Raw genomic sequence first — 57,671 nt, 5'->3', positions numbered from 1 at the left:
TTCTTGAGAAAGAACTAAAAGAATTAGTAGACATGTCTCTTGATGATTTTCAAGATGTTATAAACACGCATATTCAAGAAGATGATATGTTTTATTTAGTTGTAGGAGACAAAGAAACGCAACTAAAAGAAGTAAATTCTTTTGGAAAAGGAGATGCTCTTGAGCTTGATATTTACGGAAATATGTTGAAGAACTAATTAAATTAGTTCTTCATTTTTATATTTTTAATCAATGCGGTACTGTCGCAATTGTGTACCGTTAATTCGATCTCTCTATTTTTAACATGCCTTCTATGATGTAGACTTTACAAGTATCAGCATCAACTTTTGCTTTGCTTCTAGAAAAATCTACATCACCATCTTTTAGAATGTTTGAGATTTCGGTAGTGTCAATTTCTTTATTATCAATCAATTGGCGAATTTCAGGTGAGAAGCGACGTTCTTTGATGCGGATATTTTTTAAAGTTCGTGCATTTGGTAAATAATCAAACTCACACTTAACTCCACGTCCTTTTACAAAAAAAGCAAACATTACCAATCCAATGGCTAATCCTCCAAAATAAAAACCAAAACGTCTTAAAAGACCATTATTCATGTACTAAAAAATTAATAGATTAATATCTCTGTAAGGTAAATCGAACCATTCAGCTACGGATTTGTTCGATAAAACTCCGTGGTAAAAGTACAAACCATTTTTCAATCCTTTATCAAAACGAAGTGAATTTTCTAATCCGCCATCTTCTGCAATTTTTAATAAATAAGGAGTGAAAATATTACTAATTGATACTGAGGCAGTTCTGGAGTATCTTGCAGGGATATTTGGAACGCAATAATGGATAACTCCGTGTTTCTCAAAAGTGGGTTTGTCGTGTGTAGTAATCTCACTTGTTTCAACGCATCCGCCCATATCTATACTCACATCAATAATTACAGAACCTTTTTTCATATTTTCAACCATGGTTTCTGTAACTAGAATAGGTGATCTGTTTTTCCCGCGCACCGCTCCGATCATGACATCACAACGTTTAAGTGCTTTTAGTAAATTCTTGGGTTGAACTGTGCAAGTGTAGATAGGTCTTCCTAAATTTGTTTGGATTCGACGCAATTTTGTAATAGAATTATCAAACACTTTAATATTTGCTCCTAGGCCTAAAGCAGAACGAGCTGCAAATTCTCCAACAGTTCCTGCGCCAAGAATAACAACTTCTACAGGTGGAACACCGCTAATATTTCCAAGCATTAATCCATTTCCGCGATTTACATTTGCCATAATTTCAGAAGCGATTAATACAGAAGCAGTTCCAGCAATTTCACTTAAAGAGCGTACTGCAGGATACGTTCCATCTTCATCACGGATATATTCAAAAGCAAGTGCTGTGACACGTTTGCTTGCTAAAATTTCAAAATATCTTTTGGATCGAGTTTTAATTTGTAATGCAGAAATTAAAATAGTTTGCGGATTCAATAACTGCAATTCATCTAATGTCGGTGGTTCAACTTTTAGGATAATAGGGCAGGAGAATACTTTTTGTGTATCATTGGTAATCTCTGCGCCAGCATCGGTATATTCTTTATCTGAAAAATTGGCTTCTTTTCCTGCGCAACTTTCTATCAATACTCTATGTCCGTGCGCTACAATAGCGGCCACGGCATCGGGAGTTAAGCAAACTCGCTTCTCTTGATAGGATGTTTCTTTTGGAATCCCAATAAATAATTCTTTCTTGCTTTTTAAAATTTCAAGCGTTTCTTCTTGAGGAAGTAACTGTTGTTTGGTGAAAGGTGATAAAGATTCAGCCATGAAGCATTAAGATTGGTTAAAACATGAAGTTACAAATAAAAAAGAAGTAAAAAAACTACTCATTCTGTTCATCTAATAATTCTTTTTCTTTTCGTTCATAATCAGCGAGTTCTGCATTCATTTTTTCTAAATCAATTCCGTAAACATGTTTATCGAATAATTTTATTCTGATAAAATAAACAATAGGAATAACTACCATCATCACTGGTATGACATAATATATTTCTACTTCATCAACATATTTTGCATCATCATTGAATACTGTAATTAATTGAAAAAAATACATTGCAATTGGTATTATTATGACATGATACCACCATTCTTTACAGGTAAAAAACCATAATATTAAAAACATTAAAGAAACTATTTTGGAAGTTGCCCAATATGCTGTAGACTGAACACTTCCATAATATGCACTATCATAGGTAAAAAAAGAAGTTTCCCAAACTTTTACATCTGGAAAACTTTCGTAAGAATAGAATATATATGGTGAGATTGCTATCAATATAGCAATTATGCTACCCGTTACTAGGGATCGGGATTTTTTTATCGACGTTCTCTTCTGTTTGGTATGGATTGTCTTCATCAGCAATACTGTCTGGGTTACAAGATACAAATAATATTGTTGAAAAAGCGGCTAGTAAGTAAAAGTAAAATTTAGTTTTCATCTGATCAATTAGGTTATTTAGTTTAACGATGGTACAAACTTATTTAATAACCAATTAATTATCAGAAAAATAGCAATATATATTTTCTACGTACTTTTGTTAGTTAAACTAAAACTAACAAAAGTCGTAGAAAATAGTAAGTTTTGTATTTTTTACGTAAGTATTTTCGCGAATATACGAATTATTTTATTTCATTATTATTTAAAGCTTCATTTTCCTTTCGCTCATATTCTTCTAATTCTTCATCAATTTTTCTTAAATCTATGCCCAAGGCATATTTGTCATATAATCTTAATCTTAAAACATAAACAATAGGAGCAATGACCATCAATACAATTATCACCCATAAACTTTCATTTTCATCAATTAAATTAGTTGCTTTATTTAACACAGAAAAGAGCTGAAAGCCGTATAATGTTATTGGTACAAGTATAATGTGATACCACCAATGTTTGCATGTTATAAACCAAAATATCAACAAGTACAGTGGTATTAATTTTCCGAGGTAAAGCCAAATTGCAATGTGAACACTTGAGAATCCGTTTTTAGTAATAACAAACAACCCAGTGTCCCATGTATCTCCCTTGGGAACAGCCAGATAAGCATACGCCAAAAAGGGGGTTATTGCTGTAAAAAAAACAATAATTGTATCAAAAAATATTTTCTTTTTAGCCCAAGTCCTGGTCTGTAATTTCTTTTTTGTCGAGTCCTTGTTCAGTTTCGTATGGGTTGTCTTCATCAGCAATGCTATCTGGATTACAAGATACAAATAAAATTGATGATACAGCTGCTAATAGGTAAAGGTTAAATTTAGTTTTCATGTTTATTATTTATTATTTAGTTTAACGATGGGTCAAACTTATTGAATAACCAAATGTTACCTTTAAAAAAAGCATAATATATTTTCTACGTATTTTTGTTAGTTTTAACTAATTTTAACTAAATGCGTAGAAAATAGTATATTAATTGTATTTCAATGAACTTCTTATTTTTTAGTTTCTATAGCTGAATTTAATTGCTCTAATTCTTTTCGTTTGTATTCTTCTAATTCTGCATCTATCTTTTTTAAGTCAATTCCGTGAACTAGCTTATCTATTAATTTTATGCGAATAAAATACACAAATGGTATTATGATCATCATTACAGGAATTAACCAATATATTTCAACAACATCTAAAATACTTGATTTGTCATTAATCGCAGTGAATAATTGAAATCCAAACATAAACATTGGAATTAATATCACATGATACCACCATTTACTACAGGTTAGAAACCATAAAATCATCAATAATAGAGGTATGGCTTTGTTTAGAGAAATCCAAACAAGAATTTGAACATTCTTATATTCTCGTTTATCAATTGTAAAAAGTGGAGTTTCCCATTTTTCTACAGCAGGGACATATTCATATAATTGAAACAGATATGGTGTTATAGCAATTATTGCAACTATTATTGAGTTAGCTATAATTCTTCTCCTGTAAAAACTTCTTTTAGTTGTTTTGACCAGGAATTTTGACGTCTTTTTTTTTGATTTTTTGCTCTGTTTGGTATGGGTTGTCTTCGTCTGCAATGCTATCTGGGTTACAAGACACAAATGTTACTGATGTCAATACTACTGCTGCGTATAAATAATTTCTTAATTTCATTTTTTGTTTTAGGTTTTAGTTTTACGATATGGCAAACTTATCCAATAAACAAGTGATTTTCAGAAAATTATCATATTTTATTTTCTCCGTATTTTTATCAATTTTTCTCTTTTGATTAATATCAGAATTTTCATTCAATATACAACAAAAGTCATTTATTTGTCAGTCTTTTCGGTTTATTTTATGGTTTTAGTTTTGGTTTTTCGCTGTAATGCTCAATTTTTTAGGTGAATTGAACGTAATTTCTTATTAATTTTATTAATAGTGACCTTGGTAATTTCTTCTGGTAACAAATTTTTTATACGTTCTGGCCATTCTATAAAGCACCAAGCATCACTGTACAAGTAATCTTCTATACCTATATCATAGGCTTCTTCTTCATTTTCCATTCGGTAACAATCAAAATGGTATAAAATATCATTCGGTGCATGATATTCATTCACAATAGAGAAGGTTGGACTACTAGTTAACTCGTTTACGCCAAGTTGCTTAGCGAGTACTTTTATGAGTGTTGTTTTTCCAACGCCCATTTCCCCGTGAAAGGTAATGATTTTATGCTCAGATTCCGCTAAAATAGCTTTCGCAATCTCATCGATTTGAGAAAGATTGTATTCTTTTTTCACTTAAATTTTATTTTTGAGGCTTTCCTCAAATGTACTAAAAAATCTGCAAATGCCTATAAAATCACTTGGTGCACTATTATTTCTGACATTATCTTGGCGATAAAACTGCAAACGGAATAATCATTTCTTCCAAAGACACTCCACCATGTTGGTAGGTATTTCTGTAGTAACTTACATAGTGATTGTAGTTATTTGGATATGCGAAGAATAAATCTGTCTTTGCAAATATGAATGAGCTACTCATGTTAATAGCTGGCAAGTGAATGGTTCTGGGATCTTTAGCCGCTAACACATCTTTTTGTTCGTAGGTTAAACTTCTTCCCGTTTTGTAGCGTAAGTTCAAACTGGTATTCTTGTCACCCACAACTTTCGAAGGATGTTTTACATTAATAGTGCCGTGATCAGTAGTAATAATTAATTTAAAACCTAAACGTTGCGATTGTTGAATAATCTCTAATAAAGGAGAATTTTTAAACCAACTTTGCGTCAATGAACGATAGGCTTTATCATTTGAAGCCAATTCTTTAACAACTTCCATTTCTGTTTTAGCATGTGAGAGCATGTCTACGAAGTTATATACGACTACTGTTAAGTCATTATCTTTTTGCGATTTAAAGTTGTCTGCGAGCTTCTTTCCTCCTTTTAAGCTGGTAATTTTGTGGTATTCATGCTTAATATTAAGTCCTAAACGTTTTAATTGCGCTTTCAGGAAATCATCTTCATGCAAATTCTTCCCGCCTTCATCAGTGTCATTTTTCCAGTATTCTGGATGTAATTTTTCCATATCTGATGGCATTAAACCTGAAAAGATAGCATTTCGGGCATATTGTGTTGCTGTAGGCAAAATGCTGACAAAAGGAACTTCTTTTTCCTTTTTATAATGTGTATTTACAATAGGTTCAAAAGCTTTCCATTGATCGTATCGTAAATTATCAACGACAACTAATAAAGTTGGTTGCGCTTTGCTGATTTCAGGGACAACCAATTCTCTAAATAAAGTATGTGACATAATTGGCGCTTCTTCATTGCCAAACCAATCTGGATAATTTTTATCAATAAATTTCCCGAATTGTACATTAGCTTCATTTTTTTGAGATTCCAAAATTTCAAACATTCCAGTGTCTTCAATATCTTCTAATTGCAATTCCCAATAAATCAGTTTTTGATACAATTCTATCCATTCATCAATAGAATTTACCATTGCCATATCCATTGCAATTTTTCTAAATTCTTGCTGATAGTTGGAGGTTGTTTTTTCAGAAACCAAACGAGAATGGTCTAAGTTTTTCTTTAAACTCAATAAAATCTGATTTGGGTTAACAGGTTTTATTAAATAATCTGCAATCTTAGAACCAATCGCTTCTTCCATGATATATTCTTCCTCACTTTTGGTAATCATCACCACAGGAAGATTGTTTTGTTTGGCTTTTAATTCTGATAAGGTTTCAATTCCTGTCAATCCAGGCATATTTTCGTCTAAAAATACAATATCATAGCTATCTTCATCAATCATTTCTATAGCTTCAGTTCCACTTGTGCAGGTAGTAACTTCGTAATTTTTTTTCTGTAAAAAGAGGATATGAGGTTTTAATAAATCTATTTCATCATCAACCCAAAGAATCTTGAATGCGCTCATGTAAATCTTTATTTAGTAAATTGTTAGTAAGGTATCTTGTTTTGAACTTATAGTACTTATATTTGTGCTTATTCTAAAAATAGACTATTGAATACTAGAAATAAGCTTAAAATCTTAAACGACCCAATTTACGGATTTATTACAATTCCCAATCCGCTCATTTTTGATTTAATTGAGCATAAATATTTTCAACGGTTAAGGAGAATTTCACAAATGGGAATGTCTTATTTGGTATATCCAGGCGCGCATCATACACGTTTTCATCATGCATTAGGTTGTATGCACCTTATGCAAAAAGCAATTCAAGTGCTTTGTTTTAAAGGTGTTGAGATTTCTGAAGAAGTAAAAGAGGCTTTGTTAGTTGCTATATTATTACATGATATTGGTCACGGACCTTTTTCGCATGCTATGGAGCATAGCATTGTAAATAATGTGCATCATGAAGAAATTTCACTGCTTCTTATGGAGCAATTGAATAAAGAATTTAACGGAAGTTTAACGCTTGCTATTGAAATATTCAAAGGAAATTATCCTCGAAAATTTATGTATCAGTTAATTTCTGGTCAAATTGATATGGATAGAGCTGATTATTTAAAGCGAGATAGTTTTTATACAGGAGTTGCCGAAGGAAATATCAACTCGGAGCGTATTATTACCATGTTAAGTGTAGTAGATGATGAATTGGTTATAGAAGAGAAAGGAATTTATTCTGTAGAAAAGTTTTTAGTAGCAAGACGTTTAATGTATTGGCAAGTATACTTACATAAAACAAGTTTGGTTGCAGAACAATTATTGATTAGAGTATTAAAAAGAGCCAAGGAATTAACCACACAAGGCGTTAATTTACAAGCAAGTGCAGCGTTATCGTTTTTTATTCAGAATGAAATCTCTATTGAAGATTTTAATTTTGAAGTCTTAGATCGATTTGCGCAATTGGATGATTATGATATAGTTTCTGCTATGAAAGAGTGGATGAAAGAAGAAGATTTTGTGCTTTCCAATCTTTGTAAAATGATTATTAACCGCGATTTACTCGGTATAAAAATCAAAAACAAGAAAATACCAAATAAAAAGCTTCAAAGCGAAACACAGAAACTAATGGACACCTATAACATAAGTAAGCAAGAATCGGCATATTTTGTGTTTTCTGGAGAAATTTCTAACCAAGCATACAAAACCACAAGTCAGAATATAAACATCTTAATGAAAACTGGAAAAATTCAAGATGTGGTCAAAGCTTCTGATCAATTAAACTTGAAAGCGCTCTCAAAACCCGTGACAAAATATTATATATGTTTCCCAAAAGATAAACTTTAGGAGTTTTTTTATACTTTTGCGGCAATGAAGTTTACAGCGACACAAATAGCAGGTATTTTAGAAGGAGATATCGTAGGTAATCCAGAAGCGGAAGTATCTAAACTTTCTAAGATAGAAGAAGGCACAGAAGGTTCATTAACTTTCTTAGCAAACCCTAAATATACACAGTACATTTACAGAACAGGTGCATCTATAACCATTGTAAATAAAGATTTTACCCCCGAAGAAGAATTGTCTACTACATTAATTAAAGTAGAAGATGCGTACAAATCATTTTCCAAGCTTTTAGAATATTACAATAAAGTAAAAATGAATAAAGTAGGTATAGAACAACCTACTTTTATATCGGATTCAGCTACGTTTGGAGAAGAATTGTACTTTGGAGCATTTTCATACATGGGAGATAATGTTAACATTGGAGATTACGTAAAGGTGTATCCAAATGCATATATTGGTGATAATGTAACTATCGGCAATAATGTAATTATCTTTGCAGGTGCAAAAATTTATTCTGAATCAGTCATTGGAGATAATTGCGTAATCCACAGTGGTGCGATTGTTGGTGCTGACGGATTTGGTTTTGCGCCAAATGAAAAAGGAGAGTATCAAAAAGTACCACAAACTGGAAATGTAATTTTAGAAGCCAATGTTGATATTGGTGCAGGAACTACGATCGATAGAGCAACTTTAGGTTCTACAATCATTAGAAAAGGAGTAAAGCTTGACAATCAAATCCAAATTGCACACAATGTAGAGATTGGTGAAAACACCGTAATTGCAGCGCAAACAGGAATTGCAGGTTCTACCAAAATTGGAAAAAACTGCATGATAGGTGGACAAGTTGGAATTGTTGGACATATTACTATTGGTGACAATGTTCGCATCCAAGCACAATCAGGAATTGGTAGAAATGTAAAAGATGGAGAAACATTGCAAGGTTCACCAGCATTAAATTATGGAGATTACAACAAATCGTATGTGTACTTTAAAAACTTACCAAAACTTGCAAAAACAATCAATCAATTAGAAAAAAAAATAAACGACAATGAGTGAAATTATTGTTAAACAAACTACCATCGCCAAAGAAGTATCCCTAAAAGGCGTTGGATTGCACACAGGAAAAGAAGTTACCTTAACTTTTAAACCTGCACCAGAAAATCATGGATATACTTTCGTAAGAGTCGATCTTGAAGGAAGTCCAATAATTGAAGCAGATGCAAACTACGTAGTAAATACACAGCGTGGAACTGTTTTAGAAAAAAGAGGTGTTAAAATTCAAACTTGTGAGCATGTATTAGCAGCTTTAGTAGGTTTGGAAATTGACAATATAAGCATAGAATTAGATGCTTCAGAACCACCAATTATGGACGGTTCTGCAAAATTTTTCTTGGAAGCTCTAGAAGAAGCTGGAATTGTAGAACAAGACAAACCAAGAGAAGAATACATTGTAAAAGATGTTATTTCTTATATTGATGAAGAAACAGGTAGTGAAATCACAATCATTCCTTCCGATCAATACCAAGTAACAACTATGGTAGACTTCGGAACGAAAGTATTAGGGACGCAAAATGCTACTTTAAAACATATTTCTGACTTCAAACGAGATATTGCAAGTTCTAGAACCTTTAGTTTCTTACACGAACTAGAAATGTTATTAGAACATGGACTTATCAAAGGAGGTGACTTAAACAATGCGATTGTATATGTTGATAAAGAATTATCTCTAGAAACAATGGACAAACTTCGAGTTGCATTCGGAAAAGATAATATCGCAGTAAAACCAAATGGAATTTTAGATAACTTAACCCTGCATCATCCAAACGAAGCTGCACGTCACAAACTATTAGATGTTATTGGTGACTTAGCATTGGTAGGAACACGCATCCGTGGAAAAGTAATTGCAAATAAGCCTGGACACTATGTAAACACGCAATTTGCAAAGAAACTATCTAAAATCATCAAAATAGAAAAGCGTAACAAAGTTCCAACGTATGATTTGCACCAAACGCCTTTAATGGATGTCAATCAAATCATGGCAATGTTACCACACAGACCACCATTTTTATTAGTTGATAAAATTTTAGAATTATCTGATAAGCATGTGGTAGGTGTGAAAAATGTAACGATGAACGAACCGTTTTTCGTCGGACATTTCCCAGGAGCACCAGTAATGCCGGGAGTTTTACAAATTGAAGCGATGGCGCAAACAGGAGGAATTCTAGTACTGAGTACAGTTCCAGATCCTGAAAACTACTTAACGTTCTTTATGAAAATTGATAAAGTAAAGTTCAAACAAAAAGTAGTTCCAGGTGATACCTTAATATTCAAAGCCGATTTAATTACGCCAATTCGTAGAGGAATTTGCCACATGCAAGCCTATGCTTACGCTAACGGTAAATTAGTTGCAGAAGCAGAACTAATGGCACAAATCGCACGTAAAAAAGAAGAAGATATCGTAAAAAAATAAGGCTTTAAAAAAAAAGCGTATTTTACGATCAATTTCAAAGTATTAATTAAAAACTAGTAGATGAATCAACCTTTAGCATACGTTCATCCAGGTGCAAAAATAGCAAAGAATGTCGTTGTGGAACCGTTTACAACCATCCATAACAATGTAATTATTGGAGAAGGAACTTGGATCGGTTCAAACGTAACCATTATGGAAGGAGCGCGAATTGGGAAAAATTGTAACATCTTTCCCGGAGCCGTAATATCTGCATCACCACAAGATTTAAAATATCAAGGAGAAGATACCATAGCCGAAATAGGTGACAACACAACTATTCGTGAATGTGTTACAATTAACAAAGGAACCTCAGATCGTATGAAAACGGTGATTGGAAAAAATTGTTTGATCATGGCGTATTGCCATATTGCTCACGATTGTATTGTAGGTGATAACTGTATCTTTTCAAACAATAGTACATTGGCAGGACACATTACTGTTGGAGATCATGTAATTCTTGCGGGAATGACAGCTGTACACCAATTCTGTTCTATTGGAAACCATGCGTTTGTAACAGGTGGTTCATTAGTTCGTAAAGATGTTCCTCCGTATGTAAAAGCAGCACGTGAACCATTATCGTATGTAGGAATCAATTCGGTTGGATTGCGTAGACGCGGATTTACCACTGAAAAAATACGTGAGATTCAAAATATCTTCCGAATTCTCTACCAAAAAAATTACAACAATACTCAAGCTGCTGAAATTATTGAAGCAGAAATGGAAGCCACTACCGAGCGTGATGAAATCTTACAATTCATCAAAAACTCGCATAGAGGTATCATGAAAGGTTATATTACATCAAATTAAAACATTAAAACATGGCAAGTACTTCAGATATTCGCAAAGGATTGTGCATTCGTTACAACCACGATATTTACAAAATTGTTGAATTCTTACACGTAAAACCAGGAAAAGGACCTGCGTTTGTACGTACTAAATTAAAAAGTGTAACTACAGGGAAGGTAATTGATAATACATTTTCTGCTGGACATAAAATTGACGATGTTCGCGTAGAAACACACACATTCCAGTATTTATACAATGACGGTGATACGTTTCACTTCATGAATACACAAGATTACAACCAAATTACACTTCAAAAATCTGCTTTAGATGCGCCAGATTTATTAAAAGAAGGTGAAAATGTTAAGATTCTAATCAATTCTGAAGATAGTGCGCCATTATCTGTAGAAATGCCAGCAAGTGTTATTTTAGAAGTAACACACACAGAACCAGGTGTAAAAGGAAACACAGCAACCAATGCTACAAAACCTGCAACAGTTGAAACTGGAGCAAGAGTAAACGTTCCTTTATTCATCAATGAAGGAGATAAAATCAAAGTAGAGACTGAAAAAGGTACCTACATGGAACGTATAAAAGAATAAAAAATCATAAAGCGCAATTTCATACATTGCGCTTTTTTCTTTTAAAAACCATCTGATTAAATCTAAAAAACCACAGATGAAATTCCCTAGAATACACACACTTAAAGAAATAGCTGAAATCATCAACACTTCGTATGTTGGAGACGATTCGTTTCCAGTACACGGAATGAATGAAATTCATGTAGTAGAAGCAGGAGATATTGTCTTTGTTGATCATCCAAAATACTATGACAAAGCCCTTGAGTCAAAAGCTACAATTGTATTAATAAATAAAGAGGTAGAATGTCCAGAAGGCAAAGCATTATTAATTTCTGATGATCCTTTCAGAGATTTTAATACGCTTACAGATCACTTTAGACCTTTTGTTAGTGCTTCCGCGTCAATTTCACCATCTGCAACTATTGGAGAACGTACTGTAATTCAACCGAACTGTTTTATTGGAAACAATGTAACTATTGGAAATGATTGTATGATTCATGCAAATGTTGCAATCTATGACAATGCTGTAATAGGAAATAATGTAACCATTCATTCAGGAACGGTTTTGGGTGCAGATGCTTTTTATTACAAAAAACGCCCTGAAGGATTTGATAAACTAAAATCTGGTGGACGTGTTGTATTAGAAGACAATGTTGATTTAGGATCTTTATGCACAATTGATAAAGGTGTTACAGGAGATACAACCATTAAAAAAGGAACCAAAATTGATAATCAAGTACATGTTGGGCATGATACTGTGATTGGAAAGAAATGTTTGATCGCATCACAAACAGGAATTGCTGGTTGTGTAGTTATTGAAGACGAAGTTACTATTTGGGGACAAGTAGGAATTACAAGTGGAATCACTATAGGAGCAAAGTCAGTTATTTCAGCACAATCAGGCGTAAGTAAAAGTCTAGACGCAGGAAAAAGTTACTTTGGAACACCTGCGGATGATTTTAGAAAAAAATACAAAGAAATTGCATCAATTCGTCAAATTCCAGAATTGATAAAACGAATAGAAAATTTAGAAGAATAATAGCTTTAAAAAGTATGTAAAATATTTCAAGATAAATCTCAAAAAATACTTTACAAATACTTTAGAAAAAACTATTTTTGTTCAGCCAAAAAACAAATATCAAATGAGCGTTTTAGTAAACAAAGATTCAAAAATAATTGTTCAAGGATTTACAGGAAGTGAAGGAACATTTCATGCAGGTCAAATGATTGAGTACGGAACTAACGTAGTTGGTGGTGTAACTCCAGGAAAAGGTGGACAAACACACTTAGACAAACCAGTTTTTAATACAGTTGCTGAAGCTGTTGAAAAAGTAGCTGCCGATACTACAATCATCTTTGTGCCGCCAGCATTTGCTGCCGATGCAATTATGGAAGCTGTCGATGCAGGAATAAAGGTAATCATCACTATTACAGAAGGAATTCCTGTAGCAGATATGACAAAAGTTGCTGCATATATTGAAAATAAAGACTGTCGTTTAGTAGGTCCTAACTGTCCAGGTGTAATTACGCCAGGAGAAGCTAAAGTCGGTATCATGCCAGGATTTGTTTTTAAAGAAGGTAAAGTAGGAATCGTTTCTAAATCAGGAACCTTAACTTATGAAGCTGCCGATCAAGTAGTAAAACAAGGATTAGGAATTACAACGGCTATAGGAATTGGGGGAGATCCAATCATCGGAACTACAACAAAAGAAGCTGTTGAGTTATTAATCAATGATGATGAAACTGCATGTGTAGTAATGATTGGGGAAATTGGTGGACAATTAGAAGCTGATGCTGCTAAGTGGTACAAAGAAAGCGGAAGTAACAAACCTGTAGTTGGTTTTATTGCTGGAGAAACTGCACCAAAAGGTAGAACCATGGGACATGCTGGAGCAATCGTAGGTGGAGCAGATGATACTGCAGAAGCAAAGAAAAGAATCATGCGCGAGTGTGGAATTCATGTAGTGGATTCACCAGCTGAGATTGGTAAAAAAGTAGCAGAAGTGTTAGGATAAACTAACCTGTTAAAAATATATAAAAGCGCATTATCAAATGGTAATGCGCTTTTTCTTTAGAATTAATTTACGATGTCTATAATACATGCTAGATTATCAGGATTAATATGTTCTCCAATAATACTTTCTTGATGCTCTATTTGATACTTTTCCAAATTTTCTAACATAGTTTTTATTTTTAAAAGGTTGATAAATATTTCTAATCCATATCATAACATTTTGGATCCTGAGCAAGATGTTCACCTCCTGTAATCACTTCTAAATTTTTGATTTGATACTCTTTAAATTTTCTAACATAATAATGAGTTTTAATAATTGAACATGCTTAAAGGCATCTCATAAATGTTGGGAAATCATAGCTAGAAAGCCTAGTTCATACCTAAATTATTTAAAATGGGGAAGTGTGTTATTCTCAAAAATGAATACCTAATCACATAACATTTATTACTTGGAAAAGATAAAAAAGTGCTCTTTTTAGAAAATAATATTAAGGTACTATTGTAAATTGAAAATAAGATGCTTTTTGAATGTAAATTACTGATTATAAGATTTTTGAGGTGTATTTATACATCTTGCAATTTATGAATTTAGAGTATGATTTCTTTTAATTTATTATTTTGATATGTACTTTTAAAGTATAAAGTTTGTTAACCATGAAAAAAGAAATTTGACAAACTTGCAAATTGGTTGCAATCAAAGTAGCTACTTGATTAACCTCCAAGTATCTCATGTCAGCCAGTAAGTATTTGCTAATCACATAGCAATCATGAAAAAAAGTGGAAAAGTGGACTTCGGTCCACTTTTTTAGTTTTGAACACTGATATCTCTCTAAAAAAAGTAGTGAAACATTGTTAAAGTTTATTTTGATTAAATACCAATATAAAAAATATATGATCCATGATGTAGATATAGGCAATTATACTCGAAAAAGTAATATATTGTCGTACGTTACATGATAAAATACTATTTAACGTTTCTATGTTACTAATTAATTGAAAAAGAATGAAAAAAATCAATCTTCTGCTATTAATTGCATGCACACTTACAATTTTTAGCTGAAAAAAAACGAACGATGCTGTTGAAGCTGTTCAGAAAAAAGATGCGAACGGTTTCTCGTATGAAACTGTATCAAACGATCCAACAGGATTACGATTGTATACTTTAGATAATGGACTAAAAGTATATTTGAGTAAAAACACGGAAGAACCTAAAATACAAACTTATATTGCGGTTCGCGCAGGTTCTAATTACGATCCAAAAGAATCTACAGGATTAGCACACTACTTAGAGCACATGGTGTTTAAGGGAACTGATGAAATCGGAACGCTAGACTGGGAAAAGGAAAAAGTAGAATTGGCTAAAATTTCAGACTTATACGAGCAACACAGAGCTGAAAGTGATCCTGAAAAGAAAAAAGCGCTTTACAGAAAAATTGATAGTGTTTCCTTGCTTGCTTCTAACTATAGCATCGCAAATGAATATGATAAAATGACAACGTCATTAGGAGCAACTGGAACAAATGCGTATACTTCTTTTGAACGTACAGTATACACAAATAAAATTCCTTCTAACGAATTAGATAAGTGGCTAGATTTAGAAAGTGAGCGTTTTAGTCAATTAGTACTGCGTTTATTTCACACAGAGTTAGAAGCGGTATTTGAAGAGTTTAATAGAGGACAAGATAATGATGGATGGAAAGCGTATTTTGCAAAATTAGAAGGTTTATTTCCGAAGCATCCTTATGGACAACAAACAACTATTGGTACAGGAGAACACTTAAAAAACCCTTCAATGGTTGCTATTCATAATTACTTTGATAAATATTATGTACCTAACAATATGGCGGTAATTTTAGTAGGAGATATTAACTTTGAAGAAACTATTCAAAAAGTAGCTAATACGTTTGGTAAATTAGAAAAGAAGGAAGTAACACATCCAACTTTACCTAAGGAAGATCCAATAACAACTCCTGTTTCTAAAGAAGTTTTTGGACCAACTGCTGAAAATATTTCAATTTCGTATCGTTCTGGAGGAATCAATTCCGAAGATGAAAAACTAGTGACATTAGCCGATATGATTTTGGCGAATGGGAATGCTGGTTTAATCGATTTAAACTTAAATCAAAAACAAGCAGTACAATATGCAGGTTGCTCTACAACATTCCTTATTGATTATGGATACCATTCATTTACAGGATATCCAAAAGCAGGGCAAAGTTTAGACGAAGTAAAAGACTTATTACTAGCTCAAATTGAAAAATTGAAAAAAGGCGAGTTTGATGAATGGATGATTGATGCAGTTATAAATGATTTAAAATTAGGGCAAACCCAAGGATATGAAAGCAGTACTGCTGTAGCAAACGCTTATGTTGATGCCTTTATTCATCAAGAAGATTGGGCTAAAAGAGTACAGTTTTTAGAGGAACTTAGAAAAATTACAAAACAAGAACTTGTTGATTTTGCAAATAAATTTTACAAAGACAATTACGTAGTAGCTTACAAACGTAAAGGAGAAGATAATTCGATTGTAAAAGTAGAAAACCCAGGAATTACACCTGTGAATTTAAATCGTGGTAAAAGCTCTAAGTTTATAAAGGAGTTTAAAGCCAAGGAAGCAATGCCACTACAACCGAAATATGTTGACTTTAAATCTGCAATCAAAGAAACACAACTCACAAACGGAATTAAGGTTTCCTATATTGAAAATGAGCAAAATGATCTTTTTGATTTAAACATCATTTTTGACATGGGAGCTGATAATGACAAAAAACTTGGTTTAGGAATTGGATACATGGAATATTTAGGAACTAATAAGTATTCTGCTGAAGAACTAAAGAAAGAATTCTACAAACTTGGCATTAATTACTATGTAAGCACAGGAGCTGACAAATCGTATTTTGGTTTAGATGGATTAAAAGAAAATCTACCTAAAGGACTAGAATTGTTAGAACATTTATGGAGTAATGCTGTGCCAAATCAGGATGCGTATGAAAAATATGTTGATCAAATCTTAAAAACAAGACAAGACAATAAAGTTCGTAAAGGAACCATCTTACAACGCGGATTGATGAATTATGCAAAATATGGTGAAAACTCACGTTTACGTAATATTTACAGTAGAAGTGAATTGTTAGACATGAATCCTCAAGAATTGGTAGATATCGTCAAAAACTTAAAGAATTACAAACAACGTATTTTCTACTATGGTAAAGATGTAGGGCCAGCAATTGCAGCTTTAAATCAATACCACAACGTTTCTGATGAGCTAAAATCATATCCAGAAGCAACAGAATATGTAGAGCAAGAAACTGGAGGAAACGTATATTTTGTTGATTACGATATGGTACAAGCTGAAATGATGTTCTTAGCAAAAGGAAATCCATTCAGTCCTGAAAACATGGCAGCATCACGATTATTTAACACTTATTTTGGTGCTGGTTTATCATCTATTGTATTTCAAGAAATTCGTGAATCAAAATCACTAGCATATTCGGCATATTCTTTTTACAGTCAAGCTAGAGAAAAAGGAGATCCTAACTATGTAACAGCATATATAGGAACGCAGGCAAATAAAATGCCACAAGCTGTCGATGCTATGATGGGCTTAATGAATGATATGCCAGAATCAGAAGCGCAATTTCAAGCAGCAAAAGAAGCTACATTGAAAAAAATTGCAGCACAACGTATTACAAAATCAAACGTTTTCTGGACGTATGAGCGTCTGCAAAAACTAGGAATCGATAACGATCATAGAGAGGAAGTATACAAAGCTATTGAACAAATGACTTTAGCAGACTTAAAAGCTTTCTTTGATCAAAACATTAAAGGGCAAAAATATAGTGTGGTGGTTATTGGAAACAAAAAAGACATTGATATGGAAGCATTATCTAAACTTGGAAAATTGCAAGAAATGGATGTTGATTATTTGTTCAATTATGAGAAAGTAAAGAAAATCAAGCAATAATATTTTGAACTTCACATAAACTGAGTCAATAAAAAAGCGCCTCCATTTGGAAGCGCTTTTTGTATAGTTGTAAACTAACAATAATGATTATCCTTTTACTTTCGTTCTCATATTTTCATTTAAGAACGTGATCATAGAATTGTAAAAGTCAAATCGATTTTCTTGATTTCTAAATCCGTGCCCTTCATTTTCTTTTAACATGTATTCCACAGTCACTCCATTTTTACGTAAAGCTTCTACCATTTGATCAGATTCAGCTTGTACCACACGTGGGTCGTTAGCTCCTTGAGCTACAAACAAAGCAGCTTTAATCTTATCAACATGGAAAACAGGACTGTTAGCCTTCATCATAATACTATCTTTTGTATTAGGATCTCCAACCATTTCATATAACATTTTCTTGTATGGTTCCCAATATGGAGGAATTGTTTCCATAAACGTGAATAAGTTAGAAACACCAACATAGTCAACAGCAGCTGCATATAAATCAGGTGTATTTGTAATTCCAGCTAAAGTAGCGTAACCACCGTAACTTGCACCGTAAATTGCAATACGATCTTTGTTAGCAATCCCTTTTTGAATCAACCATTGTACACCATCTGTAATATCATTTTGCATTTCCTGTCCCCATTTCTTGAAAGAACTTTCCATGAATTTCTTTCCATATCCTGTAGAACCTCGAAAATTCATTTGTAATACAGCAAAACCTCTATTTGCCAAAAGCTGTACTTCAGGGTTGAATCCCCAACTGTCACGAGCCCATGGACCTCCGTGTGGATTTACCACAACAGGTAAGTTTTCAGCTTTCACACCAATTGGCAATGTTAAATAACCATTGATAGTTATTCCATCTCTAGAAGTGTAGGAGATCGGTTTCATATTTGCCATATGATCAGAATTGATCCAAGGACTTAAATCTGCTAGGTGCTTTAAGTTATCTTTTTGAACATCATAAAAATAATAGGCACCTCTCGTTTTATCATTTCCAGTATAAATTAGTAACTTGTCTTCGTCTTTATTACTTGAAGTAATGTAATATTCGTTATCTGCACCCAATTTTTCCTCTAGCATTTTAAAAAGATTCTCAGTGTCTTTGTCTAAAAACTTTCTATTTAGTTTTGCTCTAGTATAACTAATATAAGTAGGTACTTTTCTTTTTGATGAATACGACATTCCATCTACGTCAACTTCTGTATCTACAAAAATTTCTTCAACTTCTTTATTTTCTTTTAAATCGTACTTTACAATAGCCGTTTTATCTCTTCCTAAGTTTGAAGAAGCGTATACAATATCACCATTGTCAAAATCAAAATACTGAGGTGCTAAAGTTTGCTTAAAATTAGTAGTAATTACTTCTTTGAAATCATCGTTTTCTGTTGGTCTGTACAAAATAGTATTGTCAACACCATTCGTCATATATGCTAAACGTAATTTACCATCGTGATCTGTTCCCCATCCAGTTATATTCCCTGGGTTTTCATAAAGAATTTTCATCTCACCTGTATTAATATTCAAGCGATATGGGTCATACACTTGTGGAATTCTCTTGTTCAATCCAATAATCATCTCTTCTTGATTATCTTCCAGCGCATCAATAATTTGTGAACGTACACCGTCAAAAGGTGTTAAATCTTTTTCGTTACTTCCGTCTTTGTTTACAGCAAAAAGATGGAAGTTTTCATTTCCTCCTTTATCTCTTGTGTATACAAGACGATCATCACTTGCCCAGAAATATCCTGAAAGATCACGGTCTTCTACGCCAGTAACTCTGGTAACTTCTTCACTGCCGATTTTTTGCACATGAATATTCATTCTATCCTTATAAGGAGCTAAATATGATAAATATTCACCATTTGGAGACAAACGAAAAGATGTCTTTTCTGAGTTTTTAAAAAAATCTTCAACTGAAATTTTCGGAGCAGGTTTCATTTCTGCAAGTTCGTTTTTTTGTTTTGGTTCTTCTTTACATGCTATAAAAAGCATTACCAAAGAAAAAAGCATTAGTTTTCTCATGATTGTGTTTTTTGTATGATATTCCCATATGACGATAATTCACAAAAAATGTTACACTTTGAATCATATAATTTTCATAAAATTAATAAAACTTGTTCCTTTTTTTGATAAATTTATAAATTATTACCTAGGAATATATTAGAATAGAATCCTTAATGGTTATTTTCTGAATAATCCTAAAACTAACTATTGCAAACCTAACTATTCTAACTATATTTGACTAAATAAACCCAACCATTAACACGTATGAAATTACTAGAAGGCAAAACAGCCATCATCACAGGCGCGAGTAGAGGAATAGGAAAAGGAATAGCGCAAGTATTCGCAGCACATGGAGCAAATGTTGCATTCACATACAGTTCATCTGTAGAAGCTGCCAACGAATTAGAAAAAGAATTAAACGGATTAGGCATCAAAGCCAAAGGATATCAAAGTAATGCAGCAGATTTTCAACAAGCACAAGACTTGGCTGCCGAAGTATTAAAAGAGTTTGGCTCGATTGATGTGCTAATCAATAATGCAGGAATTACAAAAGACAATCTATTAATGCGTATTTCTGAAGAAGATTTTGATAAAGTTATTGAAGTAAACTTAAAATCAGTCTTCAATATGACCAAAGCTGTACAACGTACAATGTTAAAACAGCGTAAAGGTTCCATCATTAATATGAGTTCTGTTGTGGGTGTAAAAGGAAATGCTGGACAAACAAATTATGCAGCTTCTAAAGCCGGAATCATAGGATTCTCTAAATCTGTAGCTTTAGAATTAGGTTCTAGAAATATCCGTAGCAATGTCATCGCTCCAGGTTTCATAGAAACAGAAATGACAGGGAAATTGCCAGAAGATGTTGTGAAAGGATGGAGAGAGGCAATTCCTTTAAAAAGAGGAGGAACACCTGAAGATGTAGCTAATACATGTGTTTTTCTTGCAAGCGATATGTCAGCGTATATTACTGGGCAAGTGCTCAACGTTGACGGTGGAATGTTAACGTAACCATAATAATCACAATATGAAAAAAGCATTTTTAGTAATGGCAGTTTTCTTTCTGTCTATTAATGCAGTACATGCACAAAAATGGAAGAAGTACAAAGCAGAAGACTTAGCGTTTATTGCCTATTATCCGGAAACTCCTAAAAGAAGTATGCAAAAAGTTCCAACAGCTGTTGGTGAATTGGATATGCACATGGTAATGTATTCACCAGATTCTGGAGATGATAACGCTATATATTCTGTGATACGATCTGATTATCCAGAAGATCAATTTAAAAATGCAGATGCAGAATATAATAATAAAATCTTGACAGGAGCGGTGAATGGAGCAGTATCAAATGTAAATGGTACATTGATATTCGACAATAAAGTTAAATTCAACGGCTATCCAGGAAGAAGTATAAAAATTCAAATGCAAGGAGGTTTCATATACATAAACGCATATTTAGTTGAAAATTCAATGTTTATTACGCAAGTAATTTGCCTAACCAATAAAGATGAAAATGCTAGTATTCAACGTTTCTTGAATTCTTTTGAAATTATAAAAACAAAATAACTATTGCAAACGACAACAATCGTATACATTTGTATAGCAGCTATAATATCAGCACTTGTTGCGATATTTCATTATTATTACAAGACGAAAAAACGTACTAAAAAATTAGTGCTTTTTTCGTTTTTGAGATTTTTAAGTGTATTTGCTTTATTACTCTTACTAATCAATCCAAAATTTAAACAAAAAAGCTATTTCACAGAAAAACCAGTACTGACGATTGCTGTTGATAATTCTTCTTCTTTAGCCGAATTAGGGTATGATGAAAAAGTAACGAATGTCCTAGGTGAATTAAAAAACTCAAAAGAACTACAAGATAAATTTGAAATTGACACATATATCTTTTCAAAAGAACTTCAAGAAAACGACACTGTTAATTTCAATGGATCTCAAACAAATATAAGCAAAGCGCTAAAAGATATCAATAAACTTTACAAAGATGCAATTGCGCCTACAGTTCTAATTACTGATGGAAACCAAACTTATGGAAATGATTATCAGTTTCTGTCTTCAAAGATAAAACAACCAATTTTCCCCCTTATTGCTGGCGATACTACGAAATACGTCGATTTGAAAATTGATCAGCTAAACGCCAATAAATACGCGTATTTAAAAAATAAATTTCCAGTAGAAGTCATTGCAACTTATACAGGAAACGAAACGATTCAAACAAACTTAGTACTCACAACCAACGGAAAACCTTTGGCGAGTCAAGCATTAACATTCTCTCCAACAGACAATTCTAAAGTAGTAAATTTGAATGTTTCTGCCACAAATATTGGTGTACAAACATTACGAGCTACTTTAACACCTTTAGATACTGAAAAAAATAAGCAAAACAATTCGCGTTATTTTGCAGTAGAAGTCATTGATCAAAAAGTGAAAATTGCTTTAATTTCTGATATAGTTCACCCTGATTTAGGTGCTCTTAAGAAAGACTTGGAAAGTAATGAATTGCGTGGTGTTGATATCTTAAAACCAAATGAAGCAAACAGTGTGCTCAATGAATATCAATTGGTTATTTTATACCAGCCCAATCGTAAATTTCAAGAAGTATATCAAAATATAAAGCGTTTAGAAAAAAATACACTCACAGTCACAGGAACACAAACAGATTGGAACTTTTTAAATGACATACAAACAAGTTTTCGTAAAGATGATTTACAAGAAACAGAAGAAGTTCAAGGACAGTTAAATGCAAATTACACCAACTTTTTAATTGAAAACATTGACTTTTCAGACTATCCACCATTAGAAAACGCTTTTGGAGAAATAGAGTTTAATGTTGCTCATGAAATCATTCTAACACAAGTAATTTCAGGTGTTTCTACAAATTCAGCCTTGCTTGCAACGTATACAGATGACAACAAACGAGCTGCGATACTCGCTGGAGAAAATATTTGGAAATGGCGTGCAAACAGTTTCTTGGCACAGGAAAACTTTATAGAATTTGATACGTTTCTTGGTAAATTGGCGCAGTATTTAGCTTCTAACAAAAAACGAGAACGCTTAACGGTAGGCTATGAATCGTTCTATTATGGAAATCGTGAAATTCAACTCACAGCACAATATTTCAACCCTTCATATGAGTTTGATGCTAACGCGAATCTAACAGCAATCATCAAAAATAAAGACACAGAAGAAACTACAACGTATCCGCTATTATCTAGCGAAGGTTTCTATACAGTTGATTTAAACAATCTACCACCTGCATCATATGACTTCACTGTAAGAGCGGAAGGTAAAAACATTAGCAAATCGGGAAGTTTCAAAATCTTAGAATTCGATATAGAAAAACAATTCTTAAATGCCGACAAACAACGTTTACAGTCCATCGCAACTACAACAAGCGGAAAAGCATTTCACATTAATGACAATTCACAAAACATTATATCAGAGCTTGTAAACGACCAACGTTTCAAAACAATTGAAAAAAGTAATGAAAAGGTCGTATCTTTGATAGACTGGAAATATCTACTTGCCTTCATCGCAGTATTCCTTGCATTAGAATGGTTTTTAAGGAAATATTACGGTTTAATTTAATTGTGTGTTTCAAAAATATTTAGAAATGCTTGTAACAAACCATAATTCAAATACACATATTAATAATTTTTAACAAAGTAAAATCAATCTATAACCTTTATGTATTGATTGTAGAATTAACAAACAGAAAAATAATTACTAAAAAATAATCAAAAACAAAAAAAATGGATAAATTACCTAAAATTGGAATACCAATACTAATCATTGTAATCGTAGTAATTGTATTAATTGCAAAATCGGCAGTAACCATAAACTCAGGAGAAGGAGGCGTTTTGTATAGACAATTTTCTGGTGGTGTGGATGTTGAAAACTTTTATGATGAAGGCTTTCATGTAGTAGCACCTTGGAATACTATGACTAAATATGATTTAAGAGATCAGTCGGTTAAAGAAAAGTTAGACGAATTATTATCTGTAGATGGATTACCTATTGAAGTAGATTTAACAATTCAGTTCAAACCGAACAAACCTAACTTAGGAAAATTGCATAAAACGGTTGGTTTAGACTACTATACTACAAAGGTAAAACCAGCAGTGAGTTCTGTAGCACGTAGTATTATTGGACAATATACTGCAGAAGAATTATATTCCTCTAAAAAGAATTCAATTCAAAAAGAAATTGAAGAACAAACGAAGAAAGATTTATCACTGGTGTATGTTGATTTAATTAAAGTATTAGTTGAAAAAATTGAATTACCAGCAAAAATTACAGCTGCAATTGAAGATAAGAAAACCAAAGAGCAAGAATTAGAAAAGTATAAGTATTTATTACAAACTGCTGAAAAAGAAGCGGAAAGACAACGAGTAGAAGCAGAAGGTAAAGCGGCTGCTAACAAAATCTTAAGTGCGTCGTTAACAGACAAAATTTTACAAGAAAAAGGGATTGATGCTACGTTAAAACTATCTGAGTCACAAAATAGTAAAGTAATTGTAGTTGGTTCAGGAGAAAGTGGTTTGCCGCTAATTTTAGGAAATCAATAATTCGAAACATATAATAAAGAAAAAGGGAAACTGGCTTAAAGTTTCCCTTTTTTTATTCTGAGTAATTTTAGGTAGGGAGGAAAGCTATCACTCATTTAGCCAACCTATTATTTTTAGTTTTTAATCTTAGCAAGTCTAAAAACATAATTTTCTTTTTGAATAGAATCGAAATCTATTTTTCTGAGCCCAATCGTTTACTAAAATCAGTGGTGGTACTTTTCTTTAAAATGGCAGCCTGACCTTTCCAATCGTCACGTTCAATACGTCCTGGGAAAAATGAAATCAATTCCGTAACAGTTTGCATATCTTCTGCAGTAAACTTGCTAATCTGATCAAAGGTGTATATTCCGATCGTGTTTAGCTTCTGTTCAATATAAGGACCAACTCCTTTAATACGTTTCAAATCATCTTTTTCTGAAGCATCCGCAACACCAAAACTATCAAAGTTTAAAGGAGAATTTTCGGTATCTACAGTTTCTGCTTCTGTTTCAGTTTCGGTGGTGTCAGAATCTTTGGAATCTACCGCTCTTCCTGAACGTTCACGTGTTTTTACAGCGCGTACACCTCTGGAAGGCGTGTAGTTTGTATTAATAAATTCGTCTTTTTTCTTTGACTTTTCAGCAGCAAGCAATTTTTCATATTTTCGTTTGCAGCTGCGTTTTCCAAAAATCCAGCCAATTAAAAAACAACCAAATCCAATCAGAAATACTATAAAATATTCCCAACCAGAAACAGGAGTAAGGCTTTCTAAAAGTAAGAGTGGCATAAAATCAATTAGTTGTGTGGGTTAGTTATAGTTTGGTTTTATAAGTTTATTTATTATCAATCGTCTGAAATGTTTATTTCAATACGTCTGTTTAGTCGTTGTCCTTCTAAAGTGTTGTTTGGCGCTATTGGCTCCGTTTCTCCTTTAGATGAAATGGTCAATTTATCGGCGTTAATTCCTTGCGATACAAAATATTGCATCACACTTTTAGCGCGTTCTTTTCCAAACCACATATTTGCTTCTGCATCACCATTACTGTCGGTGTGACCAATAATTTCTACTTTTTTTGTAGGATGTTTGAATAAATAGTTCTTCAGTTCCATAGTATAAGCATTGAGCGTATTATCAGGCTTAAATGTTTTGGAGCCAAAACCAGCGTATAAAATCTTAGAAGAAATTCCTTTATCAATTACTTTTACACGCTCTTCTGTCATCTTTTGGTACTCGTATGCAAATCCTTTGTTGAATTGATTGTTATCTGTAAAAGTAATATCCTCTTGCTTTGTCTGCATCACTACACGTTCTGTATTAATTCCGAAATCTGCTAATTTCTTCTTAACAACTTCATTTCTAGAAAGTGCTATAGCTCCATCTTCAGCTTTACTAAAGAAAGAGGTAATGACTAATTCTTCTTGTTGATTGGCGTTTAAATAATCAAAAAATGATTGTAACGGATTTGAAACAGAATCGATTAATGAAACTTTTGCATCATTTTTAACAATAGTAAATGGTAAAAAAGTAAGTGCTTTTTTTGCAGGAACTTCTTTGATAACCTTAATAGTATCGACTACTACGGATACTTTGGTTTCTGCGCACAGATTCTTTACGTTGCATTCGTAATAACGAATACCGAAATAAAGCCATGTACAAAAAAGTACAAAGGCAATCAAAAAATGTTTCATAGGTGGGCTGACTATTAATATCTAAAATTAGGAATTCATTTTTTATATCACAATTATAACCATCAAAAAAATCTAATTTGATTGCATTTTTTTGATAAAATGCAAAAAAATAATTTAAAAAAAGATTTGGAGGCAATCAAAAATATTAATTACTTTTGCATCAAAGGATAAATAAACATGTCTTATACACAATTACATCATCATCATTCTCATACTTGCCCTCAAGCGAGCTGATAATGTATTGAAGTAATTAAAAATATATTAAAAACCCGTTTGAGCACATCAAACGGGTTTTTTTGTACCCAATTTTTGTGCTTAAACTTAAAATGTAAAAATGAAAAAGCTAAAAATTGCCATTCAAAAATCGGGACGACTCAACGAAGATTCACTCAAAATCTTAAAAGATTGCGGAATTTCTATAGACAACGGTAAGGATCAACTTAAAGCAGCAGCTCGTAACTTTCCTTTAGAAGTCTTCTATCTCAGAAATGGAGATATTCCACAATATTTGCGTGATGGCGTTGTAGATATTGCGATCATCGGAGAAAATGTGCTCGTAGAAAAAGGACAAAATATTACCATCGCGGAAAAGCTAGGTTTTTCCAAATGTAAAGTCTCACTCGCCATTCCAAAAGGAGAAACATACAATTCTATAAAAGACTTCGAAGGCAAACGTATTGCGACTTCATATCCGGAAACTGTAAAAGCGTATCTTAATGAAAAAGGTGTCAATGCAGAATTACACATTATCAATGGCTCTGTAGAAATTGCCCCAAACATAGGACTTGCCGATGCTATTTGTGATATCGTTTCTAGCGGAAGTACACTCTTCAAAAATAATCTCAAAGAAGTTGAAGTTATGTTAAAAAGTGAAGCCGTGTTAGCAGTTTCACCTAAAATAGACGAAGAATGCAAACAATTACTTCAAAAACTTCGATTCCGAATTCAGTCAGTACTCACAGCACGCACTTCAAAATACATCCTTCTCAACGCACCAAACGATAAAATAGAAGCGATTAGCAAAATATTACCAGTCTTAAAAAGTCCCACAATACTTCCACTAGCCGAAGAAGGCTGGAGTTCACTACACTCAGTTGTCAAAAAAGAAGATTTTTGGGAAGTCATAGACGAACTCAAAGCCAATGGCGCAGAAGGAATTTTAGTATGTCCAATCGAAAAAATGGTCCTATAATGAACAAAATATTTAACCCACAAAAAAATACTTGGACAGAAATCTTAGAGCGTCCAACCCAAACTGTAGATCACATTGAAGCTACGGTTTCTCAAATATTCTCCGAAGTCCAAAAAAATGGCGACAAAGCCATCAAAAAATATACATCGTTCTTTGACAATGTAAAATTGGATGATTTGGTTGTCAGTCAAGCTGAAATAGAAGCTGCTACCAATAATGTTTCAGAAGATTTAAAAGCGGCTATCGCTATCGCGAAAGCAAATATTACTTCATTTCACAGAGCACAAGAAACTGCTGTAATTGAGGTAGAAACGACACGTGGCGTACGCTGCTGGCAAGAAAAAAGAGCCATTCAAAAAGTGGGATTGTACATTCCTGGTGGAACTGCACCATTATTCTCTACCATTTTAATGTTGGCTGTTCCTGCTACAATTGCAGGTTGTCAGGAAATCATTCTATGTACACCACCAAACAAAGAAGGCAAGGTAAATCCTGCCATATTGTACACAGCGCAGTTATGTGGAATTACCACAATATACAAAGTAGGAGGAATTCAAGCCATTGCAGGAATGACTTTTGGAACAGACACTATTTCGAAAGTATACAAAATCTTTGGACCAGGAAATCAATTTGTAACAGTAGCAAAACAATTAGCAACCAAATACGGAGTAGCAATTGACATGCCTGCTGGACCAAGTGAATTGTTAGTTGTAGCAGACGAATCTGCAAATGCAGACTTTGTTGCTTCTGATTTACTAAGTCAGGCAGAACACGGAACAGATAGCCAAGTGATTCTTGTAACAACTTCAAAGAATTTTCTAACAGATGTGGAAAAAGCTATTCAAAAACAACTAGACGTATTACCTCGTAAAGAAATTGCAACAAAAGCAATTGATAATTCCAAATTAATCTATGTTTCAACTGATCAAATTGCACTGGATTTAATCAACGAATACGGTCCTGAACACTTTATCATTTGTGTACAAGATGAAGAATTCTATACCAACGGAATTCAAAATGCAGGTTCTGTATTTGTAGGAAACTATACGCCAGAAAGTGCTGGAGATTATGCCTCTGGAACCAATCATACCTTGCCAACAAACGGATATGCAAAAGCCTATTCTGGAGTGAATCTAGCAAGCTTTCAAAAAAGCATGACGTTTCAAAAAATAACAGCAGATGGAATTCAAAACATTGGTAATGCTATCGAACAAATGGCAGGAGCAGAAGGTTTACAAGCTCACAAAAACGCTGTTACATTACGATTAGAAAGTTTAAAATAACCCAAAACCTAAAACCCGATACCAAAGACCCAAAAAGATGAACATAGAAAATCTCATCAGAGAAAACATAAAAACACTCAAACCATATTCTTCTGCAAGAGACGAATATAAAGCTTCTGGAAGTGAGATGGTATTTTTGGATGCCAACGAAAACCCGTATGAAAATGGTGTCAATCGTTATCCAGATCCAAAACAAAAAGATGTAAAAACAGCTTTAGCAGCAATAAAAAACTGCAATCCTGCAAGCATGGTTTTAGGAAATGGAAGCGATGAAATCCTCGATTTGATTTTCAGAGCATTTTGTGAACCTAAAGAAGATAACATCATTACATTACCACCAACATACGGTATGTACAACGTATTAGCAGGTGTAAATGATGTCGCCGTAAAAGAAGTTTTATTGACAGAAGCATTTGAACCCAATGTAGATGAAATTTTGAATGCAGCGGATGAAAATAGTAAAATACTATTTCTCTGCTCTCCCAATAATCCAACAGGAAACAGTTTTAGTAACGAAGCTGTAGAAAAGTTACTCAAAGAATTTAAAGGAATTATAGTGATCGACGAAGCATATACAGACTTCTCAAGCCAAAAAAGTTGGTTGAATAGGCTTGAAGAATTTCCGAATCTTGTCATTACACAAACGCTCTCAAAAGCTTACGGAATGGCTGGTATTAGATTAGGAATCTGTTATGCTTCGCTCACTATCGTAGATGTTTTAAATCGTATAAAACCACCTTATAATGTTAATTTACTTACTCAATTTAAAGCTTTAGAACGTATTTCTGCTCAGGAAATAGTTCAGAAAGAAATTGATAAAATTCAACAAAACAAAGCAGAATTAGAAAAAGCTTTAGCTAAAATCAATTTCATAGAAAAAGTATACTCATCGGATGCGAATTTTATTTTAGCTAAGGTGGATAATGCTGATCTTCGCTACGATCAACTAATCAAAAAAGGAATTGTAATCCGCAATCGTACAACACAGCCACTGTGTGAAAATTGTTTGCGATTTACCGTAGGGACAGATACAGAAAATGAAAAACTAATAAACGCATTACAAGAAATAGCATAAAAATAAATTCCTGCATGTCATATCGAGCACAGTCCAGCTATACTCAGGAATAACAAAATAATAAAGAAATGAAACGAGTACTATTCATAGATCGTGATGGAACGATCATCAAAGAACCAGCAGACGAACAAATAGATAGCTTTGAAAAACTGGAATTCTATCCAAAAGCCTTATCTGCGCTGCGAAAAATTGCTAGCGAGCTAGATTTTGAATTGGTCATGATTACCAATCAAGATGGTTTGGGAACGGAAGTATATCCAGAAGATACGTTTTGGCCAGTGCACAATTTCATTCTACAAACCTTAAAAGGAGAAGGAATTGTGTTTGATAATATTGTCATTGATAGAACATTTGCCAAAGACAATGCACCAACACGAAAGCCAAATACAGGTTTGCTAACAGAATATTTCTCTGAAAACTTTGATTTGGCAAATTCATTTGTCATTGGCGATCGCTTGACAGATATTGAATTGGCAAAAAACTTAGGAGCTAAGGGAATTTATATCAATGACGAAACATTTTTAGGAACGGATGAAATTACAGTAAAACGTTCAGAATTAGATGTTTTTATAGGGTTGGAATCGAATAATTGGGACGAAATCTATACCTACTTAAAAGCAAAAGAACGCAAAGCTTCTTTAACCCGAAATACCAACGAAACTAAAATTCAAATTGACTTGAATCTTGACGGAACTGGAAAATCGAACATAGATACAGGCATTGCATTTTTTGATCACATGCTCGATCAAATTGCGCGTCACGGTCAAATCGATTTAGACATTAAAGTAGATGGTGATTTGGAAGTAGACGAACACCACACAATTGAAGATACAGCGATTGCGTTAGGAGAAGTATTTTCAGAAGCTTTAGGAAACAAACTTGGAATTGAGCGTTATGGTTTCTGTTTACCGATGGACGATTGCTTAGCGCAGGTTTCTATTGACTTTGGCGGAAGAAACTGGTTGGTTTGGGAAGCGGATTTCAAACGTGAAATGATAGGAAAGATGCCAACAGAAATGTTTTTCCACTTCTTCAAATCGTTTACAGATGGCGCAAAAGCAAATCTAAACATCAAAGCAGAAGGAACCAACGAACACCACAAAATAGAAGCAATCTTTAAAGCCTTTGCAAAAGCGATCAAAGCTGCTGTAAAACGTGATGTAGAAAAAATGATATTGCCATCTACCAAAGGAATGCTCTAGGAAATTATAAATGTTGAATGTAAAAGTTGACTCAGATTACCAGTTGCTAATTCGAGAAGTATTCTGATATACGCATCAAACTAATAAAAATTAATCCATAACAAAAGTGAAAACAATCATCATAAATTACGGTGCAGGAAATATCCAAAGTATCAAATTTGCTTTGCAACGATTAGGTGTAAAAGCCATATTGAGTAACGATGCTCAAGAAATAAAAACCGCTGACAAAGTAATATTTCCAGGTGTAGGAGAGGCGAGTAGTGCCATGAAAAAACTCAAAGAAAGCAAGCTTGACAAAGTCATTCCAACGTTGACACAACCTGTTTTAGGAATTTGTTTAGGAATGCAATTGATGTGTAATAATTCAGAAGAAGGAAATACAGAAGGTTTAGAGATTTTTGATACAGATGTTGTTCGTTTTTCTGAAAGAGTAGAAGTCCCGCAAATAGGATGGAATACTATTCGAAATTTGAAAAGTCCACTGTTTGAAGGCGTTCGTGAAAACGAATATATGTATTTGGTACACAGTTATTATGCTAAAAAGTGTGATGAAATGATTGCTGAAAGTGAATATGACATTAACTATGCTTCTGCATTGCAAAAAAATAACTTTTACGGTGTACAATTTCATCCAGAAAAAAGTAGCAAAGCAGGAAGTAAAATACTAGAAAACTTTTTGAAATTATAACTGTTGAATTTTTACTAAAAAATACTTTTTAAAACCCAAAACCCAAAACCCAATTATCAAAAAATGAGAATCATACCCGCAATAGATATCATCGAAGGAAAATGTGTCCGCTTGTCCAAAGGTGATTACAATACAAAAAAAATATATAACGAAAACCCTTTGGAAGTCGCCAAACAGTTTGAAGATGCTGGAATTCAATACTTGCATGTCGTAGACTTAGATGGCGCGAAAGCGAAACACATCGTTAATTACAAAGTATTAGAGCAAATAGCTTCGAAAACGAATTTAAACATTGATTTTGGTGGAGGATTAAAATCTGATGAAGATTTACACATTGCTTTTGAAAGTGGTGCAAAACAAATTACTGGCGGAAGTATTGCTGTAAAAAATCCTGAAATATTTACAAATTGGATTCAACGATATGGAAGCGAATGTATTATTCTTGGAGCGGATGCTATGGACGAAAAAATTGCGATTAGTGGTTGGCAAGAAAAAAGTAATGAAGAATTAATTCCATTCATTCAAAAATACCAGCAAAAAGGCATTCAATATGTAATTTGTACAGACATTGCCAAAGACGGAATGTTAGAAGGACCATCATTTGATTTGTATAAAAAGATTTTAAGCGAGTGCGATGACAGTTTGAAACTAATTGCTTCAGGCGGAATTTCTACATTTGATGAATTGCCTAAACTAAAAGAGTTAGGCTGTGAAGGCGTTATTATTGGAAAAGCCATTTATGAGAATAAAATCTCACTCAAACAATTAGAAGTATTACTATAAAACTATGAAATGTCATTACGGGGAAGTATAACGAAATAATCTTAAAGTCACAGATTGCTTCATTTCATTCACAATGACTAAAACAACTAAAAAAATGCTAACTAAAAGAATCATTCCTTGTTTAGATATCAAAAACGGACGTACAGTAAAAGGCGTAAATTTCGTAAACCTTCGTGATGCTGGAGATCCTGTAGAATTGGCTAAAATATATGCAGAAGAAGGCGCAGACGAGTTGGTCTTTCTGGATATTTCAGCTACGGAAGAACGACGCAAAACATTGCAAAAGCTAGTTTTAGATGTTGCGGCACATGTTGATATACCTTTTACCGTTGGTGGCGGAATTTCTTCTACAGAAGATGTAGATCGTATGCTGCAAGCTGGTGCAGACAAAGTTTCTATCAATTCAGCAGCCGTAAAACGTCCAGAGTTAATTAATGAATTGGCTTCAAAATTTGGAAATCAATGTATTGTGGTTGCCATTGATGCCAAGCAAATTGAAGGTAAATGGAATCTACATTTAGTAGGAGGAAAAGTACCTACAGAAATCAAATTGTTTGATTGGGCTAAAGAAGTAGAGCAACGTGGTGCAGGAGAAATTCTATTTACATCTATGGATAATGATGGTACCAAAGATGGTTTTGCAAACGAAGCCTTGACAAAACTTTCAGAAATTGTTAATATTCCAATCATTGCTTCTGGAGGAGCAGGAAACATGGAACATTTTAAGGATACCTTTATCAAAGGAAAAGCAGATGCAGCTTTGGCCGCTAGTGTTTTTCATTTCAAAGAAATCGGAATTCCTGAACTCAAACAAAATTTAAAAGCCAACGGCATCAATGTTAGACTTTAAATTAAAGCCTTCATTTACTAAATAAACGAATTAACAAACAAACGAATTGACAAAAAATGAATATCAACTTCAATAAAAATAACGACGAATTGGTTCCAGTAATCATTCAAGACAATGAAACCAAAAATGTTTTAATGCTAGGATATATGAATGAAGAAGCCTATGCGCAAACAATTGCTACAGGAAACGTTACCTTTTTTAGCAGAACAAAACAACGGCTATGGACAAAAGGAGAAACAAGTGGAAACTTTTTAAAATTAATAAGTATCAAAAACGATTGTGATAAAGACACCTTACTGATCCAAGTAAACCCTATCGGTCCAACATGTCATACAGGAACTGATACATGTTGGAATGAAGAAAACACAATGACATATGGTTTTTTAACTCAATTGGAAGAAACGATTCAAAATCGTAAAGAAAATCAAAAAGATGAAAAAAGTTATGTGGCGTCACTCTTCCGAAAAGGGATCAATAAAATTGCCCAGAAAGTTGGAGAAGAAGCGGTGGAAGTTGTAATTGAAGCCAAAGATGATAACGAAGATTTATTCTTAAATGAAAGTGCAGATTTACTATTTCACTATCTAATTCTACTTCAAGCTAAAGGATATAAGCTAAATGATATTGTGAATGTATTGAAAAGTCGTGAAAAATAGTTTTTGTATTTGATAAGTTTAATTTCATATAAATACATAAACAAAAGCACAGCAAACAAATTAACAAAAAGACAAACTGCCGAATTGATAAAAAAATCCTATCATTGCAATGTCTTTAGCTAAATACCATGTTTGATCAACTATTTTACAAAACAATCTTAAGTTACAAATCCAGAGTTAAGAAGCCTAAACAACGAAAATTGATGTCAAAGGCAACTACGTATATTACAGCACTTCAGCTCAGTATACTATTTGTTTTAGCTATAGTTTTAATTAAAGCAACAAGAAGTAGTTTCCTATTATACTCTAGCATCTACGAGCAAGTTTTTTATATAGTTTTAGCAGGAATCATATTGTATTTATTCAATGCATTGTACTATAATGGAAAACGTATGTTACAAATAAAAAATAAAGCTATCAAGGAAAATACAAAAGGCACAGAAGTCTGGAAATTATGGAGTATTCCTATTATCATGATAGCCTTAGGTTTTATTCTATTAAATGCTGCTTAAAAGGATAAATAGCTCACTTTTAGCTATGAATCAAAAGATGACAAATTGAAAAAAAGAAGTTATAAAGTTCATAAATCTAACTATCTACGATTCTATTCAACAGATAAAGTAAACAATCTACCAAACACCAAATACCAAACACCAAATTGAAAAGAAAACGCCATTACTATCTAATCACGCTACAATACTTAGGATTTCGCTATCATGGCTGGCAAAAACAACCAGACGTGAATACAGTACAGCGTATGACAGAACGTACTTTGGCTTATGTGTTTGGACATAAGAATTTTAAATTGCTAGCTTCAGGGCGTACAGATGCCAAAGTTTCTGCTAATGAAATTGCAATTGAATTGTTTTTGGATAATGAAACCTTAGACATTCCTGCATTTCTTCCTGTTTTCAATAAAAACTTACCACAAGACATTCGGGCTATAGAAATTACACAAACGAATGAAAAATTCAACATCATACAACACCCGAAAGTAAAGGAATACATTTATCTGTTTGCTTATGGCGAAAAGTACCATCCGTTTGCAGCGCCTTATATGACCAATATTTTAGGTGATTTAGATGTGTAGCTCATGAAAAAAGGAGCAAAACTCTTTGAAGGAAAGCATTACTTGAAAACGTACTGTTACAAACCAACGGAACATACGGTTTTAGAAGGCGAAATTGAATTGTGTGAAATTGTTGAAAATAAACTTTTTACGGCAAACTTTTTTCCTGTAAACAGTTATCTGCTGCGTGTACAAGGCGCAGGATTCAAACGTCATCAAATTCGTATGATGATGGGAACGCTTATTCTTTTAGGGAAAGGCGAATTGGATTTAGATTTTATTAAAAAATCACTGCTGCCAAACTCTACACTTGAAGTCAATTATATTGCGCCAGCTTCTGGTTTAATCTTGAATAAAATGATGTTCAAGGATTTAATATAAACTGCAAAGACAGATTTCTTAACCTTTAAAGCAGTACAACCAAAGATATATTTTGTTTCTTTGAAGTAACTTTAATTAAAACCTTTTTTATGAAAAAAATTCAACTATGTCTTTTGGTATTCATAGGATTTCAGGCTATGACATACGCACAAACTTGTACAGAAATACCGCCAGAAACAGTACTAAATATTCAAGATTTGAATGCACAAATAGATCTTATGGAAGCCAATTCTGCCACTGAATCAAGAACCGTTATTTTAGCAGATTTTACACTAATTGGTCCTAAAGTGTATAACTCATCTGCTACTGCAATTCTAAATCGTGATATTGATATTGCGGGCCCATGCAAAAGTGTTATAAAAGCTTCAAATCCTAAAAATGTGTATCTAAAAGGAGATGTCTCTTGGCGATTCAATAATTCAAAAAATGTAACCATTGACGGATTTGTATTTAGAAGAACTGAAGAAGCAGGAAACAATGTAGGATTAATTGAATTAGGCTCCTTGAGTGATGCCATCACTATTAAGAATAGTGTGTTAATGGAATATGAGTCAGATAAACCTGATGATAATTATAGTTTTCTAAAAGTAACAAAAGGAACTAATCATGTCATTGATAGCTGTATTTTCCAAAATAAATATAGTAGAGGAAATTATGTCTTACTTTCTGAATCTAATAATTTTAAAATTCTAAATTCAATATTTCGTGAAAACGATACTTTTTTATTTAGTGGTTTAAGTTTAGATCAAGATGGAGTTCCATATAGGGAAGACGCAAAACGATATATTTTTTCAGATGACAGTGAAAATCTAGAGATAAAAGGTTCTTCATTTTCCAATAAATACAGTTATTGGGCATATGTACAATTGAATAAAGGAAAGGATAATAAAATCGAGAATAATACATTTTATGAGACTATGGATATAGACAATGTTATAAATAATAGCGCAAAAAAAGATTATATTAAAATTATAAATGAAACATCTCTTGATATACTCGACAATAATTTTGTAAGAAAGTTTTCTGAAAGTAATATGATTAATTATTCTCCCACTGTAGATGCCACGACAGGCCTCATTCCCAACACTATAGATGGAGAAATAAGCGGAAACTATTTTGGAAAAAAGTTTCAAGAAGTAAACAAAGAATCTTCTATGATAAAATTAGGGAATTGTGGTGCTGGAACTGACGGTTCACACGCATTAAATATTTTAATAAAAAACAATGAATTTGTCGATTATAATTATCAAGATGAAAATGGAGCATATTATGAAGTTATTTCCAATAAGTCGTCGGGAAACACTTATGAAGGGAACATTTTTATAAATTGTAATGGAGGTTTGTTTTTAAGATGTGGAAATAATATTACTGTTTTTAAAAATAAATTTTTGGGCGATAACACAGGTATAAAATCTGGAATTACAGTCTCAGGAACTGATCATAAAATTTATAATAACTATTTTCGAGACTTAACTTTTCCGATATTAAATATCAATGGAGGTGATCTTGATGGGAATTATACAAGAGTTGAAAATCTTGAATTTATATTCAATACAATTGTCAATTGCGATGTTAATATAAAATTTAATAAAGATGTGTCTATTAATCCAGATGATGGTGACGGAATATTCGTGATGGCAAAAATGAATAGTATAGAAAATAATATATTTTTTAAAGATCAAAATCGAACAAGTCTAAGATTGGTCTGGATGGATGCTGATTATTTAGGTAATCCTAATCCATTGGATGAGATAAACGAATTCAGCACAAATTCATTCAAGAATAATGTGTTTTATAAGAACACTTCTAATGTTTTAACTACAATTATTACTAGTAATTGGACATTACCTGATGAAAATACCTTAATCCATGTCAATCCTGAACTTGCGTATGATTCTTTAAATGAAATTCATACACTCACAGCTAGTTCTCCAAATACTATCGTAAATGGAGCACATGATACAGCGTATTATTCAGCATACATTTCAAATGACATTCTTGATACACCTAGAGGAACAGTTTATGACATCGGCTGCCATGAATTTGGTGGAGCGAATATATCTGCAAATAAAACTACTGGTTTGGGAGTAAATACTAAAAATAAAGCATTGGTAAGTTATCCAAATCCTGTAAAAGATATATTTACAATCAAAGGAGTCGCCAAAAATACGGCGTATACAATTTACAGTATAGCTGGCGTAAAAGTTCAAGCAGGAAACATACTTAAAAACGATACTATTGATGTTTCTTCGCTTAGTAAAGGAATGTATGTATTAGAACTAGAAGGAGCAAAAACAATAAAACTTATTAAAAACTAACGCTTTTAAATTATTTATAGAGTTGTTGAAAAAAGACTTATGAAACTTCATAAGTCTTTTTTTGTGCCTATCATTAAAAAATCACGTAATAGTACGTGTAGATTATCTTACAAAATCAAACTAATTTCATACCATAAAAATAACCCATATTAACCCAAATCTTTTATGAGTCACTCTTTTACATTCTCAGGGAAAAATAACCTGACTGATAGTGAATTAAGCAAAAATCATTTTCAAAACTCAAACTTTACACTTCAGTGTTGGATACAAACAACAACTGTTGGCGAAATTTTATCCAAGCAAACAAATGAGACTTCTTTTGCGTTGCGTGTAAATTCAAAAGGACACATCGTATTCACTGTAACAAATAATGAAAATACACGTACAATAACGGCTACAAATGTTTCGGTCCTAGACAATGAATGGTATCATATAACAGCTGTAAAAACAACTACTTTTTTATATCTCTATATCAATGATTTAAAACTAATTATTGAAAATAGTGAAGAAAGCGTAAGTTCAAACAGTCAATTAGACATATTCTCTGTGGGCGGCAATGTAATACCAAACTTCTTCCATGGAATTATAAGTCAAGTTGCCATTTGGAATAAAGCATTATTAGAAAACGAAGTAGCTCTTATACGAGAACAAGAGGACATATGAGTAACTGATGGATTGATCAAAATTTTAAACTACATAGAAGATACTTTAGATCGATTCTTGCCAGATAATCTAGGATTATCCGTAACTGTAAAAATCCGAAATACCTCATTTGAAACGCTTACTTTAGTAAATTCTGAAAAATATTCAACTGATATTCCAACTGCCATTGCTGTAGATGAAGAAGTTACTATTGTATTGACTTGTGGACTATTTTTAGTAATTAATAAAAAAATTCGATATGAAAATCGTAGCGGAAGTACAACAATCACCATCAAGAAAAATCTAGATAGATTCAATACGGAAATTACAGCAATATCTACAAAAGATCTTGTAGGCGATTTATCGATTAAGAAAAATAAACCTTTGTACGCTTCCGCAGAATTGGTCATTGGCGAAAACCAAGTTATTGTAAACATGCGGAACGTATTTAACTTTCTTAATGGATTACGCGGCTATTTAAAATGTGATCAAATTCAAACTCCTGGAGGAAATTTGGTCAACGAAATAGAATACAACAAAGCAAGTCAAGTATTCAATCGTAGATTTCAAAAGAAGCCATTTGCAATTATCTATTGTGAATCTACAGAAGATGTACAACGTGTGTATAAAGATGCGATTGCTAATAACTTACCGATCAAAGTAAGATCTGGTGCACACGATCATGAAGCGGAATGTACGGGAACAGATGTTATTTTGTCAGACATGACACGAATCAATCATGTATATGTTAGTCATAATAAGAAGTATGCTCGTATTGGTCCAGGAATCCGCTTTAAAGACCTAACGCCACAATTGGCAGTAAATGAGGTCATGATTCCACATGGAACCTGTGCAACTGTTGGTGTTGCCGGATTTACCTTTGGTGGCGGTTGGGGACCATGGACACGCAAACATGGAATGAATTGTGAAGGATTGGTTGGAGCAACGGTCGTACTTGGAAATGGAGACATCGTAAAATTACAGGCAGAAAATAGCGATAAAAAAGATTTGTTATGGGCACTAAAAGGTGGCGGAGGAATGAGTTATGGAATTGTCACTGAATTACAACTAAAAGTCTTTCCATTGCCAAAAAAACTGATCAAATACGAATTGGAATGGAATCCGTATGACGAATGCGATCCTTCTAAAATTGTTATTAATAGCCATAATCGTTATACAAAAGCAATCATACAAGCATGGGAAAACGTAATTATCAATAAAGACAATCAATTTTCTGGAGAAGACTTTACCAACGATCAATTGATTGGAACAAACCTTAAAGGTTTAGGAAAACATTTAGAGAATCCTTATGAATTCGATGCTGAAATAGCTATTCACAACTGTATCATGTATGGATATTGGCAAGGAACCGAAGAAAGCTTAAAGGCATTTGTAAATCATTGTTTTACGGGTGCAGCAAAACCGTATGAATTGCGTTTAATTGGTAAAGGTGGACAACGTTTAAACTACGCAGATGATGGATTGATGAGTGCTTGGGATAGAGAATCAGCTAGTGCTATTAAAAGAACAATCAGATTGGCAAATACAGATGCAAAGGCTAAAAATAATGCCGAAGCTACGATTAAAAAGAATGAACCAACCTACGATAAAGTTTTTAAAATAGGAGAGAATCTGGCTAAAAATAGTAATCTGGATATGGTGACAGAAATATTTCAATCCTTAACAACCAAAAGACCATTACCGCTAGATTTAGATGCACCAGCACCACATAAAATAACATCTCGTTTGGCTAATAAAGGTGGTTTAGGTGATGAAGGATTAAAACAATTGATTAGCTCTTTAACTTCAGAATTAATCTTACCAGACAATCGTTCACTAGGTTTGTTTAATTATATTACTTTGGGAGCAATTGTTGGAGAATACTACGATAATATGCCTGAAGAAGCTAAAAAAAGAAGTGCTTTTCCTTACAAAGACAAAGCCTATACCATTCAATATCAAACTTGGTGGAATACAGAGTTGCTTCAAAAAGAAGAGCAGCAAAACAATGAAGTATATAACAGAACCAATAGAGCACTAGATTGGATGCAAGTATGCCGTGATTATGAGATTAAAAATTCTGGAGGTGCATTTATCAGTTTCAAAGATACTTCTATTCCAACGGAAACGTATTTTGGAGACAATTACGAAGACTTGATTCAAGTGAAAAAAGATTACTCTGAAGATCCACTGAATCATTTCAGAACAAGAAAAACGATTATATAAGTATAATTATAATAAATTGAAAGCTGCTTAAATAGTTCATTTTAAGTAGCTTTTTTTAATATAGTATGCTGTTTTTAAACACCTGTCAACAGCATACTAAAACAATTTTTCACACCATTGAATATTTTGTATTTTAGTAAAAAATAATCGACGATGAACGAAACTATTCCTAGAGAAACCTTTGACTTTTAAACAGCCGTCAAGAAAACAATAACCGGGAATGGTTTACGGAAAACAAAAAAGAATTTAAGGAGATTGAACGAGAAGTAAAGCAATTTTACAATCAATTAGGAGAGCATTTAAACAAGCATGATCAGATTGACAAAGTAAAAGTATTTCGTATTTATCGTGATGTTCGTTTTTCAAAAGATAAAACACCTTATAAAACTCACTTTGGTGGAAGTTTTCACCGTATAAAGCCAAGATTACGTGGTGGTTACTATTTGCATATTGCACCGAACAATCAATCGTTTATCGCGACAGGTTTTTGGGAACCAAAGAAAGATGATCTACTTAGAATTCGTAAAGAATTTGAAATGGATGATGTTGAAATTCGAAAAATTATCAATAAAAAAGCCTTTAAAGATATTTGGGGAGAATTTGTAGGTGATGAAGTAAAAACAGCTCCTAAAGGATTCAGTAAAGAACATGCTGCTATTGATTTAATAAAGAAAAAGCAGTTTATCTTTACCAAGAAACTTACAGATAAAGAAGTGACTTCAACTGACTTTATGACGCAAATAGATGGTTGTTTTAAAGCAATTCGCCCATTTTTTAATTATATGAGCGAAGTGCTAACTACCGATTTAAACGGTGTTTCTTTAATAGAAGACTAAAAATCGTTGCAAATATCATCACAAGCAGAGAAACAACTATCTCTTACAGTGACAATATCACATTTTTTTCCATCATAATCTTCCGATGTATGCACTACATCTGTACAATCAAAGAAAATAGAATAGGTAATAGGAATAATCGTGATTCCTCCTTTAATTTGATTGTCAAGATTTGAAATAGTCTGTTTTTTTAATTTTAAACTGGATAAAGATCTTTTTTCATAATTTAAAAATTTAGGTTATATAAGTAATGAAAAATAAATCATGTAAAACTAAACAGCTAAAAAAGTAGTTAAATGTTTGTAAAAATTAGCTAAAACACATTTTTTCAAATAAATAAGCTTTGTGTTTTTACTTATTCTTTAGCTTGTAATCTGCTAAATTCTTATCGTAGTTCGATTTTCCAGTTTCGTATTTTGCAGTCATTTAAGGATTTACAAGAATAAAAATACTGTTCTTAGCATGCTTGAATATTTTGGAAGTATCATGAACATCTTTCGGTGAAAAATAATCTACAAAAGAATATAAATCATCAATCTGTTGCAGCTGATCGTTATTGTGATTGTACACCTTTGTTTTTAAATGTGAATCTTCAATATAATGTACTTGTACACCTGAAATGCTATTTGAATTTAACGCAACATCAATTTTATCAAAAATGGTATCGGTATAAACCGTTATTGCCTGAACCACTTTTGGATCATAAGAATCTGTAAAGAAACCTTTTAAAGTATTTTTAAAAAATTGAGCAGAATCGTTTTTAATATATAAATGATATGAATCTTTGTCATTAGCTTCAGGATGAGAACCTAACCAATATTCAAAAGCAAATTTGTTATTGTTTAAAGAAATATTTCGATAACCATCAGCCTGAACTTGTTTTCGTCCAAAAAAATTACAGGAAACAAAAAATGTACTTACAATGACCACAAATGCAATAGTGAAACGCTTCATATCTTTTCTTCTAATAAATAAGTTTCAAAGATATTGAAAATGTGCTATAATTTAGGAGCAATTCAAAAAATTACCTCGCAATATTTAGATAACGGCAGTGAAAGCAATATCTTTTTCAAAAAGTAGAATATTATCTTTCAAACGTTCAATAACAATATTCATCATTCGCTTATTCAAAGGTGACGAATTTTGGATATATGTTTGGTATTCTACAAGTGTAAACTGCCCAATAATCATACCTTTCAACGAATTGCGAAACTTCATATCTTTCTGAATGGCATTTTCGATATACAGCAAACGTTTCTCTGTAGATAAATCGTAAAAAACATTCTTTCGTTTAGCAATATAGTTTCGAAAAGCAGCAATAAGTAAAGGACTTTGAAGTTTGATAACTGGCCGAAGTGTGGAATTTTGAAAGCGCTCGTCATTTGACATATTTTCAGAAATAGATTTCGGAGAAATTTGCGGGCGCGCTTTGACTAAATCATTTTCTCGATCGTTCATAACACTAAATTTTATTTAAAAATAGAGATAATAGATGTTAATTCTCAACAGGTTATAAACAACTTGTTAACTATCTTATTAACAATATAAAAAATCAATCGCCTAAAAAATCCTGTCAGAATTCCGTATTTTTATCCTTTACAAAATCCAACACTAATGAAATTTGGAAAAGTTACCAATCCAGAACTGATAGATTTTACCTTACCACAAGATCATCCTGAAACAGAAGTTGTATTCCAACAGTATAAAAACCAAGAAACACCTTCAATTTATATTGGTTGTGCCAAATGGAATCGTCAAGATTTAAAAGGATTCTATCCAAGAGGCACAAAAGACGAGTTAGCATATTATTCCACACAGTTTAACGCCATAGAACTCAATGCAACCTTTTACAGAATGTTTCCAGCGGAACAGTTTGAAAAATGGCGAGACAAAACTCCCGAAGGTTTTAAATTTTTTCCAAAAATCACACAAGAAATAAGTCATTGGAAGCGCTTGCAAGCCACTGAAGCATTGGTAGACTTGTATTTGTATAACGCTTCGCATCTTAAAGATAAATTGGGAACTATCTTTTTGCAAATGCATTCTAATTTTTCTCCAAAAGATTTTGACAGAGTAGTCAATTTTGTAGAATTCTGGCCAAAAGATGTCCCGCTTACAGTTGAATTTCGCCATACAGATTGGTTCAATGATGAAAAAGTAGCGAACGAATTATACCAACTATTACAAGAAAACAACATTGCAAATACTTTGGTTGATACTGCAGGAAGACGTGATATCATGCACATGCGAATGACCAACAACGAAGCATTCATACGATATGTAGGTGCCAATCATGAAAGCGATTATACACGATTAGATGATTGGGTAAATCGTTTAGAAAATTGGATAGCTAAAGGTCTGCGAAACATTCATTTCTTTATTCATCAAAACTTAGAAGAAGAATCACCTTTGTTATCTGCTTATTTTACTCGAAAACTCAACGAAAGATTAGGAACAAAACTAATAATTCCTAAAACAATTACAACACCTATAAAACCGCAAACACTATTTTAAATAAGTATAAAAAGAATTGAATTCTGTATTGTTAAACTCTATCTAAAACGGTAGAATAGGAGGAAAGGAGCTTGTATTTTTGTGATATCAGAAGTTAAATAGTTTATATTTTGATTTAAAAAGTATAGTAACAACTTGGCCAAAAGCCAAAAGCTAAAACCCCAAAAAACATGAGATTTCATACACGAAAATGGGTAAAACCCGAAGATTTGAATCCTAACGGAACTTTATTTGGAGGAAGATTATTAGAATGGATTGATGAAGAAGCTGCTTTATACGCCATTATACAACTCGAAAATCCGAAAGTAGTAACCAAATATATGTCAGAAATAGACTTCCGAAGTTCTGCAAAAAAAGGAGATATCATTGAAATAGGAATAGAAGTCGTAAAATTTGGCAAATCATCGATCAGACTTAAATGCGAAGTGCGTAATAAAATGACACATGAAACCATTTTAACAATCGATAATATTGTAATGGTAAACCTAGATATAGATGGGAATCCACTACCACACGGTAAAAACAAAGTAGAATTTGTCAGTGATCGTTTGAGTTCAAAAGAAAAATAATCACTCTATTCTTAAAACTGCTATCAACTGCTATGATTTCCTCTTTTTTCGTTTAAATTTTTCGAAATTTGAGCTCTTAACACGTTGCATTTTTTTTAATAAAATCGTTAAAGGTTTAAGAAAAGTATATTTATTTAAAAAATAATTTCCTACAAAAAATAAAAAGTAGTAGGTTTGTAATTCAGCAATACTATAAAAAAACTTTAACAAGTTTTTATGAGCCCAATCCTTAATTGGGCTCTTTTTTTTTGTATCTTTAGTAGGAGAAGAATTAACATTAATTTGCTGTTTAGTTAATAATTTTCGCATACTGGTCAATTCGGCTTAAATATTTTGACCAGGTAACGTCCTTGATTTGCAATATTAGGGACGTTTTTTATGGGGTATTTTTAGCCTAAAATACACTCATATATTTCTTCATTAGAAACCTCAAAAAAGAAATTAACAAATTGGTTGTTAAAAAAAATAGTTTTCAATCTAAAGAAGATTACTTAAATATGCACTGCAAAAGTATTCCCCGATATGAAAATTGTTCAAACAATTCCTGTATACAACAGAAAAAGCAAACGTGTTACAAGTCTTAAAATTGATGATTTTAAGCTGATTAAGAATGAAAATGAAGAGTTTTTTGATGTGCAAAGTGATTTTGTTATTATCAAAGACCGCTTTTTTAGAGTACCTCATTTGGTGAAACCTTGGACTTTTTGGATTGAAAATGGCAAACCACAAGCCGAACCAACAGAAAATACACACTATACAAAAGTTCTTTTTACAGTAGAAGCACCTGATAAGAATGAGTTTGATTACAAAAATGATTTCAGAGCTATGAATCCACTTGCAGGATACTTTCAGAGCTTTAAGACAGGTTTTTTAGAATTGATGAACCGAATTTCAGAGGAAGAATTGACAAATTTTCAAGTCACATTTTATACATTAGTCCCATATCAAACCTCATTACATTATTTATTAGGAAAAACAGGAAGCAGTCAAACACGTTTAAACTTTTGGTTTTATGGCTGGATCAATCTAAAATATAGAAATGATTTTATGAACTTTTTAAAGCAGTATGAATTTGATTACTACATCAATGGAAGTACAAGTGCTTTTAAAGGAATTATTTCACAAGAACTATCACGTGTAATTGATGTAGAATATCAAGTGCACCATCCAAATAGTGGATTTTGGAAGCGAAAAAATATCAATTTAGGAATCAAAAAGATCGTGCATTTAGAACTTGCTGAAATTCAATGGATCTGACAATTGTAAATTGGAATGATAATTGTGTGTTAATATCTGAATGAGTAATTGAAAAAATGCGTAATATTGTGTTGTATCATTACAATTGATCAAAAAAATCAGCTATTTTGCCCGTGAATCATTTAAAATTTAAACTTAGAGTTCTCTTCTTTTGTCTCCTCTGCGGGATGATGACTTTGCATGCGCAAAAAGATAGTACAAAAACAAAAACTACCGATGCTGATATTACAAAAGGTAGAATAAAACTATCGTTTCCTAAGCCCAAAGAACCTTTAAAACCACAAGATGGTCCAACGTTTATGGAGTTTAAAGTACCGAGTCTATTGGTTAACAAGCGTTCTAGTTTAATTCAATTGCCTAAATCTAAAAGAGCTTCTCTCAAAGAAGAAAAAGAAATTGACTTTATTGGAAAAGAACAATACGTAACGCGCAACAAGGAGTTTGAACGTAAATTAAACAACAAGGACAAAGAAATTCGTCCAGAATACAAAGTAGAACAGTACTTAGGTGATTTTAAAAGCAATGGAAAGTTTGTTGAAATCGTGTGTAGAGATCACGAATTTGTTGATGGAGACAGAGTACGCGTGTATGTAAATGATGTTGTTGTTGTTGAAAATATCCGCTTAGAAGCTGCCTATAAAAAATTAGACATCACACTAAAAAGAGGCTTTAATAAAATAGATTTTCAAGCCTTAAATCAAGGTTCATCCGGACCAAATACTGCTGAATTCAGAGTATACGATGACAAAGGACAACTTATTTCTGCAAATGAGTGGAACTTAACTACTGGTGTCAAAGCAACTATGATTATTGTAAAAGAAGAGTAGTTTTTGCAACATCTATTTAGATAAATTCCAATTTACAACTTCCTGCATATTTCTTAATAGATTATTTTCTGGCTTTTTTGTATCTTTTGTGAACAGAAAAATTGGTGATATGATACTTTCAAAACGATTCGAAGACGCAATACGAAAACTGTACGAAGCATTTCATAATAACATGATCAATCCTGAATGTTGTAAGCAATGTGCTGTCGGTAATATTTTGGATAATAATGATAACTGGAAACACCTTTCAGACGATCATGGATCTATGCGACTCAATTATGTTGGAAAAGTACACCAAAGCTTTGGGCGTAAATTTGGCGGATATACACCACAGGAAATCCTAAAAATAGAAGCCGTTTTTCTAGAAGCTTGTGGTTACGAACTTCCTATTCATCACTCCAGAAAAAAACCAGACAATCCTAGAGATAAGGAAATACTCTTCAATGGACTTACTGCTGTTATTGCCTACTTATGCAAGTTAGAAGACATTGCTAACATTATGGATTACTCCAAGCTCTTCGCATATGAGAATAATCAACCTAAATACAAATTGGATGTAGCAAGTTTATAAAAATAGCTAAAAAAAGTCTAAGCAAGTCTCAGTGTATAAGTGAACCTAAGAACCAATAGTAGTACAAATAAAATTATTCCTGTTTTTTTGAATGCATTTGGTAATGAAATTTCACCTAACTTTTCTAGTCTGCGATTTTTAGCTTCGCAAAATGTTTCTTGCGCCATGATATATTTTTTTATTGATTGACAAATATTTTTGATATAATGACAAATACACCTTACATTTTGTAAAGCACAGGTGATTTTTTGATTTTTTTAACGAAATGTATCTGGCTTAATTGGTATCCATTATTTCTATAAAAATATTTGATATAGAAGCTTCAGACACTGTAAAATACATTCCAAAACGTGGTTTACTGATCACATTGTTAATCATTGCTTTATCTAGAGAAAAGGTGGAGAATAAAATGATTCAGAGTATAAGAACAAAAGCATTCACAATGGCGTTTGTTGTAGGTGTAATTTATACATTGATACAACCTTTAATAAATTACATCGCAAACATACTCACAAATAAAGACCAATACATATTAGAAGATTTTGGCGATTTTCAAATTCTTTTGTTTATGCTGTTTATGTATATTGTACTCTTTCACATGTTAAAAAGAAAACAATAATGAAGAATCGTATTAAGATAGAACGTGCTATTTTAGATCTTACACAGGACGATTTAGCTAAGAAAATTGGTGTTTCAAGGCAAACAATCAATTCAATTGAAAAAGGACATTATGTGCCTTCTACGTTATTGTCGTTAAAACTCAGCGAGCTTTTTCAAAAACCCATAAATGAATTCTTTTTTTTAGATGATACCGATTAACGTTTTGATTTTTAGAATAGATTATCATAAGTTTAAAGATAATAGATAGAAATTGGGATTTATATTTACAGGCATAGCAATTAATAAGAAATTTGAGCAGAAACAAATTGATTCTTTTGCTTTTCGTTTTAGTTGTAACTCTTTAAAATTTGATAGAGAATTGGATTTTGAGGAAGCTTTACATGTTGATTATGAATACTTAGATTTTATCTTTTTTTAAAATGCTACCTTGGTATTTATTCCATTTGATTTAGCAATTTCACTCAAAGCAAGGCAAGTATCTTTTAATTGCGAAACTTTGTTCTTCTCGCTAAATGAATTTCCATGCCTATGATGGTATTTTATTATAAAAATATAGAAAGAATTAAAATCCTTACAGAATCTAATGGTGAAGTCCGAAAGAACACAGACAACGGATTGGATATAGCATATGAAAGTTCCGATGATTTGATTTTTAAGCTTATGGAAAAAGTAACAAAAGTGAGTTTTTGGGATATTGAAAATGATACAAATGTGTACCGTTACCGAATCACAGAAGAAAAACCATTAATCAGTCGCGCTGATGCAAAATGGAAAAAAATATCTGGCTAGACACAAACAGCTAACTGAATCTAACAAAAACTTAAAAGTAGAGAAGAAGAAGTGATGAAATTTAGTAAGTTACTCTCTTACAATACTATAAATATTGATGGTTTGCGCCTTTCCTCTAAGTAGCAAGTCATCAATGTTTTTTGTAATATATTCTTCTGGTAAATTCAAGTCTCTCAATAACGATTCTGAAATTAAAACGCTGGCATTATAGGTATTACATTGCGATTGAATTCTTGCTGTTGTATTGATTACATCTCCATGATAAGCAATTTCCTTTTTTACACTTCCCACTTCAGTAACCATCAATGTTCCTCCGTGAATTCCTGCTTTAAATTGTGGTATGAGACCATATTTCTCCTGATAATAATTACTACGACTATCAATACGATCATTAAAAGCAAAATATAATGCTACAACATTATTACGGTTAATTCCACGTTTGTATTTCCAGCTTAAAACAGCTTCATCTCCAACATATTGGTAAATTTCTGCATCATACTTGCTTATAATTCGATTCAAATCATAAAAACAATCTTGAATCAATTGACTATACTTATAATGTCCTAAATTTTCAGCAAATGTTGTAGAAGATTTTAAGTCTAAAAACATAAAAATTCGCTTCTCTTCTTGTGGTTTTCGGTACTTTCCTAATAACATTTTAATAAAAACGCCTCGACCAAATTTCTCATTAGCAATTCGGATAAAAGAAAATACCAGTGACGCAATAACAAAGTAAATCATAATGGACCAAAAAGTCTTATTGGTGCGCCACCAACCACGTTCATCTGACAATGAAACATCTAACATATAACCAGTATATTCTACCACATAACTCACTAGAAGAATCAGTGTGACAAGATATAAAAACGTCTTTGTGAAAATAATAATGCCTAATGACAAATTTTTAGCCAAATAGCGATCAAACAAAAACTCTACCGCAGCATAAAAAACTCCAAAAGGAATTGAAGACAGGCCCACATACAACAATAAATCCTGTATCGGAAGTTCATATTTAGGAAGAATACTCACACCTTTTTCCTCAAAAATGCCGAAATAGCGAATGACAATCATAAAAGAAAAGGCGAGTATCCAAAATAGGACAGATCTGAATGTAAATAATAGGTATTGTTGGAAAGTTCTCATATTTCGCAAAATACTAAAAGTTCATCATAAATTTTAAATTTGATTCTGTATTTTAGAGGTAATTTTTAAAAACCGATTCATGAAAAACATCTTTAAAATCGCACTACTTTCTTTATGTATTATTGCTTGTAAAAGTGAAAAGAAAGAGACCAAAAAAGAAACAAATACAATAGAAAAAAACATAAAATTAGAACCTAAACTTTCACATGAAATAAATGGATTAACGCATTGTGAATCTGTTGCATACAACAAAAAAGAAAATTTGTTGCTAGCTTCATTAATTGGAAACAGTGAAGAAGGCGATGGAAGTATTGCTAAAGTTTCATTGGATGGAAAAGTGATAGATACAACGTTTGTAAAAGGTTTGAATGATCCGAAAGGAATTGCGATTACCAATGATAAATTATATGTTAGTGACGTTACCGTTTTAGTAGAAGCCGATTTAAAAACTGGAGAAGTCCTAAACAGACATACCACAGAAGGAACTGTATTTTTAAATGACGTAAATGTAGCTTCTGACGGAACTGTCTACGTTTCAGACACAGGAAACTCGTCCATTTATGTGCTAAAACCTGATGGAACATTTTCACAATGGCTACAATCAGAAGACTTAGAACATCCTAATGGATTATTACAAGTGAATAATGATATGTATGTAGCTGCTTGGGGAAATATGGTAGGACCAGAAGGAAAACAAAAGCAAAGTGGAAACTTCCTAAAAGTGAATATGGAATCTAAAGCAATTGCAAAAGTCTCTCAAGATACACTCGGCAACCTAGATGGCGTGCAAGTATATGATAAACAAAACCTCTTAATTTCTGCTTGGCGTACTGGTAAAATTATGAAAATCAATACCAAAGGTGAAGTAGAAGATGTTTTAACTGTTGGAAGAAGTGTTGGTGATATTTTATACATTCCTGAGAAAAAACTCTTGGCATTACCGATGAACATTCAAAGTCAATTATTAATTTACGAATTCAAAGAAGTAGAAAAATAGAACGCTTTTGTTTTTTGTATCTTTAAATTATTTAATTGTTCAATTCATTGAAATAGCTGTACTTTTGCAGCATGTCAAAAATCATTAAAAATCAACTTGATATCTTAGCTAAATTAGGCATTGAAAAGCTTAATGAAATGCAAGAAGAAGCGAAATTAGCAATCAGTTCGCATCCCAATACAATTCTGTTATCACCAACAGGAACAGGGAAAACCTTGGCTTTTTTAATGCCTCTAATTGCGGAATTAGATCCAACGTTGGAAGAAGTACAAGCCCTAATTTTAGCACCTTCGCGAGAACTAGCAATTCAAATATCTCAGGTAACTCGTGAGATGGGAACTGGTTTCAAAGTCAATGAAGTATATGGAGGTCGTAACTTTTCCAAAGACAAAATTGATTTAAAACATCGTCCAGCAATCTTAGTTGGAACACCTGGGAGAATTGCAGATCATGTACGTAGAGAAACCTTTAGTACAGATTATCTAAAAACCTTGGTTTTAGATGAATTCGACAAATCGTTGGAAGTTGGTTTTGAAGATGAAATGAAAGATATTGTTTCGTTGCTGCCAACTATTGAAAAACGAGTGCTGACATCGGCTACGAAAGACATGGAAATTCCGCAGTTTGTCGGAATGAAAAACCCATTAACGATCAATTATTTAGGGGAGAAAATTGCCAAATTGGATGTAAAGCGCATTTTATCTCCAACTAAAGACAAATTAGATACCTTACTGAATACCATTTCGTTAATGGCGAATCAGCCAGGAATTATCTTTTGTAATTTTAAAAACACCATTCAATATGTAAGTGATTTTCTCAATCATAATGGTATTCCACATGGTTGTTTTTATGGAGGAATGGAACAAAAAGATCGTGAACGCGCATTGATCAAATTTAGAAATGGAACACATCAACTTATTATAGCAACTGACTTAGCAGCACGTGGAATTGATGTCCCAGAAATCAAGTTTATTATTCACTATCAATTGCCAGTAAAAAGTCAAGAATTCACACATCGTAATGGACGAACTGCACGTATGCATGCGGAAGGAACTGCCTTTGTATTGCAGTGGGAAGAAGAAACCGTTCCTGATTTTATTTCTGAAGTAGAAGTTATCGAAGAAATTCCTGCAACAAAACGACCAAAACCTTCTGGTTGGAAAACCCTATTCATATCTGGCGGAAGAAAAGACAAAATTTCCAAAGGAGATATTGCAGGATTGTTTATGAAACAAGGAAATCTAAACAAAGACGAATTGGGGATGATTGAGCTCAAAAGTGATTGCGCCTTTGTAGCAGTGAAGGCTTCCAAAGTTAAAGAAGTCATCCAAAAAACAAACAATACACGTTTAAAAAAGAAAAAAGTGAGAGTTTCTCGTATTTAATAGTGTTGAATTATGCATGAAAATGATATCATTGAATTATCAAAAGAAATACTAGATACACTATCAATAATTATGATGTAGATATATTCATGAGTATGTATTTATCAAATTAAAATACTTAAATCAAGCATTTTTTTGCAATAAATTTACACGGAACTTTTAGCAAAATCAAGATAAACTTTGTTGTAGTGTAGGAATGAAGAGCAATCGTTTAAAATCTAAGAGCATATTTTATAATTTCGCTAAAACTTCCAATTTTTTAAAGACTATAACTTTATACATAGCACTTACAGGTACTTTTTTATCTTCTATTAACAAATTGGTTTTACTTACTTTTGAAACTCTGTTCAAATTGGCAATGTATGATTTATGTGTACGTTGAAAATTTTCAGACAATACCGTAGTAATATTAATGAGTGTTTCAGAGATTAAGTACATTCTTGAATCGGTAAATATTTTCAAATAATTTCCAAAACTCTGAATGTACAAAATAGAATTCAATGGAACATTGACTGGCATGCCATCATGTTTTATTTGAAGATCTTTACTAACCGTATTTTTTTTAGGTTCTATTATTTTTGAAGCAGAAACTTTATTGATAGCCTTTAAAAAGCGCTCAAGTTTTATTGGTTTTAACAAATAATCTACGACGCCATAATTGTAACTTTCCAATGCATACTCAGAATAAGCAGTAGTTAAAATAACTTTTGGTGGTTTTATCATAGATCGTAAAACTTCCATACCATTGAGTTCGGGCATTTCTATATCAAGAAAAATAAGATCAATCTCATGTTGCTGAGTAAAATTGATAAATTCCAGTGGATTTCCTGTACTTATTACTAATTCGAAGTTATCAATTTTAGAACAATAATCTTCCAACACTTTGCGTGCGAGTGTTTCATCATCAACGATACCAATTTTAATCATTACGCTATTTTTAATATTTTAAACTTGTTAAATCAACAACCAGATTTATACGATATAAGTTCTCTTTGTCATCAATTTCTAACACATGTGAATCAAGATATAAGAGATTTAAACGCCTTTTCACATTTTCAAGTCCCATTCCTTTTCTTTTCGATTCAGAAACCATGGATGGTTTTGAATTAACCACACTAAAATGAATAGAGGTATTTTTTATAGAAGCAGAAATATCAATTTTACTTTGTTCATTCGTACTTTGAGCACCATGTTTAACAGCATTTTCCACAAATGGAATGAGTAGCATTGGAGCAATCCTTAAATCGGCCAAATTGCCTTCAATCAAAAATTCAATACTACAGCGTTTACTCAGTCTTTTTTCTTCAAGTAATAAATAATTTTCTATAAACTCAAGCTCTTCTTTCAATAAAACGGTGTCTTTTTTAGCGCTTTCTAGTTGATATCTCATTAATTCTGAAAGCTGCATCACCACATCAGGAGTTTCAGGCGATTGTTGTCTGGAAAGCGAATAAATACTATTTAATGAATTAAATAAAAAATGCGGATTCACCTGCTCTTTTAAATAATTAAGTTCCATCTCTTTTTGCAAACTTTCTTTCTCATCATTTTCTTTTCTGAATAGTATATTTCTTCTCACAAAAAAAGCGGCCATTCCTGTTCCGGTAGTATATATTAGAAAAAAAATCATCTTGTTGACACCATACCAACCATCCTTTGCATAAGCTTTCATGTATGCACCCAAAAACAGACTCCCAAAAAGAAGTATTGTATATAAAAAATAGCGCTTCTTATCAAAAAGATAGGGAATCAACACTAAATGATTGATCCAAATAACACCCATAATGGCAATAGTAAAATTAACACTATGCAAGTAAAAAGAATAATCTGTATCAAACTTATCCTTAATTGCCCAAACACTCAATACTTCAAGGATGAGTACCAATAAAAAGGCTCCTATATTAAGGAGTATTGTGTTCTTCAATGACTGTTTAAACATACATTCTTTCTATTAAAAGAGTGTAAAAATACTATATAAAAATGCAAGTTTTTATAATTTCTTATGAAAGCCATATATCAATGATGAAATGAGTTTGTCATTTGATTGCGCTGTTTGTCCTATTTAAAATTGTTAGCGAGAATTATATGCTACTTTTATTCAACAATTAATTATGGATACCGAATTTTTATAAAAAAGTAATTATGAAAAATAAAACAGGATTACTACTTCTAATTCTTCTTATAATAACAAATACTGCCTTTGCTCAGAAAAATAGTGCAAAAAGATTTACATCAAATAAAAAAAGCTCTTTTTTAGAATTATCACATATTCAAGTAGTTCCAATAAAAGCTACTCAGACGAAAAGAAATTATGAACTTTATATAAAATTGCCTAAAGATTATTCAGAAAATAAGGATATTTCGTATCCTGCGATTTATTACACGGATGCAATGTGGCATCTCGAAATGTTATCAGGTTCTACAGAATACATGCTAGAAAATGTTATTCTAGTCGGAATCTCATGGCAATTGGACATCAATGAAGATCTAAGAAAAGAGAGAGGAGCACATGTGAGTCGATTTAGAGATTATAGTTTTCGCAAATCAAACAATCCTAAAATTCAAAAAAAATATCAATTAGGACAAGGAAAAAAACATTTAGACTTTATTCGAAATGATGTCATTACCTATGTTGAAAATACGTATCGAACTGACCCAAACAGTCGTACGTATTTCGGTTATTCAATGGGCGGTGAATTTGGCGCTTATGTACTATTGACGCAACCAGATACTTTTAACAATTACATTATTGGCAGTCCATCCATAAAAAATGAGGTTTCGTATCTATCCGAGCTTAATTCAAAATTTGGACCTTACGAGGCATCAAATAAAAATTCTAGTATAAAAGCCAATGTTTTTATTTCACGCGGTTCATTAGAAAAAGATATGGAAGAACCTATCGATGAATTTGTTAGTATATTAAAAAACAGAAGAGATAGTGGTTTGGCGGTATTAAAAGTAGTGATTGATGGTGATCATGGAACGGCATTCCCTATGACTGTGGTACGTAGTGTAACTTGGCTATCATCCTTAATGAGTCCTATTTCAAATGATAACTTTGAAGCTTCATTCTGGGATATTCCACATCTCAATAATGCATATGTCAGTACAACACCAGAAGACAGAAAAGATGGTGTGTCAGTGGATACATTATCGGTGAAAAGTAATGACCAACAGGCAATCCTCAAACTTTCTCAAGAGATTTTTGAGGGTAAGCATGGAAATTATGATGCATTACTCATTTCACACAAGAACAAATTAGTTTTTGAATCCTATTATAAAAAAGGGCGTATCAATTTGCCTCATGGACAAGCATCTGCAGTAAAAGCATATACCAGTTTGATTTTGGGTAGAGCTATTCAATTAGGGTATTTATCTATGGAAGATCTACACAAACCTTTGATTCATTTTCTAAAAGATATTGATCTTGAAAAAATCACCAAAGGTGCCGAAAAAATCACGCTTCATAAAGCATTAACCATGCATGGAGGATTAACTATTGATAGCGAAGTATGGAAAGAGTTTGAGAACGATTCTGTTCGATTAAAAGGGCAGGGATTGGTTCAGACACTTCTTGAACAAAGCAAACCTGTAACCCAAGAATCTCAGAAATATCTGTACGGTAATTTCAATCCAATGTTAGTAATGACGGTTATTGATGCCGTTGTGCCAGGAACAGCTGAAAACTTTATAAAAACTGAAATACTGGACAAACTTGGCATCACAGCATATGAATGGACAAATCATGTTAGCGGTTTGCCTGAAGCTGGTTGGCGTGTAAAATTCTTGTCTCGCGACATGATCAAATTGGGGAATTTAGTTCTTAATAACGGAAAATTAAACGGTGAGCAGCTTATTTCTGCTGAATATCTGGACAAAGCCACTAGCGGCATTGTAAAACCAACTCAAGACTGGATGCCAAAAGACTATCGTTACGGTTATTTTTGGTATCAAACACTCATAAAGGTTGGTCATAAAAGTTACAATGCAACATTTGCTTGGGGCGGCGGCGGACAACGTGTCATAGTGATTGAAGAACTTGATTTGACAATTGTCGTTTCTGGTCATGATCGAGAAGATGAACTCATGACTCAAATTTCTGAAATTATTATCCCTGCAATTGTCAAATAATAATCCACATAAAACAATAGACTATAAAAGAGAATTTAAGTACCTTGGTGTTTTATCTAAATTTACACAAAAACACCTTACATGTCTTATTCTCAAAGCCTTTTAGAATTTATAGATCAAAGTTCAACGGCATTCCACGCTGTAGAAAATTTAAAAAATGAATTATTAACACAAAATTATAAAGAGCTAAAGGAAGAAGCCAACTGGTCGTTAGAAGAAGGAGGGAAGTATTTTGTAACAAGAGCCGATGGATCCATTATCATCTTTAAAACACCTCAAAAATGGACAAATAACTATGCTTTTTCTATTATTGGAGCACATACCGATTCGCCTTGCCTAAGAATAAAAAACAATCCTATTTCCACAAAAGAAGGCTTTCAAGTATTGAATATTGAAATATATGGAGGTGTATTGTTAACGAGTTGGTTTGACAAAGACCTGTATTTTGGTGGCCGAATAATTATTGAAAATGAACATGGTCAGTTAGAACAACGAATAGTTAAAATAGAAAAAAGGTTACGCATACCTCGTTTAGCAATACATTTAGATAGGGAAGTGAATAAGCAGGGATTTAAACCCAACCCACAAGAGCATATGTTTCCTGTGATCGGACTTGAAAAAGACCTAAATTTTGAAGATTGGATAAAAAAAGAAACAGGAATTTCTGGAACGATACTCAGTTGGGATTTATTTTTGTTTGACGCTGAAAAATCAAGTTTGGGAGGTATTAACAAAGAGTTTGTTTTTGCTCCTAGATTAGATAATTTAGCCAGTGTTCACGCATCATTTGAAGCTTTAAAAATATCTGAAACTGAAAATAACAAAGTACAAATAGCGGCGTATTTTCAGCATGAAGAAATTGGTTCAGAATCGCAGAATGGAGCTAATTCTAACTTTTTAGAAGCTACGTTAAAACGCATTCATGGTCACATATCATCAAATGAAGAAACCTATTTTCAAACCATAGCACGTTCGTTTTTTATATCAGCTGATATGGCACATGCGGTACATCCTAATTATCCTCATAAGCACGATAGCCATCACAAACCACAGTTGGGTGCTGGACCCGTTATAAAAAGTAATGCCAACATGCGCTATGCTACAGATGCTTTTTCAATAGCGAAGTTCAAGCAATGGTGTACTAAGGCAGGTGTTCCTTTTCAAGACTTCTGCAGCCGTAATGATATTGGCTGCGGATCTACCATTGGACCTATGACCGCCGCTAAAATTGGTATACCAACCATAGATATTGGAAACCCAATGTTATCGATGCATAGCATTAGAGAAATGTGTGCTGTTACAGACCATGATGCTATCATTAAAGTATTTGCTGAGTTTTATAGAAGCTGAAAGTTCAAGGATGAATACTAAAATTTTTTCAAAACAAACAAAGTAACCAATCATTATGTTTTGTAAGGGTTTTTAATTTAAAAACGACACAAAAGCAATTTTGCATAATGACTGATTATAAATATATATAAAATGTGTTATAATGTTCTCGCGTTATGTTACTTTGCTTAGAGAAAAAGCAAAGTTTACACTTTAAATTTTTAAAAAAGTTATTACATAAAAGTTTCTTCACTAAAGGTAATGACATGCGTAGCATTCACGAGCACTTCTATATCAAATAAGAATGACGCGAGTAAACATTTTTTTTGCGACGATTTTACACTGAGTTTGTCGAAGTGTAGGAGGGAAGTGTAATAGTTGTGGAGTGATTATTATTTGCGAATTTGATAAATACAAAATAGTTACAAGGTTTGATTGCGTTTATATACAGCTAAATCTTCACGACCAGAAGCTTCAGATTGTAATTCAGAAATATATTTTAATAGAGATGGTCTTTCTTTTTTAATAATGTCTATAAGTTTTGCAGAATTA

53 protein-coding genes and 2 pseudogenes (1 of these 55 running past the window's edge) are annotated in these 57,671 nt (G+C 32.6%); 38 read left to right on the top strand and 17 right to left on the bottom strand.

Features of this window, described 5'->3' with window-relative positions; genetic code table 11:
* On the top strand, positions 1–197 hold the 3' portion of the coding sequence (locus tag MK119_RS02910; RefSeq protein ID WP_290670732.1) for a hypothetical protein. Its footprint begins 34 nt before the window's first position; 197 of the gene's 231 nt are visible here — the last part of the coding sequence; its start codon lies beyond the left edge, outside the window; it ends in the stop codon at positions 195–197.
* 61 nt (positions 198–258) lie between these two features.
* Here MK119_RS02910 and MK119_RS02905 read toward each other — a convergent pair whose 3' ends face one another.
* The 8 genes from MK119_RS02905 to MK119_RS02870 form a co-directional block, all read right to left on the bottom strand.
* A complete protein-coding gene (locus MK119_RS02905; RefSeq protein WP_290670730.1) occupies positions 259–594 on the bottom strand; it encodes a hypothetical protein in 336 nt (111 codons plus the stop codon).
* 3 nt (positions 595–597) lie between these two features.
* Complete coding sequence (locus MK119_RS02900) at positions 598–1,797, bottom strand: alanine dehydrogenase (protein ID WP_290670728.1); 1,200 nt, start codon at positions 1,795–1,797, stop codon at positions 598–600.
* A 55-nt stretch (positions 1,798–1,852) separates the two neighbouring features.
* Positions 1,853–2,302: a hypothetical protein gene (locus MK119_RS02895; protein ID WP_366512759.1), complete on the bottom strand. Its 450-nt coding sequence runs from the start codon at positions 2,300–2,302 to the stop codon at positions 1,853–1,855.
* A gap of 344 nt (positions 2,303–2,646) precedes the next feature.
* Positions 2,647–3,204, bottom strand: coding sequence for a hypothetical protein (locus MK119_RS02890; protein WP_290670726.1), 558 nt, complete (start codon positions 3,202–3,204; stop codon positions 2,647–2,649).
* 246 nt (positions 3,205–3,450) lie between these two features.
* Entirely contained in the window at positions 3,451–3,690 is a 240-nt protein-coding gene (locus MK119_RS02885; protein WP_290670724.1) for a hypothetical protein, read from the bottom strand.
* A gap of 268 nt (positions 3,691–3,958) precedes the next feature.
* On the bottom strand, positions 3,959–4,114 hold the full coding sequence (locus MK119_RS02880; RefSeq protein ID WP_290670722.1) for a hypothetical protein: 156 nt from the start codon (positions 4,112–4,114) through the stop codon (positions 3,959–3,961).
* A gap of 215 nt (positions 4,115–4,329) precedes the next feature.
* Positions 4,330–4,737 (bottom strand): tRNA (adenosine(37)-N6)-threonylcarbamoyltransferase complex ATPase subunit type 1 TsaE, encoded by a 408-nt coding sequence (tsaE, locus tag MK119_RS02875; protein ID WP_290670719.1) that lies wholly within the window; start codon positions 4,735–4,737, stop codon positions 4,330–4,332.
* Positions 4,738–4,825: 88 nt separating this feature from the next.
* Complete coding sequence (locus MK119_RS02870; RefSeq protein ID WP_290670717.1) at positions 4,826–6,373, bottom strand: response regulator; 1,548 nt, start codon at positions 6,371–6,373, stop codon at positions 4,826–4,828.
* Positions 6,374–6,460: 87 nt separating this feature from the next.
* Between MK119_RS02870 and MK119_RS02865 the strand changes: the two genes are divergently transcribed.
* The 8 genes from MK119_RS02865 (at position 6,461) to MK119_RS02830 (ending at position 17,538) form a co-directional block, all read left to right on the top strand.
* Complete coding sequence (locus MK119_RS02865) at positions 6,461–7,690, top strand: HD domain-containing protein (RefSeq protein WP_290670716.1); 1,230 nt, start codon at positions 6,461–6,463, stop codon at positions 7,688–7,690.
* A gap of 24 nt (positions 7,691–7,714) precedes the next feature.
* Positions 7,715–8,743 (top strand): UDP-3-O-(3-hydroxymyristoyl)glucosamine N-acyltransferase, encoded by a 1,029-nt coding sequence (lpxD, locus tag MK119_RS02860; protein ID WP_290670715.1) that lies wholly within the window; start codon positions 7,715–7,717, stop codon positions 8,741–8,743.
* On the top strand, positions 8,736–10,157 hold the full coding sequence (locus MK119_RS02855; RefSeq protein WP_290670713.1) for a bifunctional UDP-3-O-[3-hydroxymyristoyl] N-acetylglucosamine deacetylase/3-hydroxyacyl-ACP dehydratase: 1,422 nt from the start codon (positions 8,736–8,738) through the stop codon (positions 10,155–10,157). The genes lpxD and MK119_RS02855 overlap by 8 nt, the downstream gene beginning before the upstream one ends.
* Positions 10,158–10,217: 60 nt before the next feature.
* On the top strand, positions 10,218–11,003 hold the full coding sequence (gene lpxA / locus MK119_RS02850) for an acyl-ACP--UDP-N-acetylglucosamine O-acyltransferase (protein ID WP_290670711.1): 786 nt from the start codon (positions 10,218–10,220) through the stop codon (positions 11,001–11,003).
* Between the two features lie 11 nt (positions 11,004–11,014).
* On the top strand, positions 11,015–11,581 hold the full coding sequence (gene efp, locus MK119_RS02845; RefSeq protein WP_290670709.1) for an elongation factor P: 567 nt from the start codon (positions 11,015–11,017) through the stop codon (positions 11,579–11,581).
* Between the two features lie 76 nt (positions 11,582–11,657).
* On the top strand, positions 11,658–12,599 hold the full coding sequence (locus tag MK119_RS02840; RefSeq protein ID WP_290670707.1) for a UDP-3-O-(3-hydroxymyristoyl)glucosamine N-acyltransferase: 942 nt from the start codon (positions 11,658–11,660) through the stop codon (positions 12,597–12,599).
* Between the two features lie 103 nt (positions 12,600–12,702).
* Positions 12,703–13,575, top strand: a complete 873-nt coding sequence (sucD, locus tag MK119_RS02835; RefSeq protein ID WP_290670705.1) for a succinate--CoA ligase subunit alpha — start codon at positions 12,703–12,705, stop codon at positions 13,573–13,575.
* 1,152 nt (positions 13,576–14,727) lie between these two features.
* Positions 14,728–17,538 carry an insulinase family protein gene (locus MK119_RS02830; RefSeq protein ID WP_366512758.1) on the top strand — a complete coding sequence of 937 codons (2,811 nt, stop codon included), beginning with the start codon at positions 14,728–14,730 and terminating at the stop codon, positions 17,536–17,538.
* Positions 17,539–17,625: 87 nt separating this feature from the next.
* Here the strand turns inward: MK119_RS02830 and MK119_RS02825 are convergent, their stop codons facing one another.
* Positions 17,626–19,551, bottom strand: a complete 1,926-nt coding sequence (locus MK119_RS02825) for a S9 family peptidase (RefSeq protein WP_290670703.1) — start codon at positions 19,549–19,551, stop codon at positions 17,626–17,628.
* Positions 19,552–19,797: 246 nt separating this feature from the next.
* Here MK119_RS02825 and fabG point away from each other — a divergent pair, with 246 nt between their 5' ends.
* The 4 genes from fabG to MK119_RS02805 all read left to right on the top strand — a co-directional run bounded on the left by fabG (position 19,798) and on the right by MK119_RS02805 (position 24,117).
* Complete coding sequence (gene fabG / locus MK119_RS02820; protein ID WP_290670701.1) at positions 19,798–20,544, top strand: 3-oxoacyl-[acyl-carrier-protein] reductase; 747 nt, start codon at positions 19,798–19,800, stop codon at positions 20,542–20,544.
* 16 nt (positions 20,545–20,560) lie between these two features.
* Entirely contained in the window at positions 20,561–21,097 is a 537-nt protein-coding gene (locus MK119_RS02815; protein ID WP_290670699.1) for a hypothetical protein, read from the top strand.
* 123 nt (positions 21,098–21,220) lie between these two features.
* The gene (locus tag MK119_RS02810) at positions 21,221–23,137 is read left to right on the top strand and encodes a VWA domain-containing protein (RefSeq protein ID WP_290670697.1); all 1,917 of its coding nucleotides are present in this window, start codon (positions 21,221–21,223) and stop codon (positions 23,135–23,137) included.
* 164 nt (positions 23,138–23,301) lie between these two features.
* A complete protein-coding gene (locus MK119_RS02805) occupies positions 23,302–24,117 on the top strand; it encodes a prohibitin family protein (protein ID WP_290670685.1) in 816 nt (271 codons plus the stop codon).
* Between the two features lie 172 nt (positions 24,118–24,289).
* Here MK119_RS02805 and MK119_RS02800 read toward each other — a convergent pair whose 3' ends face one another.
* Positions 24,290–24,883 (bottom strand): hypothetical protein, encoded by a 594-nt coding sequence (locus tag MK119_RS02800; RefSeq protein WP_290670683.1) that lies wholly within the window; start codon positions 24,881–24,883, stop codon positions 24,290–24,292.
* 56 nt (positions 24,884–24,939) lie between these two features.
* Positions 24,940–25,785, bottom strand: a complete 846-nt coding sequence (locus tag MK119_RS02795) for an OmpA family protein (RefSeq protein WP_290670681.1) — start codon at positions 25,783–25,785, stop codon at positions 24,940–24,942.
* 334 nt (positions 25,786–26,119) lie between these two features.
* Here MK119_RS02795 and hisG point away from each other — a divergent pair, with 334 nt between their 5' ends.
* The 14 genes and pseudogenes from hisG to MK119_RS02725 all read left to right on the top strand — a co-directional run.
* Positions 26,120–26,977: an ATP phosphoribosyltransferase gene (hisG, locus tag MK119_RS02790; protein ID WP_290670679.1), complete on the top strand. Its 858-nt coding sequence runs from the start codon at positions 26,120–26,122 to the stop codon at positions 26,975–26,977.
* Positions 26,977–28,260 (top strand): histidinol dehydrogenase, encoded by a 1,284-nt coding sequence (gene hisD, locus MK119_RS02785; RefSeq protein ID WP_290670677.1) that lies wholly within the window; start codon positions 26,977–26,979, stop codon positions 28,258–28,260. Before hisG ends, hisD begins: the two co-directional genes overlap by 1 nt.
* A 37-nt stretch (positions 28,261–28,297) precedes the next feature.
* Positions 28,298–29,335, top strand: a complete 1,038-nt coding sequence (hisC, locus tag MK119_RS02780) for a histidinol-phosphate transaminase (RefSeq protein ID WP_290670674.1) — start codon at positions 28,298–28,300, stop codon at positions 29,333–29,335.
* 68 nt (positions 29,336–29,403) lie between these two features.
* Complete coding sequence (hisB, locus tag MK119_RS02775; RefSeq protein ID WP_290670672.1) at positions 29,404–30,537, top strand: bifunctional histidinol-phosphatase/imidazoleglycerol-phosphate dehydratase HisB; 1,134 nt, start codon at positions 29,404–29,406, stop codon at positions 30,535–30,537.
* Between the two features lie 106 nt (positions 30,538–30,643).
* Positions 30,644–31,225 carry an imidazole glycerol phosphate synthase subunit HisH gene (gene hisH, locus MK119_RS02770; RefSeq protein WP_290670670.1) on the top strand — a complete coding sequence of 194 codons (582 nt, stop codon included), beginning with the start codon at positions 30,644–30,646 and terminating at the stop codon, positions 31,223–31,225.
* A 63-nt stretch (positions 31,226–31,288) separates the two neighbouring features.
* Positions 31,289–32,008, top strand: coding sequence for a 1-(5-phosphoribosyl)-5-[(5-phosphoribosylamino)methylideneamino]imidazole-4-carboxamide isomerase (gene hisA, locus MK119_RS02765; RefSeq protein WP_290670668.1), 720 nt, complete (start codon positions 31,289–31,291; stop codon positions 32,006–32,008).
* Positions 32,009–32,102: 94 nt separating this feature from the next.
* Positions 32,103–32,858 carry an imidazole glycerol phosphate synthase subunit HisF gene (gene hisF, locus MK119_RS02760; protein ID WP_290670666.1) on the top strand — a complete coding sequence of 252 codons (756 nt, stop codon included), beginning with the start codon at positions 32,103–32,105 and terminating at the stop codon, positions 32,856–32,858.
* Positions 32,859–32,914: 56 nt separating this feature from the next.
* Positions 32,915–33,514: a bifunctional phosphoribosyl-AMP cyclohydrolase/phosphoribosyl-ATP diphosphatase HisIE gene (gene hisIE / locus MK119_RS02755; protein WP_290670663.1), complete on the top strand. Its 600-nt coding sequence runs from the start codon at positions 32,915–32,917 to the stop codon at positions 33,512–33,514.
* A 203-nt stretch (positions 33,515–33,717) separates the two neighbouring features.
* Complete coding sequence (locus tag MK119_RS02750; protein WP_290670660.1) at positions 33,718–34,026, top strand: hypothetical protein; 309 nt, start codon at positions 33,718–33,720, stop codon at positions 34,024–34,026.
* Between the two features lie 146 nt (positions 34,027–34,172).
* Positions 34,173–34,964: pseudogene (locus MK119_RS02745) on the top strand (tRNA pseudouridine(38-40) synthase TruA).
* Between the two features lie 89 nt (positions 34,965–35,053).
* Entirely contained in the window at positions 35,054–37,282 is a 2,229-nt protein-coding gene (locus MK119_RS02740) for a chondroitinase-B domain-containing protein (RefSeq protein ID WP_290670658.1), read from the top strand.
* A 165-nt stretch (positions 37,283–37,447) separates the two neighbouring features.
* Entirely contained in the window at positions 37,448–37,945 is a 498-nt protein-coding gene (locus MK119_RS02735; RefSeq protein WP_290670655.1) for a LamG domain-containing protein, read from the top strand.
* A gap of 12 nt (positions 37,946–37,957) precedes the next feature.
* On the top strand, positions 37,958–40,150 hold the full coding sequence (locus MK119_RS02730; protein WP_290670652.1) for an FAD-dependent oxidoreductase: 2,193 nt from the start codon (positions 37,958–37,960) through the stop codon (positions 40,148–40,150).
* Between the two features lie 251 nt (positions 40,151–40,401).
* A pseudogene (locus tag MK119_RS02725) lies at positions 40,402–40,986 on the top strand (DUF2461 domain-containing protein); the annotation flags it as partial.
* 426 nt (positions 40,987–41,412) lie between these two features.
* Here the strand turns inward: MK119_RS02725 and MK119_RS02720 are convergent.
* Positions 41,413–41,940, bottom strand: coding sequence for a hypothetical protein (locus tag MK119_RS02720; RefSeq protein WP_290670649.1), 528 nt, complete (start codon positions 41,938–41,940; stop codon positions 41,413–41,415).
* 84 nt (positions 41,941–42,024) lie between these two features.
* Positions 42,025–42,444 carry a glyoxalase gene (locus MK119_RS02715; protein ID WP_290670645.1) on the bottom strand — a complete coding sequence of 140 codons (420 nt, stop codon included), beginning with the start codon at positions 42,442–42,444 and terminating at the stop codon, positions 42,025–42,027.
* A gap of 156 nt (positions 42,445–42,600) precedes the next feature.
* Between MK119_RS02715 and MK119_RS02710 the strand changes: the two genes are divergently transcribed.
* The gene (locus MK119_RS02710; RefSeq protein ID WP_290670642.1) at positions 42,601–43,500 is read left to right on the top strand and encodes a DUF72 domain-containing protein; all 900 of its coding nucleotides are present in this window, start codon (positions 42,601–42,603) and stop codon (positions 43,498–43,500) included.
* A 170-nt stretch (positions 43,501–43,670) separates the two neighbouring features.
* Positions 43,671–44,069 (top strand): hotdog domain-containing protein, encoded by a 399-nt coding sequence (locus MK119_RS02705; protein ID WP_290670639.1) that lies wholly within the window; start codon positions 43,671–43,673, stop codon positions 44,067–44,069.
* Between the two features lie 30 nt (positions 44,070–44,099).
* Here the strand turns inward: MK119_RS02705 and MK119_RS02700 are convergent, their stop codons facing one another.
* The gene (locus tag MK119_RS02700; RefSeq protein ID WP_290670637.1) at positions 44,100–44,378 is read right to left on the bottom strand and encodes a hypothetical protein; all 279 of its coding nucleotides are present in this window, start codon (positions 44,376–44,378) and stop codon (positions 44,100–44,102) included.
* 213 nt (positions 44,379–44,591) lie between these two features.
* Here MK119_RS02700 and MK119_RS02695 point away from each other — a divergent pair, with 213 nt between their 5' ends.
* From MK119_RS02695 to MK119_RS02675, 5 genes are all read left to right on the top strand, one after another.
* Positions 44,592–45,326, top strand: a complete 735-nt coding sequence (locus tag MK119_RS02695) for a hypothetical protein (protein WP_290670635.1) — start codon at positions 44,592–44,594, stop codon at positions 45,324–45,326.
* Between the two features lie 113 nt (positions 45,327–45,439).
* Positions 45,440–46,153, top strand: a complete 714-nt coding sequence (locus MK119_RS02690; protein WP_290670632.1) for a hypothetical protein — start codon at positions 45,440–45,442, stop codon at positions 46,151–46,153.
* 109 nt (positions 46,154–46,262) lie between these two features.
* The gene (locus tag MK119_RS02685; protein ID WP_290670629.1) at positions 46,263–46,724 is read left to right on the top strand and encodes a Na(+)-translocating NADH-quinone reductase subunit F; all 462 of its coding nucleotides are present in this window, start codon (positions 46,263–46,265) and stop codon (positions 46,722–46,724) included.
* A gap of 618 nt (positions 46,725–47,342) precedes the next feature.
* A complete protein-coding gene (locus MK119_RS02680; protein ID WP_290670626.1) occupies positions 47,343–47,543 on the top strand; it encodes a helix-turn-helix transcriptional regulator in 201 nt (66 codons plus the stop codon).
* Between the two features lie 330 nt (positions 47,544–47,873).
* On the top strand, positions 47,874–48,134 hold the full coding sequence (locus tag MK119_RS02675) for a hypothetical protein (RefSeq protein WP_290670623.1): 261 nt from the start codon (positions 47,874–47,876) through the stop codon (positions 48,132–48,134).
* Positions 48,135–48,203: 69 nt separating this feature from the next.
* Here the strand turns inward: MK119_RS02675 and MK119_RS02670 are convergent, their stop codons facing one another.
* The gene (locus tag MK119_RS02670; RefSeq protein WP_290670620.1) at positions 48,204–49,277 is read right to left on the bottom strand and encodes an adenylate/guanylate cyclase domain-containing protein; all 1,074 of its coding nucleotides are present in this window, start codon (positions 49,275–49,277) and stop codon (positions 48,204–48,206) included.
* 79 nt (positions 49,278–49,356) lie between these two features.
* Between MK119_RS02670 and MK119_RS02665 the strand changes: the two genes are divergently transcribed.
* Together MK119_RS02665 and MK119_RS02660 are read left to right on the top strand one after the other, a co-directional pair.
* Positions 49,357–50,274: a hypothetical protein gene (locus MK119_RS02665; RefSeq protein ID WP_290670617.1), complete on the top strand. Its 918-nt coding sequence runs from the start codon at positions 49,357–49,359 to the stop codon at positions 50,272–50,274.
* 71 nt (positions 50,275–50,345) lie between these two features.
* Positions 50,346–51,659, top strand: coding sequence for a DEAD/DEAH box helicase (locus MK119_RS02660; protein ID WP_290670614.1), 1,314 nt, complete (start codon positions 50,346–50,348; stop codon positions 51,657–51,659).
* 231 nt (positions 51,660–51,890) lie between these two features.
* On the opposite strand, the gene MK119_RS02655 is transcribed toward MK119_RS02660, so the two are convergent.
* On the bottom strand, positions 51,891–52,586 hold the full coding sequence (locus tag MK119_RS02655) for a LytTR family DNA-binding domain-containing protein (RefSeq protein WP_290670611.1): 696 nt from the start codon (positions 52,584–52,586) through the stop codon (positions 51,891–51,893).
* A gap of 10 nt (positions 52,587–52,596) precedes the next feature.
* On the bottom strand, positions 52,597–53,583 hold the full coding sequence (locus MK119_RS02650) for a histidine kinase (protein ID WP_290670608.1): 987 nt from the start codon (positions 53,581–53,583) through the stop codon (positions 52,597–52,599).
* 218 nt (positions 53,584–53,801) lie between these two features.
* On the opposite strand from MK119_RS02650, the gene MK119_RS02645 reads away from it, so the two are divergent.
* Positions 53,802–55,790, top strand: coding sequence for a serine hydrolase (locus MK119_RS02645; protein WP_290670605.1), 1,989 nt, complete (start codon positions 53,802–53,804; stop codon positions 55,788–55,790).
* Positions 55,791–55,871: 81 nt separating this feature from the next.
* The gene (locus MK119_RS02640; protein ID WP_290670602.1) at positions 55,872–57,140 is read left to right on the top strand and encodes a M18 family aminopeptidase; all 1,269 of its coding nucleotides are present in this window, start codon (positions 55,872–55,874) and stop codon (positions 57,138–57,140) included.
* The last annotated feature ends 531 nt before the right edge of the window (positions 57,141–57,671 follow it).

Origin of the sequence: Kordia sp., assembly GCF_022447245.1 — a bacterium.
Lineage (GTDB): Bacteria > Bacteroidota > Bacteroidia > Flavobacteriales > Flavobacteriaceae > Kordia.
The sequence above is the reverse complement of the archived record's forward strand: the minus strand, read 5'-3'. Positions and strand labels throughout refer to the sequence as shown.

What these genes read in the sequence shown, in the direction of transcription:
- MK119_RS02890 (WP_290670726.1), bottom strand. Translation starts at nt 3,204, where the DNA reads ATGAAGACAACCCATACGAAACTGAACAAGGACTCGACAAAAAAGAAA.
- MK119_RS02640 (WP_290670602.1), top strand. Translation starts at nt 55,872, where the DNA reads ATGTCTTATTCTCAAAGCCTTTTAGAATTTATAGATCAAAGTTCAACG.
- MK119_RS02870 (WP_290670717.1), bottom strand. Translation starts at nt 6,373, where the DNA reads ATGAGCGCATTCAAGATTCTTTGGGTTGATGATGAAATAGATTTATTA.
- sucD (WP_290670705.1), top strand. Translation starts at nt 12,703, where the DNA reads ATGAGCGTTTTAGTAAACAAAGATTCAAAAATAATTGTTCAAGGATTT.
- MK119_RS02900 (WP_290670728.1), bottom strand. Translation starts at nt 1,797, where the DNA reads ATGGCTGAATCTTTATCACCTTTCACCAAACAACAGTTACTTCCTCAA.
- MK119_RS02805 (WP_290670685.1), top strand. Translation starts at nt 23,302, where the DNA reads ATGGATAAATTACCTAAAATTGGAATACCAATACTAATCATTGTAATC.
- MK119_RS02750 (WP_290670660.1), top strand. Translation starts at nt 33,718, where the DNA reads ATGTCAAAGGCAACTACGTATATTACAGCACTTCAGCTCAGTATACTA.
- MK119_RS02705 (WP_290670639.1), top strand. Translation starts at nt 43,671, where the DNA reads ATGAGATTTCATACACGAAAATGGGTAAAACCCGAAGATTTGAATCCT.
- MK119_RS02680 (WP_290670626.1), top strand. Translation starts at nt 47,343, where the DNA reads ATGAAGAATCGTATTAAGATAGAACGTGCTATTTTAGATCTTACACAG.
- MK119_RS02670 (WP_290670620.1), bottom strand. Translation starts at nt 49,277, where the DNA reads ATGAGAACTTTCCAACAATACCTATTATTTACATTCAGATCTGTCCTA.
- MK119_RS02855 (WP_290670713.1), top strand. Translation starts at nt 8,736, where the DNA reads ATGAGTGAAATTATTGTTAAACAAACTACCATCGCCAAAGAAGTATCC.
- MK119_RS02800 (WP_290670683.1), bottom strand. Translation starts at nt 24,883, where the DNA reads ATGCCACTCTTACTTTTAGAAAGCCTTACTCCTGTTTCTGGTTGGGAA.
- MK119_RS02735 (WP_290670655.1), top strand. Translation starts at nt 37,448, where the DNA reads ATGAGTCACTCTTTTACATTCTCAGGGAAAAATAACCTGACTGATAGT.
- MK119_RS02685 (WP_290670629.1), top strand. Translation starts at nt 46,263, where the DNA reads ATGATACTTTCAAAACGATTCGAAGACGCAATACGAAAACTGTACGAA.
- MK119_RS02655 (WP_290670611.1), bottom strand. Translation starts at nt 52,586, where the DNA reads ATGATTAAAATTGGTATCGTTGATGATGAAACACTCGCACGCAAAGTG.
- MK119_RS02710 (WP_290670642.1), top strand. Translation starts at nt 42,601, where the DNA reads ATGAAATTTGGAAAAGTTACCAATCCAGAACTGATAGATTTTACCTTA.
- MK119_RS02740 (WP_290670658.1), top strand. Translation starts at nt 35,054, where the DNA reads ATGAAAAAAATTCAACTATGTCTTTTGGTATTCATAGGATTTCAGGCT.
- efp (WP_290670709.1), top strand. Translation starts at nt 11,015, where the DNA reads ATGGCAAGTACTTCAGATATTCGCAAAGGATTGTGCATTCGTTACAAC.
- hisIE (WP_290670663.1), top strand. Translation starts at nt 32,915, where the DNA reads ATGAATATCAACTTCAATAAAAATAACGACGAATTGGTTCCAGTAATC.
- MK119_RS02880 (WP_290670722.1), bottom strand. Translation starts at nt 4,114, where the DNA reads ATGAAATTAAGAAATTATTTATACGCAGCAGTAGTATTGACATCAGTA.
- fabG (WP_290670701.1), top strand. Translation starts at nt 19,798, where the DNA reads ATGAAATTACTAGAAGGCAAAACAGCCATCATCACAGGCGCGAGTAGA.
- hisD (WP_290670677.1), top strand. Translation starts at nt 26,977, where the DNA reads ATGAACAAAATATTTAACCCACAAAAAAATACTTGGACAGAAATCTTA.
- MK119_RS02840 (WP_290670707.1), top strand. Translation starts at nt 11,658, where the DNA reads ATGAAATTCCCTAGAATACACACACTTAAAGAAATAGCTGAAATCATC.
- hisC (WP_290670674.1), top strand. Translation starts at nt 28,298, where the DNA reads ATGAACATAGAAAATCTCATCAGAGAAAACATAAAAACACTCAAACCA.
- MK119_RS02825 (WP_290670703.1), bottom strand. Translation starts at nt 19,551, where the DNA reads ATGAGAAAACTAATGCTTTTTTCTTTGGTAATGCTTTTTATAGCATGT.
- MK119_RS02645 (WP_290670605.1), top strand. Translation starts at nt 53,802, where the DNA reads ATGAAAAATAAAACAGGATTACTACTTCTAATTCTTCTTATAATAACA.
- hisG (WP_290670679.1), top strand. Translation starts at nt 26,120, where the DNA reads ATGAAAAAGCTAAAAATTGCCATTCAAAAATCGGGACGACTCAACGAA.
- MK119_RS02695 (WP_290670635.1), top strand. Translation starts at nt 44,592, where the DNA reads ATGAAAATTGTTCAAACAATTCCTGTATACAACAGAAAAAGCAAACGT.
- MK119_RS02720 (WP_290670649.1), bottom strand. Translation starts at nt 41,940, where the DNA reads ATGAAGCGTTTCACTATTGCATTTGTGGTCATTGTAAGTACATTTTTT.
- lpxD (WP_290670715.1), top strand. Translation starts at nt 7,715, where the DNA reads ATGAAGTTTACAGCGACACAAATAGCAGGTATTTTAGAAGGAGATATC.
- hisB (WP_290670672.1), top strand. Translation starts at nt 29,404, where the DNA reads ATGAAACGAGTACTATTCATAGATCGTGATGGAACGATCATCAAAGAA.
- hisA (WP_290670668.1), top strand. Translation starts at nt 31,289, where the DNA reads ATGAGAATCATACCCGCAATAGATATCATCGAAGGAAAATGTGTCCGC.
- MK119_RS02795 (WP_290670681.1), bottom strand. Translation starts at nt 25,785, where the DNA reads ATGAAACATTTTTTGATTGCCTTTGTACTTTTTTGTACATGGCTTTAT.
- MK119_RS02660 (WP_290670614.1), top strand. Translation starts at nt 50,346, where the DNA reads ATGTCAAAAATCATTAAAAATCAACTTGATATCTTAGCTAAATTAGGC.
- MK119_RS02905 (WP_290670730.1), bottom strand. Translation starts at nt 594, where the DNA reads ATGAATAATGGTCTTTTAAGACGTTTTGGTTTTTATTTTGGAGGATTA.
- hisF (WP_290670666.1), top strand. Translation starts at nt 32,103, where the DNA reads ATGCTAACTAAAAGAATCATTCCTTGTTTAGATATCAAAAACGGACGT.
- MK119_RS02665 (WP_290670617.1), top strand. Translation starts at nt 49,357, where the DNA reads ATGAAAAACATCTTTAAAATCGCACTACTTTCTTTATGTATTATTGCT.
- MK119_RS02885 (WP_290670724.1), bottom strand. Translation starts at nt 3,690, where the DNA reads ATGTTTGGATTTCAATTATTCACTGCGATTAATGACAAATCAAGTATT.
- MK119_RS02815 (WP_290670699.1), top strand. Translation starts at nt 20,561, where the DNA reads ATGAAAAAAGCATTTTTAGTAATGGCAGTTTTCTTTCTGTCTATTAAT.
- MK119_RS02675 (WP_290670623.1), top strand. Translation starts at nt 47,874, where the DNA reads ATGATGGTATTTTATTATAAAAATATAGAAAGAATTAAAATCCTTACA.
- MK119_RS02700 (WP_290670637.1), bottom strand. Translation starts at nt 44,378, where the DNA reads ATGCGAAAATTATTAACTAAACAGCAAATTAATGTTAATTCTTCTCCT.
- MK119_RS02715 (WP_290670645.1), bottom strand. Translation starts at nt 42,444, where the DNA reads ATGAACGATCGAGAAAATGATTTAGTCAAAGCGCGCCCGCAAATTTCT.
- lpxA (WP_290670711.1), top strand. Translation starts at nt 10,218, where the DNA reads ATGAATCAACCTTTAGCATACGTTCATCCAGGTGCAAAAATAGCAAAG.